This window comes from Deltaproteobacteria bacterium (assembly GCA_016219225.1).
Lineage (GTDB): Bacteria > Desulfobacterota > RBG-13-43-22 > RBG-13-43-22 > RBG-13-43-22 > RBG-13-43-22.
The window spans coordinates 1-46,665 of the sequence record JACRBX010000071.1; the positions used below are offsets into that span (position 1 = coordinate 1).

Annotated in this window: 47 protein-coding genes, 1 tRNA gene and 2 pseudogenes; 36 read left to right on the top strand and 14 right to left on the bottom strand. The window is 51.6% G+C overall.

The genetic code is table 11. From position 1 onward, the window contains the following. A pseudogene (locus tag HY879_05790) lies at positions 1-196 on the top strand (catalase). A 134-nt stretch (positions 197-330) separates the two neighbouring features. Here HY879_05790 and HY879_05795 read toward each other — a convergent pair. The 6 genes and pseudogenes from HY879_05795 to HY879_05820 all read right to left on the bottom strand — a co-directional run bounded on the left by HY879_05795 (position 331) and on the right by HY879_05820 (position 4,453). Continuing rightward, positions 331-948 carry a restriction endonuclease subunit S gene (locus HY879_05795; protein ID MBI5602849.1) on the bottom strand — a complete coding sequence of 206 codons (618 nt, stop codon included), beginning with the start codon at positions 946-948 and terminating at the stop codon, positions 331-333. A 9-nt stretch (positions 949-957) separates the two neighbouring features. Then, complete coding sequence (locus tag HY879_05800; GenBank protein ID MBI5602850.1) at positions 958-1,272, bottom strand: hypothetical protein; 315 nt, start codon at positions 1,270-1,272, stop codon at positions 958-960. After that, complete coding sequence (locus HY879_05805) at positions 1,262-1,459, bottom strand: hypothetical protein (GenBank protein MBI5602851.1); 198 nt, start codon at positions 1,457-1,459, stop codon at positions 1,262-1,264. The genes HY879_05800 and HY879_05805 overlap by 11 nt, the downstream gene beginning before the upstream one ends. Further along, entirely contained in the window at positions 1,456-2,769 is a 1,314-nt protein-coding gene (locus HY879_05810) for a winged helix-turn-helix transcriptional regulator (GenBank protein MBI5602852.1), read from the bottom strand. Before HY879_05810 ends, HY879_05805 begins: the two co-directional genes overlap by 4 nt. A 229-nt stretch (positions 2,770-2,998) precedes the next feature. Next, a pseudogene (locus tag HY879_05815) lies at positions 2,999-3,496 on the bottom strand (type I restriction-modification system subunit M N-terminal domain-containing protein). A gap of 222 nt (positions 3,497-3,718) precedes the next feature. Continuing rightward, positions 3,719-4,453, bottom strand: coding sequence for a FadR family transcriptional regulator (locus HY879_05820; GenBank protein MBI5602853.1), 735 nt, complete (start codon positions 4,451-4,453; stop codon positions 3,719-3,721). A gap of 369 nt (positions 4,454-4,822) precedes the next feature. On the opposite strand from HY879_05820, the gene HY879_05825 reads away from it, so the two are divergent. The 22 genes from HY879_05825 to HY879_05930 all read left to right on the top strand — a co-directional run bounded on the left by HY879_05825 (position 4,823) and on the right by HY879_05930 (position 28,526). Next, positions 4,823-5,449, top strand: a complete 627-nt coding sequence (locus HY879_05825) for a cobalamin B12-binding domain-containing protein (GenBank protein MBI5602854.1) — start codon at positions 4,823-4,825, stop codon at positions 5,447-5,449. A 50-nt stretch (positions 5,450-5,499) separates the two neighbouring features. After that, entirely contained in the window at positions 5,500-6,357 is an 858-nt protein-coding gene (locus HY879_05830) for a dihydropteroate synthase (protein ID MBI5602855.1), read from the top strand. A gap of 112 nt (positions 6,358-6,469) precedes the next feature. After that, positions 6,470-7,960, top strand: a complete 1,491-nt coding sequence (locus HY879_05835) for an AMP-binding protein (protein ID MBI5602856.1) — start codon at positions 6,470-6,472, stop codon at positions 7,958-7,960. Between the two features lie 22 nt (positions 7,961-7,982). Continuing rightward, positions 7,983-9,005, top strand: coding sequence for a TRAP transporter substrate-binding protein (locus HY879_05840; GenBank protein MBI5602857.1), 1,023 nt, complete (start codon positions 7,983-7,985; stop codon positions 9,003-9,005). Positions 9,006-9,088: 83 nt separating this feature from the next. Then, the gene (locus HY879_05845) at positions 9,089-9,574 is read left to right on the top strand and encodes a TRAP transporter small permease (GenBank protein ID MBI5602858.1); all 486 of its coding nucleotides are present in this window, start codon (positions 9,089-9,091) and stop codon (positions 9,572-9,574) included. Next, entirely contained in the window at positions 9,567-10,871 is a 1,305-nt protein-coding gene (locus tag HY879_05850; protein ID MBI5602859.1) for a TRAP transporter large permease, read from the top strand. Before HY879_05845 ends, HY879_05850 begins: the two co-directional genes overlap by 8 nt. A 100-nt stretch (positions 10,872-10,971) precedes the next feature. Beyond that, positions 10,972-11,430, top strand: a complete 459-nt coding sequence (locus HY879_05855; GenBank protein ID MBI5602860.1) for a PH domain-containing protein — start codon at positions 10,972-10,974, stop codon at positions 11,428-11,430. Positions 11,431-11,682: 252 nt separating this feature from the next. Then, positions 11,683-12,498: an ABC transporter ATP-binding protein gene (locus HY879_05860; protein MBI5602861.1), complete on the top strand. Its 816-nt coding sequence runs from the start codon at positions 11,683-11,685 to the stop codon at positions 12,496-12,498. Between the two features lie 99 nt (positions 12,499-12,597). Beyond that, positions 12,598-13,392, top strand: a complete 795-nt coding sequence (locus tag HY879_05865; GenBank protein MBI5602862.1) for an ABC transporter ATP-binding protein — start codon at positions 12,598-12,600, stop codon at positions 13,390-13,392. A 17-nt stretch (positions 13,393-13,409) separates the two neighbouring features. Then, entirely contained in the window at positions 13,410-15,350 is a 1,941-nt protein-coding gene (locus tag HY879_05870) for an AMP-binding protein (protein ID MBI5602863.1), read from the top strand. Further along, positions 15,347-16,234: a branched-chain amino acid ABC transporter permease gene (locus HY879_05875; GenBank protein ID MBI5602864.1), complete on the top strand. Its 888-nt coding sequence runs from the start codon at positions 15,347-15,349 to the stop codon at positions 16,232-16,234. The genes HY879_05870 and HY879_05875 overlap by 4 nt, the downstream gene beginning before the upstream one ends. Positions 16,235-16,237: 3 nt before the next feature. Further along, complete coding sequence (locus HY879_05880) at positions 16,238-17,293, top strand: branched-chain amino acid ABC transporter permease (GenBank protein ID MBI5602865.1); 1,056 nt, start codon at positions 16,238-16,240, stop codon at positions 17,291-17,293. Between the two features lie 313 nt (positions 17,294-17,606). Next, a complete protein-coding gene (locus HY879_05885; protein ID MBI5602866.1) occupies positions 17,607-18,863 on the top strand; it encodes an ABC transporter substrate-binding protein in 1,257 nt (418 codons plus the stop codon). Positions 18,864-19,110: 247 nt separating this feature from the next. Then, positions 19,111-19,866 (top strand): DUF169 domain-containing protein, encoded by a 756-nt coding sequence (locus HY879_05890; protein ID MBI5602867.1) that lies wholly within the window; start codon positions 19,111-19,113, stop codon positions 19,864-19,866. Between the two features lie 137 nt (positions 19,867-20,003). Further along, complete coding sequence (locus HY879_05895; GenBank protein MBI5602868.1) at positions 20,004-21,053, top strand: dienelactone hydrolase family protein; 1,050 nt, start codon at positions 20,004-20,006, stop codon at positions 21,051-21,053. Positions 21,054-21,085: 32 nt separating this feature from the next. Further along, positions 21,086-21,739 carry a response regulator transcription factor gene (locus HY879_05900; protein ID MBI5602869.1) on the top strand — a complete coding sequence of 218 codons (654 nt, stop codon included), beginning with the start codon at positions 21,086-21,088 and terminating at the stop codon, positions 21,737-21,739. Positions 21,740-21,749: 10 nt separating this feature from the next. Then, positions 21,750-23,549, top strand: a complete 1,800-nt coding sequence (locus tag HY879_05905) for a hypothetical protein (GenBank protein MBI5602870.1) — start codon at positions 21,750-21,752, stop codon at positions 23,547-23,549. A gap of 187 nt (positions 23,550-23,736) precedes the next feature. After that, positions 23,737-24,954, top strand: coding sequence for an ABC transporter substrate-binding protein (locus HY879_05910; protein MBI5602871.1), 1,218 nt, complete (start codon positions 23,737-23,739; stop codon positions 24,952-24,954). A gap of 205 nt (positions 24,955-25,159) precedes the next feature. Further along, positions 25,160-26,059 (top strand): branched-chain amino acid ABC transporter permease, encoded by a 900-nt coding sequence (locus tag HY879_05915; GenBank protein MBI5602872.1) that lies wholly within the window; start codon positions 25,160-25,162, stop codon positions 26,057-26,059. Positions 26,060-26,079: 20 nt separating this feature from the next. Further along, positions 26,080-27,096 (top strand): branched-chain amino acid ABC transporter permease, encoded by a 1,017-nt coding sequence (locus HY879_05920; GenBank protein MBI5602873.1) that lies wholly within the window; start codon positions 26,080-26,082, stop codon positions 27,094-27,096. Positions 27,097-27,099: 3 nt separating this feature from the next. After that, positions 27,100-27,849 (top strand): ABC transporter ATP-binding protein, encoded by a 750-nt coding sequence (locus tag HY879_05925; protein ID MBI5602874.1) that lies wholly within the window; start codon positions 27,100-27,102, stop codon positions 27,847-27,849. After that, positions 27,837-28,526 (top strand): ABC transporter ATP-binding protein, encoded by a 690-nt coding sequence (locus HY879_05930; protein MBI5602875.1) that lies wholly within the window; start codon positions 27,837-27,839, stop codon positions 28,524-28,526. Before HY879_05925 ends, HY879_05930 begins: the two co-directional genes overlap by 13 nt. A 392-nt stretch (positions 28,527-28,918) precedes the next feature. Here HY879_05930 and HY879_05935 read toward each other — a convergent pair whose 3' ends face one another. Together HY879_05935 and HY879_05940 are read right to left on the bottom strand one after the other, a co-directional pair. Then, entirely contained in the window at positions 28,919-29,233 is a 315-nt protein-coding gene (locus tag HY879_05935) for a HigA family addiction module antidote protein (GenBank protein MBI5602876.1), read from the bottom strand. Between the two features lie 11 nt (positions 29,234-29,244). Continuing rightward, complete coding sequence (locus HY879_05940) at positions 29,245-29,523, bottom strand: type II toxin-antitoxin system RelE/ParE family toxin (GenBank protein MBI5602877.1); 279 nt, start codon at positions 29,521-29,523, stop codon at positions 29,245-29,247. A gap of 563 nt (positions 29,524-30,086) precedes the next feature. Here HY879_05940 and HY879_05945 point away from each other — a divergent pair. From HY879_05945 to HY879_05995, 11 genes are all read left to right on the top strand, one after another. Beyond that, positions 30,087-30,410, top strand: coding sequence for a hypothetical protein (locus HY879_05945; protein MBI5602878.1), 324 nt, complete (start codon positions 30,087-30,089; stop codon positions 30,408-30,410). A gap of 329 nt (positions 30,411-30,739) precedes the next feature. Continuing rightward, positions 30,740-31,261, top strand: coding sequence for an isoprenylcysteine carboxylmethyltransferase family protein (locus HY879_05950; GenBank protein ID MBI5602879.1), 522 nt, complete (start codon positions 30,740-30,742; stop codon positions 31,259-31,261). A 272-nt stretch (positions 31,262-31,533) separates the two neighbouring features. Beyond that, positions 31,534-31,794 (top strand): ribbon-helix-helix protein, CopG family, encoded by a 261-nt coding sequence (locus HY879_05955; GenBank protein MBI5602880.1) that lies wholly within the window; start codon positions 31,534-31,536, stop codon positions 31,792-31,794. After that, positions 31,778-32,200: a PIN domain-containing protein gene (locus HY879_05960; GenBank protein MBI5602881.1), complete on the top strand. Its 423-nt coding sequence runs from the start codon at positions 31,778-31,780 to the stop codon at positions 32,198-32,200. Before HY879_05955 ends, HY879_05960 begins: the two co-directional genes overlap by 17 nt. A gap of 259 nt (positions 32,201-32,459) precedes the next feature. Next, positions 32,460-32,819, top strand: coding sequence for a type II toxin-antitoxin system RelE/ParE family toxin (locus HY879_05965; GenBank protein MBI5602882.1), 360 nt, complete (start codon positions 32,460-32,462; stop codon positions 32,817-32,819). Next, positions 32,812-33,087: a helix-turn-helix transcriptional regulator gene (locus HY879_05970; protein MBI5602883.1), complete on the top strand. Its 276-nt coding sequence runs from the start codon at positions 32,812-32,814 to the stop codon at positions 33,085-33,087. The genes HY879_05965 and HY879_05970 overlap by 8 nt, the downstream gene beginning before the upstream one ends. A 392-nt stretch (positions 33,088-33,479) precedes the next feature. Beyond that, positions 33,480-33,809, top strand: a complete 330-nt coding sequence (locus tag HY879_05975) for a type II toxin-antitoxin system HicB family antitoxin (protein ID MBI5602884.1) — start codon at positions 33,480-33,482, stop codon at positions 33,807-33,809. A 371-nt stretch (positions 33,810-34,180) separates the two neighbouring features. Beyond that, positions 34,181-34,375: a DUF2281 domain-containing protein gene (locus HY879_05980; protein ID MBI5602885.1), complete on the top strand. Its 195-nt coding sequence runs from the start codon at positions 34,181-34,183 to the stop codon at positions 34,373-34,375. A gap of 1,075 nt (positions 34,376-35,450) precedes the next feature. Then, positions 35,451-36,014, top strand: a complete 564-nt coding sequence (locus HY879_05985; protein ID MBI5602886.1) for a PAS domain-containing protein — start codon at positions 35,451-35,453, stop codon at positions 36,012-36,014. Then, complete coding sequence (locus tag HY879_05990) at positions 35,986-37,626, top strand: PAS domain S-box protein (GenBank protein MBI5602887.1); 1,641 nt, start codon at positions 35,986-35,988, stop codon at positions 37,624-37,626. The genes HY879_05985 and HY879_05990 overlap by 29 nt, the downstream gene beginning before the upstream one ends. A 180-nt stretch (positions 37,627-37,806) precedes the next feature. After that, positions 37,807-40,248 carry a PAS domain S-box protein gene (locus HY879_05995; GenBank protein ID MBI5602888.1) on the top strand — a complete coding sequence of 814 codons (2,442 nt, stop codon included), beginning with the start codon at positions 37,807-37,809 and terminating at the stop codon, positions 40,246-40,248. Between the two features lie 247 nt (positions 40,249-40,495). On the opposite strand, the gene HY879_06000 is transcribed toward HY879_05995, so the two are convergent. After that, positions 40,496-40,828, bottom strand: coding sequence for a linear amide C-N hydrolase (locus HY879_06000; GenBank protein MBI5602889.1), 333 nt, complete (start codon positions 40,826-40,828; stop codon positions 40,496-40,498). A 478-nt stretch (positions 40,829-41,306) separates the two neighbouring features. Here HY879_06000 and HY879_06005 point away from each other — a divergent pair, with 478 nt between their 5' ends. Then, on the top strand, positions 41,307-41,456 hold the full coding sequence (locus HY879_06005) for a hypothetical protein (protein MBI5602890.1): 150 nt from the start codon (positions 41,307-41,309) through the stop codon (positions 41,454-41,456). A gap of 397 nt (positions 41,457-41,853) precedes the next feature. Here HY879_06005 and HY879_06010 read toward each other — a convergent pair whose 3' ends face one another. Continuing rightward, complete coding sequence (locus HY879_06010) at positions 41,854-43,539, bottom strand: diguanylate cyclase (GenBank protein ID MBI5602891.1); 1,686 nt, start codon at positions 43,537-43,539, stop codon at positions 41,854-41,856. Continuing rightward, entirely contained in the window at positions 43,539-44,708 is a 1,170-nt protein-coding gene (locus HY879_06015; protein ID MBI5602892.1) for an ABC transporter substrate-binding protein, read from the bottom strand. Before HY879_06015 ends, HY879_06010 begins: the two co-directional genes overlap by 1 nt. Positions 44,709-45,180: 472 nt before the next feature. Here HY879_06015 and HY879_06020 point away from each other — a divergent pair, with 472 nt between their 5' ends. Further along, positions 45,181-45,414 (top strand): hypothetical protein, encoded by a 234-nt coding sequence (locus HY879_06020; GenBank protein ID MBI5602893.1) that lies wholly within the window; start codon positions 45,181-45,183, stop codon positions 45,412-45,414. 23 nt (positions 45,415-45,437) lie between these two features. On the opposite strand, the gene HY879_06025 is transcribed toward HY879_06020, so the two are convergent. From HY879_06025 to HY879_06035, 3 genes are all read right to left on the bottom strand, one after another. After that, a tRNA-Leu gene (locus HY879_06025) sits at positions 45,438-45,524 on the bottom strand. A gap of 14 nt (positions 45,525-45,538) precedes the next feature. Continuing rightward, entirely contained in the window at positions 45,539-45,889 is a 351-nt protein-coding gene (gene secG, locus HY879_06030) for a preprotein translocase subunit SecG (GenBank protein MBI5602894.1), read from the bottom strand. 6 nt (positions 45,890-45,895) lie between these two features. Next, positions 45,896-46,657, bottom strand: a complete 762-nt coding sequence (locus tag HY879_06035; GenBank protein ID MBI5602895.1) for a triose-phosphate isomerase — start codon at positions 46,655-46,657, stop codon at positions 45,896-45,898. Positions 46,658-46,665: the final 8 nt, after the last annotated feature.

Here is a 46,665-nt window from a genome sequence, read left to right on the forward strand (position 1 = left end):
GTAATATCGTCAGCCACCTGGGCGGGGCTCAAAAACGCATCCAGATGCGCCAATGCGCCCTGTTTTATAAGGCCGACCCGGATTACGGTGGCCGGGTGGCCGAAGGACTGGGGTTGGATTAAAAGCCGTCCAAGGGCTGGCGGAGATGAGCCACGAAGAGCGGGCCAGGGCCACCGATCAGGGGACGTTTAAATAATTTTGCCGAAGCCTAAAAACAGGAAATTGCTAAGAGAAAAGCGAGGGGTATAAGGGAGATGTCACATATTTGAACTCAGCGGACGAGTCGATTCGTGGTGAAAAGTGTGTACCATCTTGAATTTTTTTGCACACTTAGCTCCATTTTTTCACCTCCCACTCCACCGGAATCCTGCCCAGCAAGGAGTCTTTGAACTGGTGGGTTTGTTCGAAGTGGAGGTTGCCGTATTCGTCAATACCGCGGGTGAGGAGGTCCTGCATCAAGCCGTTCTTGATGCGCTGCTGCTTGGCAATCAACGCCCCGGTCTGCTCAATCGCCCGGTCCACCGTCGAGAGGATCTCGGCAATTTTGATTTGTTCGGGTTTGGATGGCGTTGGGATCTCAATCTTGTAAAGTAAATCACGCGATAGACTGGGGACGCCGGTCGCTTCATTCATTTGGCGGAAGTCTATAGACTGAAGAAAGTAGTACAACCACAGAGGAACCGCTTCAGCAAAGTCGCTTAGGTAGTACGCGGTATCAATAGTCCAGAATCTGCCTATTGCAAAATAAACGCGGTCAATGGTTCCCTTTCTGCCTAAGATAATAGACTCGCCTTCGTGAAGATAATCCTTCCCCAGTCGATCACTACCCCCTGTCCCGACAACCGGATAAGGACCATCTTCTGCCAAAACATTGGCCGATGATTTACCGTAATTGATCATCGCGAGTTCGCGAAGTGTTTTTGTTTCCCAACCTTCTAAAGCCTTCATTTCACCCCTCTAACCTTCCTCTTTTTCATCCCACATGTCACGATAGGCATAAACATACGAAGCAGTTGCCTCCGGGTCAATTTTGAAGTAATAACGGCAGAGCTTTTTGTATAAACACAACATCGCAGAATCAAAACAAAAATCGAGCATGCCGTCAAGCAAGTGTTCGATACGTTGGGGATCACGGCTTTGAGCCTTCAGGAGGGCTTCAACTTCAAAAGTATATTGCTGTTCAGCTTGACGCGCAAGTTGATTGCGTATCTTTGCAAGTTCGCCTATCGACTTGACAAGGTCATTTGCTTGCTGGTTTTTCTTACTTTTCACCGCCCTTCGCCTCCTTCAATAGTTTCGCGATTCGCGGCCTCTTTGGGTGAGCCGGTATTTTCTGTTTGCTGCTTGTCGGTTTGCCGGGCATGGCGATCATCAGGAGCCTTTGTACTACCCCGGTGACTTCCCCGGCAACTGCCCCGGTAAGTTGGCCGCCGATGGCCCAGGAGAATCCGTCTCTCATCCCTTCACCTCCCAACGCCCAGCCTTCTTTCCGCCTTTTCGCTGTAAGATGCCCTTAGCCTTCAGTTTCTTGATGTGATAGCGTACGCCTATTTCGGACAGATTCAATTGCCCTGCCATCTCTTTTTGCGTAATAGATGGATTGGCTGTTATCAGTTTAATGATGGCTTTTTCCGTAACGAAGAGGTCCTTATCGATAGTTTTATCGATAGTTTTATCGATAGTCTCAAACGACTCGGCATAAGAAGGCCTGAAAAAGGCGGCAATAAAGATTTGTGCTACTTCGCTGAATTTTACGGTCGGTTCCTCGGCAAGAATGAGACGCATGCCCCGTCCCCAGGTCTCGACCATCTGGATACGGCGCAGCAAATCGGCGATGAGCGGATTCCGTCGTCTGGAGACATTGCCTTTGCGTATCCTGGCGATGGTCAACCCGCCATAAAGCTCACCGGGATTACGGATTTCAACGCGGTTTTTAAAAATGGCTATCTGTACATAGTCCGGGTCGCGATAATCGCGATGACAGAAGGCGTTGATAATCGCCTCACGCATGGCCGCTACCGATATCTCAGGCACATCCACACGGTAGAGGCCGTCCAGCCTCATGCCGATGTGAATGTTTTTGAGAATGTATTTTTGCGCTTCTTCGATAAGCTCCAGAATATCGCCAGTGAAATCGTGTCGGTCAATTATGGTCGCGCTGTCGGTGGTGGCAAAAACGGCACAGCGCAATTGCAATATTGGCTTTTTGGAGAAAAAGATGGAAGCGGCATTGAGCAATTGTCCATCCTGCATAAGCCCCAGTTTTTCCAGTACATTGGTGGTTTTGTCCCAGACCAGACCAGCGCGTTTCACGAAGTCTCTTATTTTTCGTTCATTGAGTTCCTTGATTGAGGTTTTACAGGGCTCGGTATCCCAGCGGATAACCTCACGGTTTCTGGCGAGGATCAGGCGTTCAAGCTCTTTGGCACTCATCTGCCGGTCTTCATCGGCCACCCGCATATAAGCCCGGCCATAGGCAAAATAAGGCCTTTCTTTTCCATCAAAAGCAACTTTGATACAGGGCTTACCCGTAAGCGACTCCTGCGTAATCTGTGGAAAAATCTTCGGCTCAATGTGGGCGGCTATGGCCTGTGAAAGATCGCGCAGTGTCTTTTCCGTCACCTGCAAGCCAACTGCAACCCCGGTATTCTTTAAACCAAACCACAGTTCGCCCTTGCCGTGTTTGTTAAGGATGGCGGCGACGGAGATCAGCCCATCTTTCAGTTCAGCCAAGCTCCTTTTCAATTCAACGGCTTCACTTTCTTTCATTGCTAACCTTTAGTTCCCCCTTACCTTTGGCACTTCCGCCAAGATAACCCAGGGCTTCGAGAAAGCCGTTCAGTTTCTCGATAGTTTCGGTTCGTTGGCTTTCCAATTCACCGCTGGAAACAGCATATTTGTCCCAGAGGTTTTCCACCACCGCGACGAGGCCGCGCTTTTCGGCATTCAGATAGCGGCTCAGCTCGTTGCGGGCAAGGTCGTAGAGCTTTTTCAGGATGCCCGCGCTGTCGGCAAAAAACTTGATCAGGTATTCGTAGGCCGCACCAAGCAGGTCGGGGAATTCGAAATTGTCATTGACCAGCACGAACTGGGGTTGATTGAAATGGTCCAGAAGGTCCTTCCACTTCTGATCCGGGATCTTGGTCTTCCCTTTGACGGCGTTAAAATCAATATTGTTCTTGAGCACCCCGGCCAGGGCGTCGTTTTCCTCTTCCACGGCGGCAATGGCTTTGTTGAGCATATTACCGATGTCGAACTTAAGATCCTTGAGGGCCGGGACCTGATCGCCGTTTTGATCGACCCATGGTTCGTGCCAACGGGCGCGTAAGGGGACGAAGAAAGTTTCACCGTAGGAGGTCTTATCCTCTAACAGTTCCTTGATGAGATCCGGCTGATCCTTGAGATGGGCAAAGTCTGTCTTCCGAAGTTGCTCGCGCTTCCGGTCAAACTCATCGGAGAGGCGTTTGAGAAACAACATGCCGAAGATAAATTCCTTCCTGGAGCAAACGGCGAAATGAGATTGTATTTGTCAGACTGATCGAATTATTATAAGCGCTTGAAATTATAGAGCAGATTATAAAATGAGCGGGGATAAATAGTCAAGAAGAGATATCAGCTTGATTAGCCCAGCAATTTGGACAATTTGACAAATTAAAATAATAAATTAGTACGGTGTCCCTGGCATTCCTGCGGATGGGCCTTCATTTATAGTGAGCGGCTAAAAGGAAGGGGGGGATTTCTTTTTCCGGAAGGTTTTTTCCATCTTGATCAGGATCTTCCCGAATTCAACCGCGTGTTTTTTCATGGCCAGGGCGGCCTTATTGGGATTACCGGACAGAACCGCCTCAACAATCGAGCGGTGCATCCCGGCCGGGTGGATAAATGGAAAATCCGGTTCGGCTGCCAGAATAACCCTCAAGGTCAACTCTACAAAAGAGCGGATCATGGCCTCAAAAAATCGATTGCCGCCCATTTCCGCCAGGATGTAATGGACCGCTGTTTTCCGTTCCATGTCCTCCTTGAGGGAGGTTACCGGCTGCTCTTCGGCCTCCAGGGCCTCCTGGAGCCGTTGGGCGTATTTTGGAGTAATTTTAGTGGCCGCCAGCCGGGCCACCTCGGGTTCGATGAGCAGCCTGACCTGGTACATCTCAGGGACTGAAATCTTTTCCGACCGGAAGAGATCGACAAAGGCGTTGGCCAAATGCTGGAAAGTGAGATCGGTAACAAAAGCCCCTCCGGTCGCCCCCTGGCGGGTCACCACAAAACCCGAGTTCTCCAAAGAACGGAGGGCTTCCCGAATGGCCACCCGACTGACCTGAAAGGCTTCGGCCAGATCCCTTTCGGAAGGCAGGCGATCGCCCGCCAGGAAATGGCCGACCATGATGGACTCTTTGAGTTGTCCGGCCACCTCTTCGGAAACACGCATCTGTTTTATCGGCTTAAATTTCGGCATAGCGACCCCCTGATTGAACGCAGGATAGAAAATAATAAAATTTTTTTCAACAAAATATTTTTATTGACATAATTTTTTAATTCAATTAATCATTATACCAATGAATAAATAAACCAATTTAGGGTCGCGCTTTTCCCCAAGATATTTTCTCTATTAATATTCGTGGTTTTCTGTTGCTCACGCGTCAGCCCTAATCCGACCGCCCTGGCACGGGTCAGGGACCATTTTTCAGGCAGGCGACAACATAATGGATAGAGTGAACCATCTCGTTTCCTATTTTTTTCAGTGCCCTGGCTTATCCGATGCGATCGACCCTGCCCCCCCACGCGGCCAATCTACCATTCAAGATTTATGGAAAGGAGAACCCTCATGAACGAAAAATTAATCGACCTGATGGCCGACCTGAAGGAAGAGGAGACCTATGCCCAGGTCGAAGCACTGATCAACAGCGGAACCGATCCCCTGGAAATCCTGGCCCAGGCCCGCTCGGCCATGGAGATTGTGGGAAAGCGCTTTGAGATCGAAGAATACTTTATCCCTGACCTGGTCCTGGCCGGTGAGATCCTCAAAGCCATCTCGGAGAAAGTCAAGCCTTTGATTAAAAAAGGGGAGGCCCCTCAAAAAAAGGGCAAGGTCTTGATCGGCACCGTGGCCGGTGACATCCATGACATCGGCAAGGACATCGTCACCTTCATGCTGGATGTCAACGGCTATGACGTTCTGGACCTGGGGATCAACGTGCCGGTCCAGGTCTTTGTGGACAAAGTAAAGGAATTTGAGCCTCAGGTAGTGGGCCTGAGCGGTTTTCTGACCCTGGCCTTCGATTCCATGGAAAAAACCGTCAAAGCCATAGAAGAAGCCGGTTGGCGGGATAAGGTGAAAATTATGATCGGCGGCGGTCAGATGGATGACGAAGTGAAGAAGTACGCTCGGGCCGACGCTTACGGGAAGGATGCCGCCGCAGCCGTCAATCTCTGTAAACAATGGATCATTTAATTTCAGATTTCGGAATTCGGATTGCTGAATAAAAGCTGCAAAAAGGAAACATGGAAACACACCTATTTAGTCCTAAAGGCAACGAAGTCGTTATTGGCGATAAACGTCCGACGGTATTGATCGGGGAACGCATCAACCCCTTCGGCAAGGGCATTCTCAAGGAAGCCATGAAGGCCGGGGATATGGAGCCCATCCGTCAGGAGGCCCTGAGACAGGCGGAGGCCGGCGCCGATATCCTGATGATCAGCGTGGCGGCCTTCGGTCTGGACGAAGAAACCGTCCTCCCCCGGGTGACGGAGGCGGTCATCAAAACAGTGGATCTGCCCCTTTGCCTGGAAAGCCGCAATCCCTCGGCCCTGGATAAAGCCTTGCAATTAGGGTGCGGTAAGCCGATCGTCAGTTCGGTCACCGGAGAAGATTCTTTGCTTTCACAGATCTTGCCTCTGGTCAAGAAATATCATACGGCGGTGGTCGTCCTGGCTTCGGATGAGACCGGCATTCCCAGGGAACCCGTCAGACGGGTGGAAATCATAAAAGGTATCCTCAACCGGGCCGTAAGCCTGGGGATCGACCAGGAGGACATCCTGGTAGACTCCGTGGCAGAGTCGAGTGCGGTGAGTGATCAGGCGGTCCGGATTACCTTGGAGACCATGGGAAAGGTGAAACAGGAATGGGGGTTTAATCAGGTCCTCGGGGCCAGTAATGTCTCCTTCGGCCTGCCCAAGAGGATGGTGACCAACGCGGTTTTTCTTTCTTTAGCCATCCAGTCGGGACTCACCTGCGCCATCGTCGATGCCGCCAGGATGAAACCCTATATTTTGGCCGCCGATCTTTTGTTAGGCCGCGATCCCAGGGCCCGCCGCTACACGGCCTATTTCCGGAAGTTGAAGAGTGTCTCTTCCCATTGAGACGGTGACCAGGCATTTAACCAATGGTCAGAGGCGGATGATTTCGCGTTTTCGAAAAGTAAGAGATGAATTCTCAAAATGGTAATTTAAGAATCTATCGGGGAGTACGGATATGAATCTTGCAAACAATCTGGAACGATCGGCCTTTTTCTTTCCGGACCGTCCGGCCGTCCGCCAAGGCCCTTTGGAGATAACCTACGGCCAACTGAACGATCAAGCCAACCGGGTAGCTGCCGGCCTCACCAAAATGGGGGTCCAACCGGGCGACCACATTGGACTGTGTTGCCCGAATTCGGCCGACTGGATCCCATTTTATTTCGGAGTACTCAAGGTCGGGGGGGTGGCCGTCACCTTATCCGGAATGCTTATCGGCGACGAACTGGCCCTTCTGGTCAATCACTCCAAACCGAGGTTTATCTTCACCCATGAATCCAAGCTTTCGGATCTGGAAAAATTGCGATCCTCAGCGGGGGTCGAAAAGATCATTTGTCCCGGCGGCGACCTCGATCTGCCCGGCCTGCTTAAAATGGGTTCGGGATCTTTCAAGACCCGGGACAGGGACCGCACGGACACCGCCGCCATCCTGTACACTGGCGGCACCACCGGCATCCCCAAGGGGGTCATGTTATCCCACGAATACATCAATTTTGCCAGTTCCAGTGTGGCCTTTTTCGAGCGATCCCAGGAAACGGATTGCGCCCTTTGTTTTATGCCCTTCAACCATGTCTTCGGCCAGATCCATATCATGAATGGTACTATTTTAAGTGCCGGATGCGTGGAGGTTCAGCCGGGTTTCGACCTGGAGCGGGTCCTGGAGGTGATGGCCGCCGGACGGGTTACCAGGTTTTATGCCGTTCCTACGGTCTATATCCGCCTCCTGGCCCTGGGTGACCTGGAGAAAAGGTTAGGAAAGTTGCGCTACTGTTTTTCGGCCGCCGCCAGTCTGGCCGGGGAGATCGTTAAACAGTGGAAGGAACGCACCGGCCTGACTATTGCCGAGTCTTACGGGATGACCGAGGCCATGCCGATCACCTATAACCATTATTACCGGCATATCGTCGGCTCCGTAGGACAACCGATTCACGGGGTAGAGGTCCAAATCCGGGATTTGGCCGGAAACCTCCTGGAGCCCGGACAGGAAGGGGAGATCTGTGTCAGGGGCCGTAATGTCATGAACGCCTACCTCAACAACCCCGAGGCGACCCGATCCGTCTTTTGGGAGGGGGATTGGTATCGGTCCGGGGATATCGGTCTGTTCGATTCCCAGGGCTACCTCTTTCTGGTGGACCGTCTCAAGGACCTGATTATCACCGGAGGGGAGAACGTTTATCCCCGCGAGGTGGAGGAGGTGCTCTATACCAGTCCGGAAGTGGAGGAGTGTGCGGTTATCGGGCTCCCCGACCGGGAATGGGGCGAACGGGTAACAGCCTTTATCGTTCCGAAAGCCGGGCTCTCGATAGTCCCTGAAACCCTGAAGACCTTTCTGAAGTCCCGGTTGTCCCCCTTTAAGATCCCCAAGGAGTATGTGGCGGTGACCGAACTTCCCAAGACGCCCACGGGCAAAATCCTGAAAAGGGAAATCCGGAAACAGTTCCTTAAATAAAATAAAATATGGAGGATTAACGATGAAAAATAAATTTATGGTTATGGGCATAGTATGTATGACCATGGTGGCGTTTCTGTTAACCGCTTCCCCCTTTAAAGCCTACGGGGAAGAGATTAAATTGAGGTACTCCCTCATCTGGCCGCCGGTACACCCCTTGGTTAAACTGGCAGGCGAATGGGCCAAGGAAGTTGAAAAGGCCACCCAGGGCCGGATTAAGGTCACCTTATTCCCGGGCAATACCCTGACCCCACCCATGCAGGCCTATGACAACACCGTTAAAGGGGTCGTAGACATAGCCGCCAGCCTGTTGGCCTATGCCCCGGGCCGGTTACCCCTTTCCGAGGTCCTGCAACAACCCCTGGGCTATAAAAACGGATACCAGGCCAGCAAGCTGGCTAATGCCTATTATAAAAAATTCAAGCCCAAAGAATTCGATGATGTCAAAGTCATGTTTCTCCATGGCGCCGCCCCGGGCTTTATCATGACCAAAAAGCCGGTTAAATCCATGGACGAGATAAAAGGTCTCAGAATTAAGGCCAATGCGGAAAATGCCGACATCGTCAAGAATCTGGGGGCCGCTCCGGTCACCATGCCGGTCAGTGAAACCTACGACGCCCTGTCGAGAGGGGTTATCGATGGAACCCTTTTCCCCATTGAGGCCCTGCAGGGTTTTAAAATCGGCGAAGTGGTCAAGACCGTTCTGGAAAACTACGGGATGTCCTATATGACCTCTATGTATGTGGTCATGAATAAAGCCAAATGGAACATGCTCTCCCCGGCCGATCAGGCGGCTATCGAGAAAATCAACGATGAATATAATGAGAAAATCGCCAAGCGGTGGGTCGAGTTGGACAATAAGGCCAAGGAATTCGCCACCGGAAAAGGGGTGACTTTCATATCCGTCCCCCAGAAAGACCAGACCCAGACGGCAGAAAAGATGAAACCGATCTTGGATGACTATGTCAAAATGACCAAAGCCAAGGGACTGCCGGGCGACGAAGCGCTGAAATTCTGCCAGGAGTTTTTAAAAACCCATCAATAAAAAAAAGGAGTTACGAGTTGCGGGTTACGAGAGGAAATTTATGTTTTTCAACCTGCAACCCGTAACCCGTAACGAGGCCCGAAATGAAACGCCTGATAACCGCAGTGGTGAAGGGAGACATCATATTATTCAGTATCGCCGGGGCGGTGTTGGCCTTCATGATCATTTTGACTTTATTTGATGTGATCTTGAGGAATTTGGGTCATCCGATCACCGGATCCATGGAAATTATTCAATACGGCGGTTCCATCGTATTCGGTTTTTCCATTCCCTATGCCACCTGGCTCGGGGCCCAAATCATCGTCGATTTGATGATCCAGAAGATTAGTCCAAGGAGTCAAAAAATTTTAAATGCCATTACCAGAATCGTCGGCATGGTTATGTTTTTGTTTATCGCCTACAATTTTTTTATGTATGGGTTGGATGTGAAACGAACAGGAGAGCTGACAGCAAGTTTCAAAATCCCCTACTATCCCTTTTGTTTTGCTATTGCACTCAGTTTTCTATTCCAGAGCTTTACGATATTTTGTGACTTAATGAAAACTATCCATGGAGAAAAAAATGAGTGACGTTGCAGTTGGAATATACGGTATCATCATCCTTCTGGCCCTTTTTTTAACAGGGCTCGAAATGGCCTACTGCATGATATTGGTGGGGTTCGTGGGGTTTACTTTCCTGATGTCCTTTGCCTCGGCCTCTAATCTGGTGGTCAAGGACTTTTTCGATACCTTTACAACTTATAGTTATACGGTCATTCCTTTATTTATCATGATGGGGGAACTGGCCCAACATTCCAATATCGCCAAGAGGCTCTATACGGGAGCCCATAAGTGGATGGGGCACATACCCGGCGGGTTGGCCATGACTACCGTCGTAGGTGCAACGGCCTTCAAAGCCATGTGCGGTTCCACCCTGGCTACAGTCGGCACCTTTTCAGGATTAGCCATCCCGGAAATGGACCGTTATGGGTATAAAAAAGAACTCTCGGCCGGCACCGTGGCTTCGGTCAGTACTATCGGCATGATCCTGCCACCCAGCACCGTTCTGATTATCTATGGGCTCCAAGTCGAGCAATCCATAGGCCGTCTTTTTCTGGCCGGAATCATTCCGGCCTTGATGATATCCTTATTTTTCATTGCCGTTATCGCCGGCTGGGTCATCTGGAAACCGGAAATAGCGCCCAGGGCCGAAAAGGCAACCTGGGGAGAACGCATCGCTGCCATCCCGGAAGCCTTAATTATTCTGGTTGTTTTCGGCATCGTTATCGGCGGGATGATGACCGGTTTTTTCAGTCCTACCGAAGCCGGCACCATAGGGACGATAGCCATTTTTCTTCTGGCCCTATCCCGAAAAGAAATTAATTCCAAAATGCTGATCAATTCTTTTCGCGGATCATTAAAAACTTCCATTATGACGCTCTTACTGATTACCGGGTCATCCATTTTCGGACATTTCCTGGCCATTACCGAAATCCCCATGATTGCGGCCGACTGGACCGCCGCCCTTCCTGTTTCGAAAACGCTGATCATTGTTATCATTATCGTTATGTACCTGATCGGCGGTTCCATCATGGATGATCTGGCCTTTATGGTCCTGGCCACCCCGATATTTTTTCCAACCGTTATTCAATTAGGCTACGATCCGATTTGGTTCGGTATTTTGATCTGCATCACCCTGATGATCGGCGGTATCATTCCGCCGATCGCCATCTATGTATTTATATTGGGGAATATCACCAGGATCCCCTTTAAAACGATTTATAAGGGGGTAGTTCCCTTTCTGACCGCTCTCTTTGTGGCCCTGGCGATCATGTTTATCTTCCCCGGAATTGCCACCTGGCTGCCGAATCTCTTAATGGGAAAGTGATTTTGGACCCGGACATGAGCATACCGTTCGGCGTTCGTTGTTCGGCCTCCGGCCCAGAGGGGCCTACGCCCCGGAGGGCGTTCGGCGAAGGAATTTAAAGATGGGTGTTTCGGAAAAAAACCTTCTCCAAGATCAAAAGATCATTTACCAGGCCAGGCCCCACTGGGCGGTGCTTCTTGGACCGGCCTTCCTTTTTTTTATAGGCTGGCTATCTATGGGATCCCAAGGGTTACCGTCGGCCGTTCTTATCGCTTCCGGTTTTATTTGGGGTACTTTCTCGACCCTGCGTTTACGGCAATTCGATATCATATTGACAAATAATCAATTATTAATTAATGTTGGTTATCCGTTGAAGAGGTCCTATTCTATACCCCTTGACACGATCACTTTTGCAAACTTTTATCAGCCCTCTTTAGGCGCCATACTGAATTTCGGCAAAATTGTTCTCGTCCATAGCGGGACGAAAAAAACCGTATTTCGATTTATCGCCCGTCCTGCTGAATTTGTAAAAGAAGTTCGGGAGACTATAATGACCACCAGCCATCACGAACAATCATGACATCGCGGTGAAAGGCCTAGGGCACAAGGTGCAAGGCCCAAGTCTCAAGTTTCAAGTAAGAATTATGGGACCAGGGGTCGGGGGTCAGGGGTCAGTTGAAGAGAAAATTGCAAGTGTAAAAATCTTAAACCTTCAACCTTGTCTATTGCCTATTGCCTATTGTAGACTTATTTTCATGCTTCATGGTGCCCCCAAAAGGGCTTAGGAGCTTAACACGAAACGAGCCTTGCGCTATTCTGGAGTTTATGCCCGGTGAAAACGGATCAGGTTAAAATACGAATCGACAACCTCTCCCTCAGCTTCGGCGGAACCAACGCCCTGACCGAAGTAAGCCTGGACATCAGGGATAAAGAGATATTAGCCATCATCGGACCCAATGGTGCCGGCAAGACCGCCCTCCTCAACTGCATCAACGGCTTCTACAAACCTCAAAAAGGCGAAATTGTCTACGAAGGGCAAAAGGTCACCCGAATGCGCCCGGACAAGCTGGCCCACCTGGGCATTGCCAGGACCTTTCAAAATATCGAACTCTACACGGGCTTAAGCACCCAGGACAACATCATGGCCGCCCGGCATGTACTGATGAAGCAAACCTTCGTTGCCGGTGCCCTGTACTTCGGCTGGGCCCGTCAGGAGGAGATCAAAAACCGGCGGACCGTCGAAGAGATTATCGATTTCCTGGAAATAGCCCCTATCAGGAAAAAGGTGGTGGGCCTTCTGCCTTATGGGATGCGCAAAAGGGTCGAGCTGGCCAGGGCCCTGGCCCTGGAGCCGCAAGTCCTGATTCTGGACGAGCCCATGGCCGGCATGAATCTGGAGGAAAAGGAGGATATCGCCCGATTCATTATCGATGTCTTCGAAGGTCAGGGGGCCACCTATCCGGATACCCCTGTTCTAAGAGACGGCATACGCTGTATCATCCTCGTCGAACATGATATGGGCGTGGTCATGGACATTGCCGACCGGATTGTCGTCCTTGATTTCGGACGTAAGATCGCCGAAGGCACACCGGCCGAAATCATGGCCGATCCTAAAGTCATCACCGCTTACCTGGGAAAAGAAAAATAGGGCTTAAAATGAAAATAAAGTTCGGGGTTCAGAGTTCGGAATTCGGAGAAAACCCTTTTCATATTTTGTGGTGCTCTAAGGGCATGAGGGCCTAATTCGATGCTGCAGGTCAAAAATATCGAAGTGATTTATATGAACGTCATCCAGGTGCTGCGGGGCGTATCCCTGAAGGTCGGAGAAGGCCAGATCGTGGCCCTCCTGGGGGCCAACGGCGCCGGCAAAACGACCACCCTCAAGGCCATCTCCGGGATGCTGAAGACGGAAGAAGGAAAGGTCACCGACGGCAGCATTGATTTTAACGGAATGCGGATAGACCAGTACGGACCTGAAGACGTGGCCGCCCTGGGAATCAGCCAGGCCATGGAAGGCCGGCGGGTCCTCGAACACCTGAGTGTCGAAGAGAACCTGCTCGTCGGAGCCTACTGCCGCAAAGACCGCCCCGGGGTCAAAAGGGACCTGGAAATGGTCTTTGACTATTTCCCCAACATTAAACGCCTCCGCCGTCAGATGAGCGGCTATCTGTCCGGAGGGGAACAACAGATGCTGGTCATCGGAAGGGCCCTTATGGCCAGTCCTAAACTGATGCTTCTGGACGAGCCGTCCCTGGGATTGGCCCCCTTGATGGTGCAGGAGATCTATGAGAACATCGGGAAAATCCGTACCGAACAAAAGATGGCCATACTCCTGGTGGAACAAAATGTCCTGGCCGCCCTGGGTGTGGCTGACTATGGATATGTGATGGAAAACGGCCGGGTGGTCTTAAGCGGTGCGGCCGATACGTTGAAGGACAACGAGGACGTTCGGGAGTTCTATCTTGGGCTTTCGGCCGTCGGTTCCCGAAAAAGTTATCGGGAAATTAAACACTACCGTCGAAAAAAAAGGTGGCTTGTTTGATGGAAGGGCATGGACAAATGACGATCGGGGCAGAGCAGATCTCTAAGGAAAAGGGAGATACCTGGCCCAAGGTACTCCGCTATAACGGTGAAAGATACGGTTCCGATCATAGAGCCATGCGCTACAAGCACTACGGTATCTGGGAGCCCTGTACCTGGAAAGACTACTATCAGAATGTAAAAACCCTGGCCTTAGGGCTCATGGCCCTCGGCTTTGAACCGGGAGACCGGTTGCTGATTATCGGGGATAATGCCCCCCAATGGTATTATGCCGAATTGGCCGCCCAGGCCATTCATGGGGCCTCGGTGGGCGTCTATTCGGATTTTGATCCCGAGGAGATAAAAACCATTGCCCGACATTCCGGCGCCCGATTTGCCGTGGTGGAAGATCAGGAGCAGATCGATAAATTTCTTCAGGTCAAAGAAGGGCTTCCCTTACTGCAAAGGGTTATTTACTGGAACTATAAAGGACTGGCCCATTATGATGATCCGGTCTTGATGGGACTCAGAGAAGTGCAGCAATTAGGGGAAAAATACGAGGCGGAACATCCCGCCATCTTTGAACGGAACGTGGAAAGCGGCCAGGCCGATGAGGTCTGCGCCATCGTTTACACTTCGGGCACCACCGGGACCGCTCCCAAGGCGGCGGTCCACACCTTCAGGACCATGCGGGCCGGCTCGGAAGCTTATTTGCACCTGGACCCCTGGACGGAGAAGGACAATCTGGTCCCCTATCTGCCGCCGGTCTGGATGAACGAGCAATGGCTGGGGATTGGCTGCCACCTGCTGTCGGGGTGTTGCCTGAATTTCGCCGAAGGGCCGGAAACCCTTCAGCGGGATATCAGGGAAACCGGCCCAAGCATCGTCTGCTACGGTGCCCGGCTGTGGGAGGCCCAGGCGGCCATGATTCAGTCGAGGATACTGGAGGTGGATACCCTCAAGAAGCAAGCCTTCTCCTTTTTCATGCCCTTAGGTTATAAGATAGCGGACCAAAAATTTCAAAAGAAAAAAACCGGCTTCCTGGTCCGGGTTCTCTATTCCTGGGCCGATACCGCCCTGTTCAAGCCTGTTCGAAAAAGTCTCGGTCTGACCAATGCCCGGATCTGTTATAGCACCGGAGCCATTCTGAGTCCGGAGGTCCTCCGATTCTATCAGGCCCTGAATCTTCCCCTCAAAAGCCTCTATTGCACGACCGAAGGCGGGCCCCTGACGGGTGCCGGGACTGATGACATCCAACCGGATACGGTAGGACCCCCTCTCCGGGGAACGGAAATTAAGGTCTCCGATCAGGGGGAACTCCTTTCCAAACAATCCGGAATGTTTATCGGCTACTATGGGGACCCGGGAAAAACAAAAGAGGTGCTTAAAGACGGCTGGTTTTACAGCGGAGACTACGGTTTCATCCGGGAGGACGGACATATCGTCCTGGTCGATAGGATGAAGGATTTGATTGAAAGGGCCGGCAGCGAAAAAATTGCCCCCCAATTGATCGAGAGCCGGCTGAAATTCAGTCCTTATATCAAAGATGCCTGGGTTCTGCCCGGACCGGATAAGGCTTACCTCTCGGCCGTCATCGTCATCAACTACGGCACCGTCAGCCGGTGGGCCGGGCAAAGGAAAATCGCCTTCAACACCTTTGCCGAGCTTTCTCAAAGACCGGAGGTTTATACACTGGTCAGGCAGGATATCGACCGGGTTAATGGCCTCCTGTCCCCCGGAAGCCGGATAAAAAAATATGTCCATCTCCACAAAGAATTCGATCCGGACGAGGGCGAATTGACCCGGAACAGGAACCTGAAGAGACCGGTTTTAGAGGCCCGCTACCAGGGGCTTATCGAGGCGATTTATGCGGATACGATTGAGGCCTCAATTGAAACCCCGGCCAAGCACCGGGATGGGCGGACACAAACGATCAAAACGACCCTAAGCATTAAGTCCACTGAAGGGACGGTCTTATGACCTTTTTTCTACAATTAGCGGCCACCGGTTTTGCTTTGGGCATGGTCTATGCCCTGGTAGCCATAGGCTTTGTCATCATCCTTAAATGCTCCAATGCCTTTAACATCGCCCAGGGCCATTTTGTCATGATCGGTGGTTATCTGGGCTATACCTTCCTGGTCCTCTTCGGCCTGCCCATTTGGGCCACCCTGATCCTGGCGGTGGTTTCGGCCATCATTATGGGTCTGATCATTGAACGTCTGGCCCTGCGTCCGCTGGTGGGACAATCGGAATTGGCCATTATCATGATGACCATCGCCTTATCCACGGTTTTGGAAGGACTGGCCACCCTGATCTGGGGCGGAGAATATAAAACCTACCACGGATTACTGCCGACCATCACCCTTAAAGTGGGTCAGATATCCGTACCCCCGGAATCGCTCATCGGACTTATGGTCTCGGTGGTGACGGTAACGCTGCTCCTCCTTCTTTTCCGCTATACTAAAATCGGACTGGCCATGAGGGCCACGGCCGAGGATTTACAGGTGGTCCAGAGTGTGGGTATCCGCGCCACCACGATCTATGCCGTTTCCTGGGTGATTGCCAGTGTCGTCGGGGTGATCGGCGGTATCCTCTTAGGGGGGGTCTCCGGGGTGATGATCCCCCTGGCCGAGATCGGTCTGAAGGCCTTCGCCGTCGTCCTCCTGGGAGGGGTGAACTCCATCGGGGGGGCCATTGTCGCCGGGATCATATTGGGTGTGCTGGAGAATGTGGCTGCCGGATATCTGGACCCCTTGTTGCCGGGTGGCGGGCTGGCCCAGATATTCCCCTTCATCATAATGCTCATTGTGCTCATCTTCAAACCCCATGGTCTTTTTGGTCTGGTCAGGATAGAAAGGATTTAATCAATGGGCTTGGGCCGCGGGACCTTTCAAGAAAACTACGGGCAGGACATGGCGATCATCCGCACCAGGCGGCAGTGGGGACTGCTCCTGGCCTTCTTTCTTATCCTTTTGGCTTACCCGCTGGTTGCCACTGACCGGCAACTGACGATCATAACCATGATCGGCATTGCCATTATCAGTGTCCACGGGCTGAATATCCTCACCGGTTACTGCGGCCAGATCTCCATGGGACATGTGGGCTTTATGGCTGTCGGGGCCTATGTATCGGCCATCCTGACTGCCAAATTAGGCTGGTCCTTCTGGGCGGCCCTGCCCTGTGCGGCTATGGGCGCAGGAGTCGTCGGTCTGATCTTCGGTCTGCCCTCGTTAAAAATCAGGGGCTTTTATCTGATTATGGCCACCATCGCCGCTCATTTCATTATCATCTGGCTCATCCTCCAGCTCCGGGATCTCACCGGTGGTGCCGATGGCATGCCGGTGCCCAAACCCCGACTGGGAAATTTCGTCTTCGATTCGAAAGCCAGCTACTACTATCTGGTTATGGCGACGGCTTTCCTGTCGACGGTCCTGGCCGTCAACATCGTCCGGACCAGGGCCGGCCGGGCCTTCGTGGCCATCAGAGATAACGACCTGGCGGCTGAAGTCATGGGGGTAAATCTCTTCAGTTACAAGCTTCAGGCCTTTTTCATCGGTTGTGTCTATGCCGGAGTGGCCGGGGTCCTGATGGTTCATTACTATGGATTCGCCAGTGTGGACCAGTTCCCCTTTATCGATTCAGTCTGGTATCTGGGCATGCTGATCGTCGGCGGTATGGGCAGCATCCCGGGGGCCATCCTGGGCGCCTTAGCCCTCAAGCTGCTGGATGAATTGGTTACCATGGTCGGCCCTATCTTATCGGCCGCTATCGCCGCCCAGGCCGCGGCCTCGTTGGCCCTCATCAGCCGGGGATTGGTTATTATGCTTTTTCTTATTTTTGAACCCCGGGGACTCGATCACCGGTGGGAGATGGTCAAGGCCTATTTCAGGTTATGGCCTTTCTCCCGTCAGGAAGCTGAATGAAAGGGGGGTGATCCGATAAAAAAAAGGTGCAAGGCTCAAGGAAAGCAACATAACACTACAGCGACACTTCTTTCGTCATTCCCGAATGTCTTTATCGGGAATCCAGGTTTTTCAAGAAAATGAGAAATCAAAGTCCCTGGATTCCGGCTTAAAACATGCCGGAATGACGGATAAGGGGACGCATCATGAAAAAAGGTCGCTGTAATAATTAAGGATGCAGTAAAATATCGAAGGGGAGTTTTTTTTTAAATTCCGAAATCCGAAATCGAAAATCCGAAATTGGAATCTATTTTCATACTAACAGGAGGAGACCATGGCAACAATGAGTTCACGAGTAGGCGCATTAATGATTGTGTTGGTAGCGGTAGTCTTGCTTTTTTCACCCAATGCCGGCGCTGCCGGAAAAACCGTCTATATCGGCGGTACCATGTCCTTGACCGGACCCTACGCCGAGGATTCGGCCTCGGTCCTGGCCGCCTTTGAAGATTATGTCAAATATGTAAACGAGACCAAGCAACTGGCCCCCTGGCGCAAGGATAAATGGCCGGCCGATATTAACATCGAGCTGCTCTGGCGGGATGATGAGCTTAAACCGGCCAAGGCCCTCTCGATCTATGAAGAACTCAAGGCCAAGGGAATGCTGGTCTATAGAATATCCGGTTCCCCCATCGCCCTGGCCCTGAAGGACAAGCTGAATCAGGACCACATGGGTGCCACGAGCATGGCCTCGGGCCCCTATCTCCTCAAGCCCCCACAAACCGTTTTCACCTATTATCCGATTTATACCGATGCCCTGGCGGCCATCGCCGATTGGTTTAAGGAAAACTGGAAAGGCCCCGGCAAGCCCAGGGTGGCCTATCTCACCGCCGACAATGCCATGGGTAAGTCCATTGAGATTCCCGAGTTAAAAGCCTATCTGGAGAAGGCCGGGTTTGAATTTGCGGGTATCCAGTATGTGCCTCTGGTCCCCACTTCTCCACCAACCACCCAGCTTATGTGGCTGAAACAAAACAATGTCAACCTGGCCCTGGGCGTGATGGTCAATCCCGGTTCCCAGCCCACTGTCAAAGAGATGGTCCGGCTGGGCATGGGACCGCACTTGGCCTATAAGATGACCCTGGGTTGTGCCTTACCCAGTCACGCCGCCGTCTTCGCCCCGGCCATGGGGACCCTGGGGGACGGTTTTGTGGTGGCCGGCAGTTTCCCTCCCTTAGATGACCTGGCCACACCGGGGATCAAATTCTGTGACGATCTGCAGAAAAAATATCGCCCCAACAAAAAGGCTACCCACGTTATGTATGTGGGCGGTATGCTGGAAGCCATGGTCCAGGTCGAGGCCATCAGGCTGGCCATGCAGACCACGCCGCTGGAAAAATTAAAACCGATCGATGTCCTCCAGAACGGCTTCTACAAGATCAAAAATCTGGACACCGGTCATTTGAGTGCCACACCCCTGAATTATAGTAAAGGGGATATCGAGGGTGTCGATGCCGTCCGGGTCGATCAGGTCCAAAAAGGGAAGGTCGTCAAGGTGGGCGTTTGGCCGACCCGTCATATTTATCCCCATTAATCTTTCAACACCCCACTCCCATACTTCCCCTCTCAAAAGGGAGGTATGGGGGTTGAGCACCGCACAGTTTGAAAATGGGACTTGGGCCTACGGGAGAGAGGCGATGGGCAAGGTTCAAGGGTTAAGGGTTTTACACTTGCAACCTGCAACTTGCAACTTTCTTTTCAACTGACCCCTGACCCCTGACCCCCGACCCCCGACCCCCGATCCCTGGAAACAATTTTCGTACTAACCGAAAGGAAGTATCATGACCTCATCAGGATGGGACCAAGCGGGCTGGATAGAGATATCAAAAAAGCTTAATCTGGAACTGCCGCCGATAGCCGTCAGTTTTATGATAAAACCGCCGGAGGGGATCAAAAAACTGGAAGACCCGCTGGCCATGTGTGAAATGCTCAAGCGGGCTCAGGAAGGGCAGGCCTTCTATGCCGGTACGGAAAACCATACCTGTCCCGCCGGACCTTACATCCTGGGCAAAAGTGCGCCCCCGGCTTACACCTCGGGAGAATTCGGGGCCGGATTGAAGGTTTTCAACCATTTCCGGGCCATGAGAAGGTTGTATGACGACCTTCCTAAATTCGATGCCGGCCGGAATATTAATTATGTAGCCTTTTCTCCCCTGGACCGGCTGACCTTTGTGCCCGATCTTCTCATCCTGGTAGCCGAGGTGGATCAGGCCGAGATCCTGTTGCGGGCCATGAGTTATTCCACCGGAAAGGTCTGGACCAGCAAATCCACCGGCGTCATCGGCTGCGCCTGGATCTATACCTATCCCTATCTGAGCGGTGAAGTGAATTATATTACCACCGGCCTGGGTCATGGGATGAAAAGAAGGAAAGTTCTTCCCCCCGGGCGGCAACTGATTGCCATCCCCTATGACTGGTTGGCCGTCATGCTCTCCAATCTGAAAACCATGCCCTGGGTCCTGCCCATGTTCCAGCCCGATGCGGACGATTTTCTCAGGAACCTCAAGACCGACCTGGGGCTTGATCCCGACCATTAAGCTGTTTTCAAGCTTTTTTCCTGAAATGTCAAACTTGACTGATTGACAGGACAAAAAGAATCGAGTACCTTTTCTCTCGAAACTGTCAGACCGCCTATTCGGCTGTTTTTTCCAATGAATAAAAGGGAGGTACTCTGATGAGAAAACCCATGTTGTTTTCGTCTTTGGCTGTTGGGAAACGGTGTACGTTTGTTCATGGGACACGGAAGGTTTTGTGGCCTCTGCCCCTGGCAATGGTTTTGATGATTTTCATGCTGGTCCAGGGAACGGCCCAGGCCCAGGTGGCCCGCATCGAATTCCATCCGGTGGCGACAATAACCCTCAGTGACTCTGAACTGTTAAGCGGTCAGGCAACGGGGAAACCCGTCACCATCGCCGGCGTCCTCAACCTACCCAAACCCGGAAAAGACAAGCTTCCGGCCGTCATCATCCTCCACGGATCAAGCGGCCCCGGCGGCACGAACGGGCCCACGGCCGACTGGTCGCACCGTCTCAACGCCCTCGGCATTGCCACCTTCGGCCTGGACTGCTTCGCCGGCCGCGGCATCGTCTCGACCTCGGAGGATCAGGGGAAGTTCGGCCGCCTGAATATGATCGTCGACGCCTATAAAGCTCTGAAGCTTCTGTCGCGTCATCCGCGCATCGATCCGGGTAAAATCGCCCTCCTCGGCATCTCGCGCGGCGGCCAGGGTGCGCTCTATGCCGCCATGAAGCGGATGCGGACCGCCTATGGTTCGCCCCAGGTGGAATTTGCCGGGTTCATGGCCTTATATCCTAATTGTATCACTTCCTACCGAGATGAGACGGTCACTACCGGAAAGCCGATCCGTATCCTCCATGGCACGGCCGACGACTACAACCCGATCGTTCCCTGCCGTGCTTATGTAGATCGGGCCGGGAAAGCCGGGGCCGATATCCAACTCCTTGAATATAACGGCGCCCACCACGGCTTTGATGCGGAAGCCTTGCGTAAGTCCATTCAATGCAAAACCTGTCAGACGGACCGCCGCTGCAAACTGGCCGAGAAAGAAGGCGGCCTCATCGTCAATCTCGAAACGCAGAAGCCTTTCAGCTATTCAGATGCCTGCGTCGAAACCGGGACCACCCTGGCTTACAACGAAGCGGAGGGCCCCAAGGCCCGGGCCGATGCCCTTGAATTCTTCAAAAGCCTTTTCGGGTTGAAATAATTACCGCACCGCTTGTAAAGGAAGATGGCGGCATGAGCATTAAGGTATTCCTGGCCGACGATCATCGCATTGTCCGGGAGGGTTTTCGTTTGCTTCTGGAGACCCAACCCGATATCATCGTGATAGGGGAGGCGGTTAACGGTCGCGAGGCGGTCCGGCAGGTTGTGATACTTTCCCCCGATATCTGCCTCATGGATATAGCCATGCCGGAACTGAATGGGGTTGAAGCCACCCGGCAGATCTCCCGGGAATGTCCCACCGTGAGGGTGATCATACTCTCCATGTATTCCACCAGCCAGCACATATTCGGAGCCCTTCAGGCCGGGGCCCGGGGTTATATCCTGAAGGAATCGGCCGGAGACGATCTGATAAAGGCCGTCAGGGCCGTCCATAGCGGTCAGACCTTCCTTTGCAGCGAGATTTCAGAGACCGTAGCCGGCGACTACGTGCGGCACCGGGAGATAGCCGAGGGACAAGGTCCGCTGGCCAGTCTCAGCCCCCGGGAGCGGGAGATCCTCCAACTTCTGGTGGAAGGTAAGTCCAATGTCAAGATTGCCGAACGTCTCTTTCTTTCCCCGAAGACCGTGGAGACCTACCGGAGCCACCTGATGCAGAAACTGGGCTTAAGCGACCTGCCGGCCCTGGTAAAGTTCGCCATCCAGCACGGCCTGACCTCCCTGGAGTAGGAACAATCCCATGACATGGTTCAGGCCTAAACCGGCCCTGATTTTCTTCCTGGCCCTTCTCTCTATCTATTCACCCCTCCTGGCCGTAGAAAATCCCCTGCAAACGGTTTTTCTACTCCACTCCCACCACCGGGGCTATAAATGGACCGACGATCAGAATGCCGGGATAGAAGCGGCCCTGAAAGAGGCCGTGGGTCCGAATCAGATCTATATCGAGTACATGGATACCGGCCGGATGCCTCACGACCGGGACTACCGTGATCTTCTTCGGGTCTACCAAATTAAATACAGCGGTTTGAAATTCGACGTCATCTGCGTCACCGATGCCGATGCCTTGCGGTTCATGCTGACCTACCGGGACCGGCTCTTTCCGGGCACCCCGGTGGTTTTCTCCGGCGTCAACGATGCCGAAGAGGCTGACCTGAAAAAGGCCAAGAACTTTACCGGCGTGAGCCTGGAGGCCGACCTGAAGGCCAACCTGGAACTAATCCTGAAACTGCATCCCCAAACACGGCTGGTGGTCTTTATCAATGAGTGGACTACCAAAGGATACCGTCTCCACGAGGAGTTCCTGAAAATCAGCCCCCTTTTCGAAAAATCGACCGCATTTGTTTTATTAGAGGACAAGGATACCAAGGAGATCTTTCAGGTCCTGGGAGCCCTGCCGCCGCAAAGCGTCATCCTTTACGGGGTATTCGGCCGGGACAAGGTGGGCCGGATATTCGACTATGATGAGATTATTGCCCTCATCGCCCGCAATTCAAAAGCGCCGATCTACAGCCCATGGGATTTCAATCTCGGCCATGGCATCGTCGGGGGTGTCATGACCACCGGCTACTCTCAGGGAGAAGCCGCCGGGAAACAGGCCTTAAGGATTCTCCGGGGCGGCCGGGTCCGTTATATCCCGGTGGAAAGGACTGCTCCCAAACGTACCACCTTCGATTACCATCAACTCAAGCGTTTCAAGATCGGCCGCCATCAATTGCCGGCCGGGAGCCTGGTCATAAACCATCCGGAAACCTTCTATCAAAAGCATAAAAGGCTTATCAATACGGCTATCGCGATTATCGCCGCCTTATTAGCGGTTATCTCCGTCCTTCTGATCAACATCCAGGCCCGGAGACGAACCGAAAAAGAGCTCATGGCTTCCCGGGAACAGCTTCGTGGGCTGGGTTGGCGGCTCTCCGAAACCGAAGAGAAGGGGCGGAAGGCCTTGTCCAGGGAGCTACACGATCAGATTGGGCAAAACCTGACCATCCTGGGTGTTAACCTGACCATCCTTAGATCCCTGATCCCCAGGGAGGCGCCTGCGCTGGTCTACTCCCGGATTACCGATTCTGTGGCTCTGGTGAAACAGACCACCGAGAAGGTTCGGAACCTGATGAGCGATCTGCGGTCCCCGGTACTGGACGACTACGGCCTGGTAGCGGCCCTGGACCATTATGCCAAACAATGGGGCGCCCGGACAGGGATTGAAATTACGGTCCGTGGCCCCGGGTCGGACCTTCGCCCGGCGCTGCAGGTTGAAAACGCCTTGTTCCGGATTGTTCAAGAGGCCTTGACGAATGTGGTCAAGCATGCCAAGGCCGGGGCGGTTGTCATTACCGTAAGCATGATGAAAGAGAAAGTGATCATTTCAATCGAAGATAACGGCATCGGTTATGACACAACGTCGGCCGCCCATTCGGAAGACAAGGGAGGCTGGGGGTTGATGACCATGGAAGAAAGGGCTCTGGCTGTGGGAGGGACCTTCCGGGTCAAGTCAGGCTCGGAGATTGGGACCCAGGTAGTGGTCGAGGTACCGTTATAATCCATTTATCAAGCTTTTTTCCGAAAAAATCAAACCTGTCTGATTGTCAATTGAAGGCTCATCTGGTAATTCCTACCTAAACTCTATATAGAGTAACAACGGACCTTGAAAATGGGTTCAAGGTTTGTCTCACTTGAAATTTGCATCTTGAAACTTGAAACTGTTTCTTAAAGAAAGGAGAAATAGTATGAAAAGGTTATTTGTATTATTAGTTCTTGCAGGTTTCACGGCCGCCGGTTTTCTGGTTTGCCCGGCCTCCCAGGCCGCTGATACGATCAAGGTGGGCATTGTGGACACCTATACGGGTCCGGCCACGGCCTACACCCAGGATATGCTTGACGCCTTCAAGCTGGCCGTGGAAAAGATTAATGCCAAAGGCGGGGTCCTGGGCCGGAAGATCGTCTACACCACCAGGGATGAAAAATTCAAACCCGATATCGGGTTGTCCATGGCCAAGGAACTGGTTATGAAAGAAAACGTCGATATCCTCATGGGGACCATCAACAGCGCCACGGCCCTGGCCGTATCAGACTTTGCCAAAAAGGAAAAGATCCCCTTTTTTATCACCTTTTCCAAGAGTGAGAAACTTATCGGAGAGAAGGGCCACCACTACGTCTTCAACATGAATGAGAATACCGAAATGGCCGGCCGGGCCGCCGCCGTGTCTTTGGCCAGAAAGCCCTATACCAAATATTGGATCTGCGGGGATGACTACGAGTACGGTCATGCCATCGCCGATGCCGTCTGGAACAGCCTGAAAAAGTTGAAACCGGGGGTCCAACTCCTCGGCCAGTCCTGGTGGAAGGTGGGGGAGGCCGATTTTACCCCCTATATCACCCAGATCCTGGCCGCCAAACCCGATTTCCTTATCGTGGCCACCGGTGGCGGCGGCATGGTCAACTTCCAGAAGGCGGCCAAGGCCACCGGGTTGAACCAGAAGGTGCCCTTCTATCAGCACACGGCCACTGAACTGGGGACCCTGCTGCCCCAGGGTCCGGATGCACCGGAGGGGATCTACGGAACCAGCCAGTATCATTTCTACTTTCCCAATACGCCGGCCAACCGGGCCTTTGCCGATGAGTTCAACAAGGTCTACAAGAGATACCCGAAGGCCACGGCCCTGATCGGTTATATGACGGCCCAGTTCATCGCCGAGGGATACAAGAAGGCCGGAAAGGTGGACAAAGAGGCGCTGATCAAGGCCCTTGAGGGAATGACCCTTGATTCACCCGGGGGGCCTCTATCCATCCGGGCCTGCGACCATCAGCTCGAGCTGCCCATGTATTGGGGCATCACTAAAAAGGACCCCAAGTATCCCTTTCTCGTCTCAGGCGATATCCAGGCCGTAGCGCCCAAGGACTACATGCCGACCTGTGACGAAATCATGAAGCAGAGAAAGCCCTAACCAAATTTGGACGCTGGTGAACGCAGATTGCCAGGATTTAACTTGAAAAGAGTATCAAGTATCAAGTATCAAGTTGCAGGTTGCAGGTTGCAGATTTTCGCTTTGAGCTTTCAGCTTTGATCTTATTTCTTGAACCCGCGGGTATCGGCGAAAATCTGCGTCCTAATTAAAGAATCCAAACCGGACCCGTTAAGGGAGTGCTGTAATGGACCTTGTTTATACCTTATGCCCGCCGGCGGTGCTCTGCCAGATCTTTGTGGGCCTCAGCCGGACGACGATCCTTTTCATCGTCTCCTCGGGCTTAAGCCTTATCCTGGGGGTACTCCGGATTCCGAACGTCGCCCACGGCTCGCTCTATATGATCGGCGCCTTTGTAGCCTTCACCATATCAAAGCTTTTCGGCGGCGGGAGCCTCGGTTTCTGGATGGCCCTCATCATCGCCCCCCTGATCGTGGCCCTCATCAGCTTCCTCTCCGAACGGGGGATCTTCCAGTACCTCTACGAGAGGGAGCACCTGATGCTCATCCTGCTCACCTTTGCCTTCTCCCTGGTTTTCGGGGACCTGGTAAAAATCATCTGGGGGGGCGAGTACAAGTCCGTACCCGTCCCCCAGGTCTTCCAGGGGTCAGTGGCCCTCTTCGGGGGACTTCCCTTTCCTTTATACAATATCTTTCTCCTGATTGCCGGCCCTATCATCGCCGTGTCCCTCTGGCTCATGGTCAATAAAACCAAGATGGGTAAGATCGCCCGGGCGGCCGCCGTGGACCGGGAGATGGTCGGGGCCGTCGGCATCAACGTAAGCTGGATATTTGCGATGGTCTTCGTGATCGGTTGTTTTTTGGCCGGTTTGGGCGGAGTCCTGGTGGCCCCCACGGTGAGCGTCACCCTGGGTATGGATCATACCCTCATCATCGAAGCCTTCCTGATCGTCATCATGGGCGGTTTGGGCAACATCTGGGGTGCCCTCCTGGGGGCCCTCATCTTCGGACTTTCCCAATCTCTGGGCATCCTGATCTGGCCCAAGTTCGGCATCATCTTCCCCTATCTGGCAGTGGTCGTTGTGCTCCTGCTCAGACCCACGGGATTGCTCAAGTCTACCTGGTAGGAGGAGGCCTCTAAATGAAAATGCGAATATCGAATAGCGAATATCGAAGGCCGAAGGCCGAAGGGGAGATTCCTTTAAATTCCGAACTCCGAACACCGAACTCCGAACTCTTTTTTCTAACCAAGGCCGCGGTCTGGTTGATCGCCGGACTGGCCCTCCTGTGCCTCGCCCCTCTTTTTTTGCCCAGGTTCTACATCTACCTGCTTTCGGTCATGCTCCTTTACGGGCTTCTGGCCTCCAGCAACAACCTGGCCCTGGGTTTCGGAGGGATCTACCAGCTCCACCATGCCGTCTTCTACGGGGTCGGGGCCTACGGGTCGGCCCTGATGATCGTCAAATCGGGGCTTTCGCCCTGGCTGGGCTTCCTTGTGGGGCCTCTGGTGGCCGCGGCCCTGGGGCTCGTCATGGGGGTGATCTGTATCCGCCTCTCCAAGCTCTACTTCGGCATGCTCCAGATCTCGCTGGGCTCCCTGGTCTGGGTCATCGTCTACCGCTGGTACTCCTTTACCGGGGGGGATGACGGCATCCACGGCATTACCGTGCCCGATCTGATTTCCACCGGTCAAGGGGCCTACTACTTTACCCTGACGGTCACCACCTTGTCCATGGTCGCCATGTATCGTGTCTTGAAATCGCCCTTCGGCAGCGCCCTCCAGGGCATACGGGACAACCCCGTCAGATCGGCCATGATCGGCATCAACGTCCGGAGACACCAGCTCCTGACCCTGGTGATCGTGGCCTTTTTTGCCGGGGTGGCCGGGACCCTCTTTGTCGTTGTAGACAATACGGTCTTCCCCGATATGCTTTTCTGGACCCTCTCCATGGAAGCGGTCATCATGTGCCTGTTAGGAGGTTGGCTCACCTTCCTGGGACCCATGCTCGGGGCCTCCCTGATCGTGGCCATCAGAACCTTCGTCAGCACCTATACGGTTTACTGGGCCCTGGTGCTGGGCATCATCTTTATGCTGGTCATCTTCTTCCTCCCCGACGGAGTCCTGGGGTGGGGGGAAAGCAAACTGAAACCGGCCAAGGAGTGAGCGATGTTACGCGTCGAGTCCTTATCGAAAGCCTTTGACGGCTTCCAGGCCGTTTTCAAGACCAACTTGCAGGTCAATCAGGGGGAGATCGTGGCCGTTATCGGTCCCAACGGGGCCGGTAAGACGACCCTGTTCAACCTCATTTCGGGCATCATCAAGCCCGATTCCGGCCGGGTCCTTTTTAAAGACGAAGACATTACCGGGCTTCCTCCCCATAAGATCTGCCGCAAGCGCCTGTCAAGGTCCTTTCAGGTCGTCAACGTCTTCCAGCGGCTGTCGGTTTTTGAAAACGTTCAGATCGCCGTCCTGTCCAGGGAGCGGAAGACCTGGAACCTTTTCACCCCCTCATCCAAACTGGTCCAGGAAGAGACCAACCGCATCCTGGAGGACGTTGGACTTTTGGAAAAGAAAAACCGCACCACGGCCCTGCTCTCCCATGGAGACCGGAAGGTCCTGGAGATTGCCATGGCCCTGGGGGGGAATCCCGAGTTCCTGATCCTCGATGAGCCGACGGCCGGCATGGCCCCGGAGGAAACCGCGCGGTGCATCGCACTCATCAGGGACATTTCCAAGAAGCTGGGGTTGACTATTTTATTCTGCGAGCATGATATGGAGATCGTCTTCGGGATCGCCGACCGGATCATGGTCATGGTCAGGGGGACGCCCATCATCCAGGGCACCTGTGAGGAAGTGCGCTGCAACCAAGCGGTCCAGGACGCCTATCTCGGGGGAGACGACGGATGCTTGATGTAAAGAATATCCATACCTATTACGGCCTGAGTCACATCCTTTTTGATATATCGCTCACAGTCTCCAAAGGAGAGGTGGTGGGACTTTTGGGCAGAAACGGCGCCGGCAAGAGCACCACCATGCGGAGCATCATGGGTCTTACCCCTCCCCGGGACGGGACCGTCTCTTTCAAGGGAGAAGACCTGAGGGGCGTAAAACCCTATGCCCTCTTCCGCAAAGGCATCGGCTATGTGCCGGACGACCGGCGGGTCTTCGCAGATTTGTCGGTGGATGACAATCTGGAGATCGTCCACTCCCGCTCTCCCCAATGGACCAAGGAGCGGGTTTACGGCCTCTTTCCGGCCCTCCGGGAGATCCGGGCCAGACGGGCCGGCCACCTTTCCGGAGGCGAGCAGCAGATGCTGACCATTGCCCGGGCCCTTATGGGCAGCCCCGACCTCCTCCTCCTGGATGAGCCCACCGAGGGTCTGGCTCCCCTCATCGTCAAAAATCTGGAGGAGCAAATCCTGCGGCTCAAAGAGGCCGGTATCTCGATCCTCCTCTCCGAACAGAACATCCGGTCGGCCCTGAAGATGATCAGCCGCGCCTACGTGATCGACAACGGTCACATCCGCTTCGAAGGCACCGTGGCCCAACTCGAAGCCGATGAAGAGGTCAAGAAAAAGTATCTGATGGTGTGAGAAAGAATTTCCTTAAGGGAATGGAAAACGATTGATAAGATGGCGTCGAACATCTTCTTCGACAATCTGCCTGTTAAAATAGTTAAAATAGGTCAGGCATCCTGTTAAAATAGGTCAGGCATCCTGCCTGACAATAGTCCGATCGGCCGAAGGCCGATGGTATTGAAACCATTAAACAGTTAGCCCCGCCCGGGCGGGGCTGACCCTATTGACTGTTAATTCTACACAACTTAGACTTTCGAAAAAACCTCCTCATAGACCGAAATCTCAAATAGTTTTGGTTAGATCATCTGCCATGAAGAGTCCCCCCAGGTCAAATCGGCTTTCTTGTTTTAGGCTAAGGCGAATGGGATCACCCATTTGCCACTCAAGAGCCCTCTGCGGCCCTCCGTCTATGACTGAGCGTGAAGCACCTGTAGAGAGAGCGGTTTTACCATTTGCCAATCATCCGATGCGTGCGCTGCCTCCCACAAATCGTAATTCTTTTGTAGATTAAACCAAAGATCAGGGGTCGTTTCAAAGGCTCGGGACAAGCGAAGTGCCATATCCGGAGTAACAGCGCCTCGTTCATTGATAATTTTTGATAACGTTTTTCTCGAAACGCCGAGAGTCGAGGACAATTCGCTGATCGTCAGGGATAATGGTTTTAAGTAATCTTCTTTTATAATCTTCCCCGGGTGGGTTGGTTTTCTTTCGATTTTCCTCATGCCTTTACCTCTCAATGATAATCGTTGTAATCAACTAGATAGACATCGCCGCCTCTGAACTCAAAAAAAAGCCTCCAGTTACCGGATACTTTTACAGCATAGTGCTCTTTTTTGTCTCCCATCAACTTGTGCAGGTTAGAACCAGGATAATTCATATCTTTTAATTCATTGGCGGAATTTAATCTATCAAGAATTCTCTCAAGTCGGTCCGCATGTTCAGGCTTTATACCTTTCTTCTTTCCCGTATAAAAGAAATCCTCAAGACCTTTATGCTTAAATGACTTAATCATGATCAAAATGTAACCTGATCGGTTACGCTTTGTCAAGAAAGAAATTACGATTTTCCGGAAGCAAATGGGTGACCCCAATCGCCGAACGTGGTGGGGAGTCCTGCACGGTGGAAGGGTCTGGGTGCTTGATCTGGGTCGGACCTAATGCCATTAACTTAAGGAATAATACAACAATTTAAACATGTTATTTTTTATGACTTTTTTGAAATCGGCCCCTTGTCTAACCTTAAGGAAAAATTCTATGCCCACACCTGTTGTCCAAGAGATCGGTGGGGTCCAGAAAAGCGTAGAAGAATAAACGCTATCCCCGGACCCAACTCGGCTTTGGTTGATCTTCCCGTTTTTCGAAATTTCGTTAAATTAATGATTTGAAATCTGACATCAAAATATGGCAGAATAAAAAGACTTGAAGTAGCTAAAGGAAGTCGGTTCAACAACCGATCGAAACCAGGGCGCTTTCTGGAAATCCTGGTTTATGACCCGTGGCCGACGGGACGAGGAACAGTACTGGAAGGGAAACCGCCCGGACCGAGCCAGTTGGGATAAAGGAAGAAAGGAGAATCATGATGAATATCCTTGAAAAGGTAAAATTACTGGAAAAGGTTATTGCCGTGGATGTCACAACCATCGATCCGGTGCTGGAACTGGCCATTGAAAAATTATTGAAACGCGAAGCCCCGCGGATGGATGAATTAAAACAACGGTTGTTAAAACAGGAATCCGAATTTGAAAAAAAATACGGGCTGAACTCGGAAGAATTCTACAGACGTTATGAAAAGGGGATAATGGGTGACGACATGGATTATGTGGAATGGTCGGCGACCATTGACATGCTTACCGGTCTTAAAAAACGGTTGTCGCTGCTCCAACAGGAATCACCGCAATGAATGACAGGATTCGCAGCTATTTCGACGAGATCGAAGCCCGGCTGATTGAATGTCCTGCCATTCTCGATTATCAAATCACCCGCAAGGAAAGCTTGTCAAACGATTGGATAATGCACCCCATTATATAGATTTGCCTTATGCGCCGCATCATCTTCATACAGGCGCCGGTCATGTCGAAGGTTTTTCAGGAAACCCGGATATCTTGGCCTTCATTGACGACATGGAAAGGACCCTTATCAGGAAATGAACGCTCTTCCCGCAAGCCCAAACTCTGCTTCGGGTATTCCATCAATTCTCAAACCGACTGGTCTTTTAGAGAAATTTGAAAAATGAACAGCGAATACCTCCTTTTCCTGGGTCTTTATCTGCTCGGCCTGCTCATCCGCGCCGGCTATGAGATCCTTAAAAAGGCCGGGCGGGTCCAGCCGAAAAATAAATGGGCCTTTGCCCTGGTCTTTGCGGCCATGTGCCTCCTGTGGGCCAGTTGGTTCAATTTACCTCCTTTGGATCCATTCCGTGTTACCCTGCCCGACCCGGTACGCTGGATTGGTTATGGGGTATTGATGGTGGGTTTTGGTCTGGCCATCTGGGCTTTTCTGCAGTTGAGGGGCCTGGAAAATATCAGCCGTCTGGTCACCACCGGCCTCTTTTCCCGGATACGCCATCCCATGTATGCCGGATTCATCCTCTGGATTCTGGGCTGGGTGATGGTCCACGGCGCGCTCTTCAGCCTGGTCTTTGGGGCAATAGGCATCGGGAACATCCTTTACTGGCGGCTCCTGGAGGAAAAAGATCTGGAAACCCGTTACGGCGAAGACTACCGGAGATATCGAAAAGGAACCTGGTTCTAACCACCGGACGCCCACAAGCAAGCCATTTCCCGGAAAGGAGCCCCCGCGAAGCCCCTTGAGTCCCAAAGGGACGATCCTCCCGCGAAGCCCCTTGAGTCCCAAAGGGACGCTCTTCTTATCCCTTTCGTCTTTTTCCACTCTCCGAACTCCGAACTTCTTTCCCCTCCCCCCCTCTGAGCTTTGAGCTTAGACCCTGCTGAGGGATTTTCTTGACTTCTAAAATTATGGCATTATAATGCCGTTATTATGATGACTTTAAGGCGAAAAAGGTCATGAAATCCCGAACCATGGTTTATCTTGAAGTTGAACAGCTTCAATCCCTGCAAAAGGAGGCCAGATCTCAAAGAATTTCCTTGGCCGAACTGATGCGGCGTTTGGTGAAGGAACATCTTACTAAGGAACGAGGAGTACCGGCGGCCCCCAAAGAAGCCTATCTCAAAATTGTCGGATTAGGGGCAAGCGGGAAAAAAGACATTTCAGGAAACCACGATCGTTATCTGGGGAAGGCCATCCTCCGTGAGCATACTCGTTGATACCGGGGCCTGGTATGCCATCGTTGATACTTCGGACCGCCATCATAAAGAAGCCAAGCGCTTTTATAGTGAACAGGTTTCAAAGGCCCCTTTTATAACTACCGACCTGATCTTGGCCGAAACATGGACCTTAATCAACTCCCATATCGGCCGATCCGCTGCCAGAACATTCTGGGAAACCTTGAGAGAAACAAGAATCCCCATCTTAACCATCGAACCGGTTGATCTGGAAGCCGCCTGGAGGATTGGCCGGGATTTTTCCGATCAAACTTTCAGCCTGGTGGATTGTTGCACCTTCGCCGTCATGGAAAGGATGGGGACTTCGGAAGCCTTCACCTTCGACGCCCATTTTTTAACTTACCGATACGGTCCTACGCGGCAGCGTGTCTTTCGATGTTCTCCTTAGCCCTGTCTCCTTTTTGAACTCAAGCCGCCCCGGCGAACGATCCTCAAGAGCAGTGCTCCTCAAGTCCTACGGGGCACTCTTCTATCTTTCTTTGAGCTTTCAGCCCCTCGCCTTTTCCTTTCTTTTTCTCCGAACTCCGAACACCGAACTCCGAACTCTTTATTTTGATTACGATTCCCAACACAGGAAAAAGAAAATTCCCCTCTCTGAATTCATATAATTACTTGACATTGGTTAACATGTAAGTTAACATTTTCTTATGAGTAAAACGGTACTCTTCTATAAAACCGCCGACGGTCAATGCCCTGTACAAAATTTTCTTGATTCTTTACCCGGAAAGGTTGCTCAGAAAGTAACCTGGGTCTTGGGTCTTCTTGAAGACTTGGATGATGTTCCTTCCAACTATTTTAAGAAGCTTGTCGGTACAGACGAAATTTGGGAGTGCAGAATTCAGTTAGGTTCAAATTCGTATCGCATTTTTTGTTTCTTTATCAAAAATGCCTCTGTAGTTTTGACCCATGGTCTTATAAAAAAGAGCCAAAAAATACCAAAGAGAGAAATTAACAAGGCAGAGGCTTATAGAAAAGATTTCTTGAAAAGGAGTTGGAGCAATGAGTGACCTCAAAAAATATGTAACAGACCGCAAGAAAAAAGATTTAGATTTTGCTATAGGCTATGAGGAAGGGTATGAACAATTCAAAATCGGTTTTTTGCTTCGTCAGGCCCGTGAATCCGTCGGATTGACCCATGAAGAATTGGCGCAGAGACTTAAAACCAAAAAAACCGCCATTTCCAGAATTGAAAACCATGCCGAAGATATTAAACTCTCAACCCTGGAGCGTGTTGCAAAAGCGCTCGGGAAGCGATTGCAAGTAAGCATCGCCTAACCAATGACCTTTCAAGGCCGCCTTTGAGCTTTGATCTTTTCCTCCGGCATTTCGGTTTTTCTTTTCTTTTTTCCCCAAAAACCGAACTCTAAACTCCGAACTATCTTTTTCCCCTTGACATTAATATCAATAATGATACCATTTAACTATGGGCGAGATAAGAGACCTCCTTACACCAATGAGCCTCAATCCGGGTAATGTTCGTTTCAGCGATCGGTGTAAGGTATGCGATCACTACTTTGGTAAACCTCGGCAGTTCGGGAGCAGTCACCGAGTTTATAAAACCCCATGGCCTGGCGATCCTCGCGTGAACATACAATCCAGGAAAGGAAAAGCCAAAGCCTGTCCAGTAAGACAGGTTCTTAAAGCCATAGAAAAATTGGAGTCGAAAAATGGCAATTAAAAATGATCGATACACCTACCGGGTAACTTGGTCTGAGGAGGACCAGGAATATGTCGGCCTGTGCGCGGAGTTTCCCAGTCTGAGCTGGCTGGCGCGTACGCCCGAGGCTGCCTTAAAAGCCATTCGGAGGATAGTGGCGGATGTAATCAAGGATATGAAAAATAACAACGAACCCATACCTGAACCCATTGCTACCAAACGATATAGCGGTAAGTTTATGGTTCGAGTACCCCCAGAAGTTCATCGCAATCTGGCCATTAAAGCAGCAGAGGCAGGAGTCAGTTTGAATCGGCTGGCCAGTTCGAAGTTGTCACAATAAGTCATGCGGGGAGCCTTGAACCTTTTCTCCCGCCTTTCGCTTTTAACTTTTTTTCCGGCCTCCCCCTCCCCCGCCTCACGCCTCATCCCTCGCCTTTTACTTTCTTTTACTCCCAACTCCCAACTTCTCTTCCCCCTGCCCCCCTTGCCTTCCCTTTGAACTTTCAGAATTGAACTTCTTTTTCAGCTTTTTTTAACAGATTAGCTGGTTTGTTGACAGTTGTAAAAGATAATTATATACTTCGAACCATGAGGACCGATATTATCTCCGAATGACTGGTTTTGAATGGGATCTTCACAACTTTCAGAAGAACAGGAAAAACACGACAGCCGCTCTTACGGAATCAGAAATTCAAATGACGAGGAATACCAATGAATACGAAAGACTTACTTATAAACGAGATTGAAGAAGTCCCTGAACCGCTTCTTTCAGAGGTGCTCGATTTTGTCCATTTCCTGAAAACGAAGATCCTTCAGGAAAAGCAGGATATCGCCTCCATGAGCGAATCCTCCCTGGGAAAAGACTGGTTGCTACCTGAGGAGGACGAAGCGTGGCAAAGTTTGTAAAAGGTTGAAATCATAAGGGGATAGATCAGACGGCAGACGCTCATCTTTCTTCTTTTGATCTCCCTCCCCGCCTCACGCCTCATCCCTCGCCTTTTCCTTTTTCTCCTTCTCCGAACACCGAACGCCGAACTCCGGACTTCTTTTCCCCTGGCCTCCCTTTGAGCTTTCAGCTTTGAGCTTTGAGCTTCTCTTCTTCTTTTTCCCTTGACACATTAACCGGTTATATTCTACATTCTCTATAAGCTTTATTCTTATAAACCCCTTCTTTTTTAAGATCTTGAGGAGATTTATGGCCCTGATCCATGTCTCAAAAGATCCAACCGAACAGACAGCCCATTCTCTCGGCTATGAGCTTTTACCAGTAACCAGGTCCAAAATCCTTTTCAGTTTAAACCCACATGCCCGCTTTTAGTGCGCGTCTCGAAGCATGAAAATGGTTTGGGTGCGGCTCTTTTAGAACGACCTTGATCAACAGTATCTGACATATAGATTAATATCCATCTATGAAGCCTGTTTTTTAATAGCACATTCCACCCTTTTAAGTTTTTGCAAATCATCTGAATTTTCGCTGAAGTTTCTCCGACGGACGGCGGAACTCACAGGGATAAAATCAATAATGGTAAGGCTGTATTTTAAAATTCAAAAAACTTTATTTTGAGGAAACAATTCCCTACAAAACGAATGGATTGTGACATGCTCTATGCCTTAATTTTCCAAAATAAATAATAACAATAACATCTAGTTGCATTGGGGGGGGAGTAATTATTTTTTTCTTGACATGACTATTTGACTATTTTAAGCTTCCAATTTTAAATCAAATTGTGACCCAATTTTTCAATTTTACCTCCTATGATGTAAGGAAAAGTGCCTTGATCTGATCTTTTGCAAGGCGTGCAAGGACAAAGTGACCAAAAAAAAAGAGTCCAAAGAAGACACAGGAAATCCCGGCGGACGGAGAGGGGCAGCCGGTTACTTTGGTTGAGACCCCGACAGAAGCCGACTCAGAAGCAAGCAGCTCCCCTGGAGCGCGTTTTCAAGGTGGAGGCCGGTATGGAGGTGAAGCCCAACTGCGCCTATGTCATTCCGACGGGGGGGTACGCAAGGCATTGACCCAGCAAAAGACGTCCGTTACGAAGGCTTGCAGGTCAAAACCAACGGAGACCGCTTCGACGTCAATCTGATTATCCGGCCGGTGATGAAAACGGAAGGCCTCAACCTGTTCGAGATAGTGCCCGTGGGCGTCTCGGTCCTCGACGGCGAAGGCCGGATCGTCTATGTGAATCCCGCGCTGGAAAAGATGTTGGATGTTCCCCGGGCCGACCTGCTTCGAAAAGATTACCGGCAGCAGGAATTTCTCAGGCCGGACGGCAGTCCCATGGCGGCGGAAGAGTCGGCCGGTGCACGGGCGATTAAAGAGCAGCGTTTGGTGGAGCACGTCGGGACCGGAGTAGTCAAAAAAGACGGGCGAATAATCCGGACTGATATGAACCCCGTACCCATGGCGCTCCCGGGTTGGAAAGCGGTCGTAGTCACTTTTAATCTCGGAGAGCAACCGGGGAGAAAGAAACGCTCCCGAAACCAGAGGATAGACAATAAACAGGACGATATAAATGACGGAAACCAAAACCCCTCAAACTGATTTAAGCGATCAATCGACTTACTCAGGACAGATCCTCCGCCAGCGAGCCGAGAAACGGCTTAAAAAACAATCTCCCGCCCAAGGTGCCAAAACGCCGGAAGAGGCCGGCCCCCTGCTCCACGAATTACAGGTGCACCAGATCGAACTGGAGATCCAGAATGAGGAATTGCGCCGGACGCAGGAAGAGCTCGAAGCCTCCCGGGCCAGATACTTTGACCTCTATGATCTGGCCCCGGTCGGGTACCTGTCCTTAAACGAACAGGGGCTCATCCTGGAGGCTAATCTCACCGCGGCCGGTTTGCTGGGCCTGGGGAAAAGTGTGCTAGTCAAGCGGCGGTTCACCGAGTTCATCTTCAAGGTAGACCAGGACATCTTCTATCTGTGCAGCAAACAACTCCTTAAAACCGAGGCCCGGCAGGTGTGTGAACTCCGAATGGTGAAAAAGGACGAAACCATTTTCTGGGCACGGCTGGAGGCCGCCACCGCGCAGGGTGCTGATGGCGTTCCTCTGCGCCGCGTGGTGATGAGTGACATCACCGAGATCAAGCAAGCCGGGGAGGTCCTGCAACAGTCGCGGTTGGCGGCTATTATAGACTCGTCTGACGATGCCATCATCAGCAAGACATTGAATGGAGAAATTATTAGCTGGAACCGAGGGGCGGAAAAAATCTATGGGTATACTGCCGAAGAAGTTGTAGGCCAGTCCATATCCATTTTGGCTCCGAATGATCGCATTGATGAAGTGCCTGCGATTCTTCAGAGAATTAGCCGCGGGGAAGAGGTCAAGCACTATGAGACTCTCCGTCGAAGAAAAAACGGTCAGAGTATTCACATTTCCCTTACTGTCTCTGCGATCAGGGACCCCTCGGGAAAGATCATAGGAGCCTCGACCATTGCCCGCGACATTACCCAGCGCAAACAATTGGAGGAGGATTTGCTGGAATCAAAAAGACAACTGCGGATACTGGCTTCCCAGATCCTCTTCGCCCAGGAGAATGAACGAAAACGGATCGCCCAGGAAGTCCATGATATTCTGGGGTCATCCCTGAGCGCCATCAAATTCAAGGCGGAGGAGGCATTACATCATCTCCCCAAGGACGAAGCCTTGAATATCTCCAAACCCCTGGAGGCTCTCGTCCCCCTCGTCCAGGAGACGATCAAAGCGGCCCGCCGAATTCAGGGCGATTTGCGACCTCCCCATCTGGACGACTTGGGTATCGTCGCCACCCTTTCCTGGTACTGCCGGAGACTTGAAACGATTTACTCCGCCATCAAGGTTGAATGTGTGGTTACCATCCGGGAAGAGGAGGTGCCGGATCATCTAAAAATCACCCTTTTTAGAATTATTCAAGAGGCCCTGAATAATATCAGCAAACATGCCCAGGCTGACTCGGTATATGTGGGGCTGCAAAAAGTCGACGGCGCTATGGAACTCATTATAAGAGATAATGGAGATGGATTCGATCCGGAAACGCTTTCCTCTAAAAAAAATTTAAAAAAAGGCTTGGGGTTCTTCAGCATGAAAAAGCGGGTTGAGTTTTCCGGGGGCTCTATTTCCATTGAGTCCACCAAGGGAAAAGGGGTAGTTATCCGAGCCCTTTGGCCCCTCTGAAAAAAAATCCGAGAGAACCAAAATTTACGGAGGTGTAAACTGGCCGAGAGAAAGACCCCTCAAAATGATTTTAGCAATCCATCGACAGACGCAGGGCAGGATCTGCGCCGAAGGGCAGAGGGACGGCTCAAGAGACAATCTCCTGACCTGGGTGCCAAAACGCCGGAAGAAACCAAGCGCTTGATCCACGAATTGGAAGTGCACCAGATCGAGCTGGAGATGCAAAATGAGGAACTGCGCCGGGCACAGGAAGAGCTCGAAGCCTCCCGGGCCAGGTACTTTGACCTCTATGCTCTGGCACCGGTCGGGTACCTGACCCTCAGTGAACAGGGGCTGATTTTGGAAGCGAATCTCACCGCCACCCAATTGCTCGGCGTGAAAAAAAAGCAGTTGGCCGGGCAGCCGGTGTCCCGGTTCATCTTCCGGGATGACCAGGATATTTACTACCTTTTCCGCAAACAGCTCTTTGAAAGGCAGATCCCGCTGACTATTGAACTGCGGATGGCGGGAGAAGACGGCAGGCCATTCTGGGTGCAGATGAAGGCCAAAGTGGCCTATGATAGCGGAGGTGCTCTGGGCTGGAGGGCGACGATGAGCGACATCTCCGACCGTAAGCGGGCCGAGGCTGGTCTGCAACAATTAGCAGCCATCGTCGAATCCACAGAGGATGCCATCTTCACCAATAGCTTGGAGGGTATTATTTTAAGCTGGAACAAAAGCGCAGAAAAAATTTATGGTTACTCCTCAGAGCAAATCATAGGAAAGCATGTCTCTGTTCTGTTTCCTCCCGGTCATATTGATGAGGTGTCACAACTTATTAAAAGAATAAGCCAAGGAGAGCATGTCGATCATTATGAAACCGCCCGTATGAAAAAGGACGGCGGTCACATCCATGTCTCCCTGACCATGTCCTCTGTAAAGGATGTTGATGCCAGGATTGTGGGAGCTTCAACGATTGTGCGCGACATCACCGAGCGCAACCGGCTGGAGGCAGCGTTGATCAAGAGCGAGAAACGCTATCGGTCTTACATTGAAGTAACCGACCAGTTGGGATGGACGACCAATCCAGAGGGAGAAGTTGAGGAGGACATCCCATCGTGGAGAAAATTTACGGGCCAGAGCAAAGAGGAGGTCATAGGTCGGGGATGGTCGAAAGCGCTGCATCCTGACGACATTGAACACGCCGTTAGGACATGGGAAGATGCTGTTGCCACGAAGAATAATTACGAGGTGGAATATCGCGTACGCAGATATGATGGGACTTACCGCCACTTCCTGGCCCGCGGCGTGCCGGTTTCCAAAGACGATGGGAATATACTGGAATGGGTCGGCACCTGTATCGACATTACAGAGCGGAAACGGGTGGAAAGTATTGTGCAGGCCCGTTTGCGGATGTTGACGGCGAGCAATAAGAGTTCCATATCCGTTGATAAATTTCTTCAGGTCGCTTTGGACGAGATCGAAGCACTGACAGGCAGCACGATCGGCTTCTACCATTTTCTGGAAGCCGATCAGGAAACGCTTTCCTTGCAGAACTGGTCGACGAATACGCTGCGGAACATGTGCACCGCAGAAGGCAAAGGAAGTCATTACCCGATTTCTCAGGCCGGGGTCTGGGTTGATTGTGTGCAAGAGCGCCGTCCGGTCATTCATAACGATTTCTCTTCGCTGCCCCATTGCAAAGGCCTGCCCCAGGGGCATGCGACGATCATTCGGGAAATGGATGTTCCCATCATGAGGGATGGTCTAATCGTGGCCATCATCGGAATGGGGAACAAACCGATCGACTATGATAAGACTGATGTTGATATCGCTTTGCTCCTGGGCGACTTCTCCTGGGAAATCGTCGAACGCCTGCGCGCCGAACAGGCCTTGCGAGAGCGCACAGGGGAACTGGTGAAACTTTCTGACACACTTGAATTCCAGGTGAAAGAGCGGACGACGAAACTGGCCGAAGCCAATAAGGATGTGCGCCGGATATCCGCAAAACTTCTCTCCGCCCAGGAGGAAGAAAGAAAGAGGATCGCCGGAGAGATTCATGATACCATAGGGAGTCACCTGAGCGCCATTAAATTCAAGGTTGAAGACGCTATGCTGAGGATCGAAAAGACCCCAACGGCTGGTGCCGAATTTTTGCAACCCCTCATCCCCGTAATTCAGGAGGGCATTGAAGAATGCCGAAGGATACAGGCGGATCTACGGCCGCCTATGCTCGATGACCTGGGTCTCCAGCTTACCCTTTCCTGGTTCTTCAGGAGGTTTCAATCCATTTATTCAACTATTACGGTCGAGCAGGAGATGGGCATTGAGGAAGAGGATGTGCCGCTTCCTTTGAAAATCATTGTTTTCAGGGTGATTCAAGAAGCCATGAACAACATTGCTAAATACAGCAAGGCGGATCTTGTGCGGCAATCGTTACGAAAAGTGGACAGCCGGATGGAACTCGTAATCCGGGACAACGGCCAGGGCTTCAATATAGAGGAAGTCAACTCTCCCGGGCGTGCCCGGAAAGGATTAGGGCTTACAAGCATGAAGGAGCGGGTTGAGCTCTCGGGTGGTATTTTTTCCATTGAGTCCGCCAAAGGAAAAGGGACGGTCATCAAGGCACATTGGCCCATTTGAATATGAACCTATTAAAACGGGGTCCGGCCACGAAAACCAATTGATCCGGCAGAGGATAGTGCCATCTGTGCCCTCAAAAATGGGCCAATAATAACTTTTTCGGGGCGGAAAAACCGGTTTTCCCAATATGGCGAGAGCGAAAAGACGGCCCGATCCCAACTTCCTGGCCGGTGATATCAGAAAGAGATAGCCATCCGGTTGCGAAGGCCGGTGTTGATGGGGCAGGGCTTAAAAAAGGCCCGGGCGGTCAATCCCCCGAGGCCGGCATGAATTTGAACGGTTCGGCCGACTTGAACTGCGCCGCGGCGTTGCCGCTGTAAGTCTTGCCCCCTACCAGCTCAAACCGCTTCACCGGCAAGCCCTTCCTGAAGTCGAGATCGGCCACGGTGCGCCAGAGCGTGCTGGAAATGTTCGGTTGGCCCGGCGTGCTGATGCCCAACGGGACCGACACGCCGCGGATCACGCCAAAAACCGAGGCCACGGCCTGCCTGGTATTGTCCGTCTTCGGGATGGCGTTGATGTAAAAGGAAGCGCGGACGAAGCGGTCCGCCGCCCGGTTGGTTCCCGGGAGCATCGTCATCCCGCCGATCTTCTCCCTGTACTTGTTCAGGGCGAGATGCTCGTCGAAAATCGGGTTTTACCTGCTTTGAATTAAAAAAACTACTAAAAAATCCGTTCTTTCTCCCCACCCAAAACCGTAGGGATTAGAACCCATTTTTTGCTCCTTAATGAAGTAAAAATCCTTCAGTTCATGATCCGGCCTAATATCATTTTTATAAATATATAAGTTAATTCATATAGATATATTTTTACAATAATTTGGTACAACCTTTGCGTATAAATTATCGTGATAGTAGAAAACCTGCTATCCGCCTGCGACGGAAGCCGGTTCAAAAAAGCCGGAAGCCCGTTTTCTTAAGAGATGAAAAGCAGTAACCGTGTTTATCCGTGTGTCCGGCTTGGCCGGACCGAGGCCTCTCATGCTTTGTGGCATCCGCCCCAGGGGCATGAGGGTATAATAAATTCAAAAAAGCCATGATGCCTTTAGGAGGTGCCCAATGAGTCTTTTTCTTGAGGGAATAATTGCCGGTATATTTATCGGTCTATTTCTGGGAGTATTTGTTCTCGCATTAATGCAAGCGGCAAAAGCAAACAGTGATAACGAGAGAATCTTCCTCAGCCAATGGGGAGGCATCCGTACCGGATAAAGGCCAAGTTTCCCTTGATCTCGTGTGTGATTTGCATTTCCATTTCATCAAATGCCGAAAACACATCGTCTGAACTTCGGGAAATGAGCGCTCCTGATCCGGCAAGCGTATTCAGATAGAGGTTGCTCCAACGACTGCCCTGTAGCAGTATGGTTATTGCTGAATTTCCACCATCTGTTAATACCCGATGAATCTCCACGACAGGATCGGGATGCCTTCTCCGCAATGAGGTAACCTGGTGCATCTCGGAGTGGAAGAAGTCCCGCATCTTGGTTCCGCTCATGAGGATGAAAGGGTACTCCTTGAAAAGCTCGGGAGTGGATACGGGAGAGAGCGGAGGCTCGATATAGACGGGCGGCCAAGACCTCTCATGTCCCCGACCCATTTAATCGGGTTTCTAAAAACCATTTAATTTGAAACCGACATCGGCTGATATTCTAACCCGGTTGCGCCCTTCGTGCTTGGCTTTATAGAGTGCCTGATCGGCCGGTGCGATAATCATCGAGGGTTGCGTTCCCATAATAGGAATAACAGCAGCTACCCCGACACTCACGGTAACAACCTTGCTGATGGACGAATTCTCATGTTTAATGCCAAGACCTTCAATCGTTGCTCTTATCTCTTCCGCCAAGAAAGCAGCACCCTCCATCTCAGTATTAGGGAGCACAGCGGCAAACTCCTCGCCACCATAGCGAGCAGCTAAATCAACACTCCGTCTCAACGTAGCTTTCAAGGTGCCGGCTACCTGTTTCAAGCAGTCATCTCCGGCCTGATGTCCATACACATCATTATAGTTTTTAAAAAAATCAATATCGATCATAACGAGCGCCAGCGAAGACCCTTGCCGTATCCCGTGTTGCCACTCTTGGGCTAAAACTTGGTCAAAATAACGCCGATTAGCAATCCCCGTTAAGCCGTCCGAAGAGGAAAGTTGCTGCAATTCTTTGTTTACCGCCACCAGTTCCTGAGTCCTCTGGGAAACCTGTACTTCCAGCTCATCTTTAGCCTTGCGCAAGGCGTCTTCCCGTGCCTGGAGGGTACTACTCATTGACTGAAAGTCGGCCGCCAGCTCATTCAACTCGGCAAAAGCAGTCGACTGGGCGGTCAAAGAACCGGCCTGAGTAAAGTCTCCTGCTGTCAGAGCATTTGTTACCCGGCTGAACCGCTCCAGCGGGGAAATCACGAAGCGCTGTAATTGTTTACGGAGATCCCACAGTAACAATAACCAGATCATCAAGGATATTAGAAGGATCAACCCCAATATCCATACGTATAGACTTAAAAAAGCAGACAAAGGCACCTGATCCACTACCAACCATCCTGTACGCTCTACCCGGACCGCACTACCCAAAACACTTGTTCCGTAATACGAATAAATGCCATTAGCCTTTCCGGCTAAAATGCGGTGAACTATTTCCAAGTTGCTCAGGTTGGTTTGCTGTTTGACCAAGTCCGGAGAGGGATGGGCTATGAGTGTTCCGGCTTGATCCATTATGAAAACAAAGTCCTTACCCAACCGGCCCGTGATGTTGGTAATTTCTTTCTGAAATAAGCCTAGATTCAGTTCACCGACCACATAGCCTCCGCGGGAAAGGGTTTTAACCAGGTAAACCGTAGGTTCGCCCGTACGCAGCGAAATAAAGGGCCTCGAAATAATGAGGCTTTTCTTTTTTTCTGTTTGCTGAATGTCCGGTAAATTCGACATATCCAGACCTAAGTAACGCGAATCGGAAGGCGTTAATAATTTAATTTTTTTAGCTTCATCCAAATAATACAAAGTTTCAAAATACCCATAGGCCTCCCAGGTGCTTTTCATATAAGTGGTTAAACTTTCCGCCCCAGAAGATTCAGCTACATGGGCTACCGCGTCTAAGATGCGCCCCCCCTGGTCTAGATGGTGATCGACTATGCGGGCCATTGATTGGGCCATCTGGTACTGCTGGATTTCAAGGTTCCGTTCCTCTAAATAGCCCACTCCGGCAATGGTTATAAATCCCAGGATCAAAAGAGGAAGGAACAGGCGAAAGAGTACCAAATGCGACAACACCTGACGGAGGAAAGGGAAATCCTTTCCGTTGGCCATTATTTACCTCCAGCTCCGTTCAATGTCATCTTCTGAAGAATTATAAATTTGCCACCCCGAATAGTACTTAAATAAAAGGGCCGCTCAACATCCCCAAAGCGATCGAAAGAGAAGGTATCCATCAGCCCCCGGAAGTCACGAATTCCCGTCAACGCCTGCCGCAAACCCTCCGCCTTGCCGCCGGTCTTTTCCAAGGCGGCTGCCAGGACCAGAGCGGCTTCATAACCAAAAGCAGCGCCGAAAGAAGGGGCTTGTCCGAATCTGGCCTGATAGCGCGTTTGGAAATCCAGAAACCCTCGCGATTGGCTGCTCACTGCATACGCCTGTTCGATTTTAAGTCCTTCAACAGCCTGCCCGCCATTTTTGATCAGGGTTTCGGTCTGAGCCCAGGCGGAAGAATATCTGCGTATCTCCCAATTCATGAGGCGAGATCTCTGGGTGATAAGCGCCGTATCCACATCCGAAGCAATAATAAGCAGCCCATTTGCCTTACTTCTCCGTAGTTTCAACAGCAAAGAGGTAAAGTCCGGTTGCGCTTTTGAAGAAAAACTGACTTCGTCAGCTATCTTCCCGCCTATAGACTGAAATTTTTCGGCAAAGGCTGTGCTGTAAGTCTTAGCATAAGCGGCGTTGTCATTATCGTATATAACAGCCAATCGAGTTACCCCCTCCCGCCGATAAGTATACTCGGCAAAGGCTTGGGCACTGTCTTTGAAGGAAGGATAGACCCGAAAGAAATAATCGTCCAAGCCGCTTAATTTCGGAGAAGAAACCGTCGGACTGAGCATAATGACTTTGGCAGGGTTTGTTACCTCAAGGCCGGCCACGGCTTGCGCACTCGTGGCATGTCCAATAATGGCATGGACACCCGCCTTAATCAATTCCTGATCGGCTTCCTTTGCTTTCTCCGGGACACCCAGGTCATCCCGGACTAGTAATTCGATCTTATGTCCGGCTACCCCACCGGCTTCATTAATGGTCTCTATGGCTAATTGGACGCCATTTCGTTCCTGCACACCTAATTCAGCCTGTCTGCCGGTCAGTTGGGCGGAAAACCCTATGAGGATAGGTTTCTTTTTAATACAGCCTTCTAATTGGAAACTGAGTGATCCGATCAACAAAATGACCCCAACGATGCCTGACCATGAATGACGGTAATTTCTGATCATATCTTTTTACCCCCTTCACATTATTACCTTAGATCGGCTGGCAGCCATGACCCCTATCTCCAATCAGGGCGAGTCCCGCCATCGTCGGGATTCGCTATTACGGCTTCTATAGTAACGTCTCCCGGGGCCTTCGTCAAAAGGAAAATAAGGATACCCTTATTCCCTGGGTCCTGAGACATAAGGGGACGCTGTTAGCTTATAAACTTGAGAGAAAAGAAAAACCTTTCGAATCGGCGGTGGCTTGACCTCGAATAACCGATTTGCTCACAGATTGTCAGGGGTTGAGGGGGGGACCATCCGAGGGTATTGAAATTTCGAAGATTCACATATAGAATGAGGGGTAAATAAGCTCTTAAAGTACCATTTTTAATCCTGAAAAGGAGGTTCTAAGCAGGACCCCACAAGTACCCCGGAAGCTACCGGACAAATCACAGGGCAAGTTGCAGGGCAAGTTTCCGCCGAAGTCTTGAAGATGCTGAAAATCATGTTGGGAGAGATGACACGCGTGGAGATCCAGGCGGCGCTGGGATTAAAGGGACGTGCGAATTTCGAAGAGCGCTACCTCAAACCAGCCATAGAGATGGGCCTGGTCGACATGACCCGCCCGGACAAACCCCGCAGTTCGAAACAACGGCATGGCTTTTTCCCGCAACCATCCGCAACCCAGGCGCAACCAGCTCAAAAACAAAAACGGGCAAGCCGATAAAGGCTTGCCCGTTTATTAATTTATGGTGCCGAAGGCGGGACTTGAACCCGCACGGGCGTAACCCGCCACCCCCTCAAGATGGTGTGTCTACCAGATTCCACCACTTCGGCATAAAAAAAAATCCCTATTTATTGATCGGGGCCGGATTCGCCGGAGGCATGGCTGGTGGCGTAGCCGCCGGGGTCTTGGCCGGGGCTGTTTGCTGCGGCGTCGCCCCACCGGGGGTACTGACCACCGAAGAACTGGACCCTGGACCATGCAGAAAAGCCAGAAGCAATGAGGTGAGCATGAAAACCACGGCGACAATAGTCGTCAGCTTGGTGAGAAAGGTGGAGGCCCCGCTGCTGCCGAAAATAGTCTGACTCGACCCCCCAAAGGCCGCTCCCATACTGGCCCCTTTTCCGGTTTGTAAAAGAACAATCATGATCAGGGCCAGACAAACGAGTATATGAATAAATATTAACAGGGTTCCCATAACGATTTATTGATTAACCTCCTTGATAAGAGCCAGAAATTTTTCCGCTTTTAAACTGGCTCCTCCGACCAGTGCCCCGTCGATATCGGGCTCGGCGAAGAGCTCCCGGATATTTTCAGGGGTTACACTCCCACCATACACAATCCTCTTTCCCTTTGCAACTGTTTTATTAAAACTGCTTTCCAGTAATTCCCTAATGAAGGCATGGACTTCCTGGGCCAGGGCCGGAGTGGCCGATCTTCCGGTGCCAATGGCCCAAACCGGCTCGTAAGCAATCACCCCCTGAGCCAGGTCTTCCGGGGAAAGTTCCTGAACCGCGGTAAGGAGCTGACGGGTAATAACCTGCTTAATCCGGCCCCCTTCCCGTTCCTCCAGGGTCTCTCCTATACAGAGGACCGGTTTTAATCCGGCTTTCAAACAGGCCTGAAGCTTTTGAGCCACCTGGGAGTCGGTTTCTCCGAACCATTGCCGGCGTTCGGAATGGCCGATAAGGCAATAGGAACACCCCACATCCCGGAGCATCCGGGGAGAAATCTCCCCGGTATAGGCCCCTTCATCGGCCCAATGGACGTTCTGGGCCGCTAATTGTACCGAGCTATCCCGTGTGGCCCGCTCACTGGCTTCTAAAGCCGTAAAAGGAGGGGCGATGACCACCTCGGTCCGGAGGGGTATCGGCAGACCGGCCTTTAAGGCCTGAAGAAATTCCAAGGCCTCCGGGATCGTTTTAAACATTTTCCAGTTTCCCCCTATCCAGGGTCGGCGATCCATTGTTTTCA

Coding starts and splice junctions, on each gene's coding strand:
- HY879_05795 (MBI5602849.1), bottom strand. CDS start 948: ATGAAGGCTTTAGAAGGTTGGGAAACAAAAACACTTCGCGAACTCGCG.
- HY879_05805 (MBI5602851.1), bottom strand. CDS start 1,459: ATGAGAGACGGATTCTCCTGGGCCATCGGCGGCCAACTTACCGGGGCA.
- HY879_05810 (MBI5602852.1), bottom strand. CDS start 2,769: ATGAAAGAAAGTGAAGCCGTTGAATTGAAAAGGAGCTTGGCTGAACTG.
- HY879_05820 (MBI5602853.1), bottom strand. CDS start 4,453: ATGCCGAAATTTAAGCCGATAAAACAGATGCGTGTTTCCGAAGAGGTG.
- HY879_05825 (MBI5602854.1), top strand. CDS start 4,823: ATGAACGAAAAATTAATCGACCTGATGGCCGACCTGAAGGAAGAGGAG.
- HY879_05830 (MBI5602855.1), top strand. CDS start 5,500: ATGGAAACACACCTATTTAGTCCTAAAGGCAACGAAGTCGTTATTGGC.
- HY879_05835 (MBI5602856.1), top strand. CDS start 6,470: ATGAATCTTGCAAACAATCTGGAACGATCGGCCTTTTTCTTTCCGGAC.
- HY879_05840 (MBI5602857.1), top strand. CDS start 7,983: ATGAAAAATAAATTTATGGTTATGGGCATAGTATGTATGACCATGGTG.
- HY879_05845 (MBI5602858.1), top strand. CDS start 9,089: ATGAAACGCCTGATAACCGCAGTGGTGAAGGGAGACATCATATTATTC.
- HY879_05850 (MBI5602859.1), top strand. CDS start 9,567: ATGAGTGACGTTGCAGTTGGAATATACGGTATCATCATCCTTCTGGCC.
- HY879_05855 (MBI5602860.1), top strand. CDS start 10,972: ATGGGTGTTTCGGAAAAAAACCTTCTCCAAGATCAAAAGATCATTTAC.
- HY879_05865 (MBI5602862.1), top strand. CDS start 12,598: ATGCTGCAGGTCAAAAATATCGAAGTGATTTATATGAACGTCATCCAG.
- HY879_05870 (MBI5602863.1), top strand. CDS start 13,410: ATGACGATCGGGGCAGAGCAGATCTCTAAGGAAAAGGGAGATACCTGG.
- HY879_05875 (MBI5602864.1), top strand. CDS start 15,347: ATGACCTTTTTTCTACAATTAGCGGCCACCGGTTTTGCTTTGGGCATG.
- HY879_05880 (MBI5602865.1), top strand. CDS start 16,238: ATGGGCTTGGGCCGCGGGACCTTTCAAGAAAACTACGGGCAGGACATG.
- HY879_05885 (MBI5602866.1), top strand. CDS start 17,607: ATGGCAACAATGAGTTCACGAGTAGGCGCATTAATGATTGTGTTGGTA.
- HY879_05890 (MBI5602867.1), top strand. CDS start 19,111: ATGACCTCATCAGGATGGGACCAAGCGGGCTGGATAGAGATATCAAAA.
- HY879_05895 (MBI5602868.1), top strand. CDS start 20,004: ATGAGAAAACCCATGTTGTTTTCGTCTTTGGCTGTTGGGAAACGGTGT.
- HY879_05900 (MBI5602869.1), top strand. CDS start 21,086: ATGAGCATTAAGGTATTCCTGGCCGACGATCATCGCATTGTCCGGGAG.
- HY879_05905 (MBI5602870.1), top strand. CDS start 21,750: ATGACATGGTTCAGGCCTAAACCGGCCCTGATTTTCTTCCTGGCCCTT.
- HY879_05910 (MBI5602871.1), top strand. CDS start 23,737: ATGAAAAGGTTATTTGTATTATTAGTTCTTGCAGGTTTCACGGCCGCC.
- HY879_05915 (MBI5602872.1), top strand. CDS start 25,160: ATGGACCTTGTTTATACCTTATGCCCGCCGGCGGTGCTCTGCCAGATC.
- HY879_05920 (MBI5602873.1), top strand. CDS start 26,080: ATGCGAATATCGAATAGCGAATATCGAAGGCCGAAGGCCGAAGGGGAG.
- HY879_05925 (MBI5602874.1), top strand. CDS start 27,100: ATGTTACGCGTCGAGTCCTTATCGAAAGCCTTTGACGGCTTCCAGGCC.
- HY879_05930 (MBI5602875.1), top strand. CDS start 27,837: ATGCTTGATGTAAAGAATATCCATACCTATTACGGCCTGAGTCACATC.
- HY879_05935 (MBI5602876.1), bottom strand. CDS start 29,233: ATGAGGAAAATCGAAAGAAAACCAACCCACCCGGGGAAGATTATAAAA.
- HY879_05940 (MBI5602877.1), bottom strand. CDS start 29,523: ATGATTAAGTCATTTAAGCATAAAGGTCTTGAGGATTTCTTTTATACG.
- HY879_05945 (MBI5602878.1), top strand. CDS start 30,087: ATGATGAATATCCTTGAAAAGGTAAAATTACTGGAAAAGGTTATTGCC.
- HY879_05950 (MBI5602879.1), top strand. CDS start 30,740: ATGAACAGCGAATACCTCCTTTTCCTGGGTCTTTATCTGCTCGGCCTG.
- HY879_05955 (MBI5602880.1), top strand. CDS start 31,534: ATGAAATCCCGAACCATGGTTTATCTTGAAGTTGAACAGCTTCAATCC.
- HY879_05965 (MBI5602882.1), top strand. CDS start 32,460: ATGAGTAAAACGGTACTCTTCTATAAAACCGCCGACGGTCAATGCCCT.
- HY879_05970 (MBI5602883.1), top strand. CDS start 32,812: ATGAGTGACCTCAAAAAATATGTAACAGACCGCAAGAAAAAAGATTTA.
- HY879_05975 (MBI5602884.1), top strand. CDS start 33,480: ATGGCAATTAAAAATGATCGATACACCTACCGGGTAACTTGGTCTGAG.
- HY879_05980 (MBI5602885.1), top strand. CDS start 34,181: ATGAATACGAAAGACTTACTTATAAACGAGATTGAAGAAGTCCCTGAA.
- HY879_05985 (MBI5602886.1), top strand. CDS start 35,451: ATGTCATTCCGACGGGGGGGTACGCAAGGCATTGACCCAGCAAAAGAC.
- HY879_05990 (MBI5602887.1), top strand. CDS start 35,986: ATGACGGAAACCAAAACCCCTCAAACTGATTTAAGCGATCAATCGACT.
- HY879_06000 (MBI5602889.1), bottom strand. CDS start 40,828: ATGACGATGCTCCCGGGAACCAACCGGGCGGCGGACCGCTTCGTCCGC.
- HY879_06005 (MBI5602890.1), top strand. CDS start 41,307: ATGAGTCTTTTTCTTGAGGGAATAATTGCCGGTATATTTATCGGTCTA.
- HY879_06010 (MBI5602891.1), bottom strand. CDS start 43,539: ATGGCCAACGGAAAGGATTTCCCTTTCCTCCGTCAGGTGTTGTCGCAT.
- HY879_06015 (MBI5602892.1), bottom strand. CDS start 44,708: ATGATCAGAAATTACCGTCATTCATGGTCAGGCATCGTTGGGGTCATT.
- HY879_06020 (MBI5602893.1), top strand. CDS start 45,181: ATGCTGAAAATCATGTTGGGAGAGATGACACGCGTGGAGATCCAGGCG.
- secG (MBI5602894.1), bottom strand. CDS start 45,889: ATGGGAACCCTGTTAATATTTATTCATATACTCGTTTGTCTGGCCCTG.
- HY879_06035 (MBI5602895.1), bottom strand. CDS start 46,657: ATGGATCGCCGACCCTGGATAGGGGGAAACTGGAAAATGTTTAAAACG.